Below are 42337 nucleotides of genomic sequence, written 5' to 3'. Positions count from 1 at the left end.
GCAGTGAAACGATGCATCGCCGATGGTAGTGTGGGGTTTCCCCATGTGAGAGTAGGTCATCGTCAAGATTAAATTCCAGAACCCCATTTGCGAAAGCAGATGGGGTTTTGTTTTTGCGCGCGGAAAAGCGGACAGTCATCCTCATACCTAAACAGCGGATGAGCGCAGTTGTCAGTCGCCCTGACAAGATCGACCGCTAACAAGTCCGCTCCCTCTGGTAGTCTTCTCCCTCTTTTAAAAGACCAAGGGACGCAGCTATGCCGGTGACATCCAATCTCAACCCCGGATTTATGGTGGTCCATGGGAATCGCCTGGATGAACTGCGTGGCCTTGTGGTGTCCTGGATGCGGCGTTATCCCCTGACTCCGCTTGAGAACGAAGTAGCGCTGGTTCAAAGCAACGGCATTGCGCAGTGGCTGAAGCTCGCTTTGGCAGAAGATGCACAGGACGATGATCAAGGTGGTTGCGGCATCGCGGCAGCGATCGATGTGCAACTCCCGGGTAGCTTCATGTGGCAGTTGTATCGCGCAGTGTTGGGCAAGGCAGAGATTCCGGAAACCTCATTGCTTGATAAGGCTCCCCTGACTTGGCGTTTGATGCGTCTATTGCCCGGCCTGATCAATCAGCCACACTTCGAGCCGCTGCAGCGATTCCTGACCGCCGACACCGACCTGCGCAAGCGCTACCAGTTGTCCGAACGACTCGCTGACCTGTTCGATCAATATCAGGTGTATCGCGCCGACTGGCTGGAGGATTGGGCCGCGGGCAAGCATCAACTCAGGACCGGGCGGGGAGAGGCAAAGCCGCTCAAAGCAGAGAACTGCTGGCAGGCCGAACTGTGGCGTGCGCTGCTCCATGATGTCGGGGCAGAGGGGATGGCCCAGAGCCGGGCCGGCGTGCATCAACGTTACATCGAACGCATCAATAGCCTGGTCGAGGTACCGGCCGGTTTGCCGGCGCGGGTGATCGTTTTCGGTATTTCCTCTTTGCCCGCCCAGGCACTAGAGGCGCTTGCCGGGCTAGCCCGTTTCAGTCAGGTCCTGCTCTGCGTTCACAACCCTTGCCGCCATCACTGGGCAGACATCGTGGCTGACAAGGATCTCCTGCGCCACGAATACAAACGCCAATCACGAAAACCCGGCATGCCGGTGGTGCTGAACCCTGATGCGCTGCACCAGCACGCTCACCCGTTGCTGGCTGCGTGGGGCAAGCAGGGTCGTGACTACATCAATCTGCTCGACAGTCATGACGACCCGAACAGCTATCGCTCGATCTTTCGCGACGGGCGCATCGACCTGTTCAGCGAGAGCGAGCCCAAGACGCTCCTGAATCAACTCCAGGACGATATCCTCGAGTTGCGCCCCTTGAGCGAGACCCGCGAAGTCTGGCCGCCCGTGGATATCAAGACCGACCGCTCCATTCGCTTTCATGTCGCCCACAGCGCCCAGCGCGAAGTGGAGGTGCTCCACGACCAACTGCTCGCGCGCTTCAGCAAGGATCCGGACCTTCGTCCGCGGGACGTCATCGTCATGGTCCCAGACATTGACAGCTACGCCCCTCACATTCGCGCCGTGTTTGGCCAACTGGATCGCGACGATCGCCGCTTTATCCCCTTCACCCTCGCCGATCAGGGCCAGCGCGGCCGTGATCCGTTGCTGATCGCCGTCGAGCATTTGCTGAAGATTCCGGACAGTCGATTCCCGGTCAGCGAAATCCTCGATCTGCTGGACGTCCCTGCATTACGAGCGCGTTTCGGCATTGATGAGCGAGACCTGCCAACCCTGCACCGCTGGATTGAGGGAGCAGGTGTGCGATGGGGGCTCAATGCGAAGCAGCGTGAAGGACTGGGGCTACCTGAACAGCTTGAGCAGAACAGCTGGCATTTTGGGCTGCGTCGCATGTTGCTGGGGTACGCCGTTGGGGCGGGTGCGGCTTACGACGGCATTCAGCCGTATGACGAAATCGGCGGGCTCGATGCGGCTCTTATTGGCCCGTTGGTGTCCCTGATCGACGCGCTTCAGGTCGCGCACAACGAACTCTCCCAACCCGCGACGCCCGCGATGTGGGGCGCGCGTCTTCAGGCGATCATGCAGCTGTTCTTCATGGCCGACAGTGAGCACGACGACTACCTGCTCAGTCAGCTGGAAACCCTGCGTGAAAACTGGCTGCAGACCTGCGAGACCGTTGGCCTGGAAGAAGACTTGCCGTTGACGGTCGTGCGTGAAGCCTGGCTGGCCGGGCTTGATCAAGGGCGGTTGTCCCAACGCTTTCTGGCCGGATCGGTCAACTTCTGCACGCTGATGCCGATGCGCGCCATTCCATTCAAAATCGTCTGCCTGCTGGGTATGAACGATGGCGATTACCCACGCGCGCAGCCGCCGCTGGATTTCGATCTGATGGGCAGCGATTACCGTCCCGGCGACCGTTCCAGGCGTGAGGATGATCGTTATCTGCTGTTGGAAGCGCTGTTGTCCGCCCGTGATCAGCTGTACATCAGCTGGGTGGGGCGCAGTATTCGCGACAACTCCGAGCGGCCGGCTTCGGTGCTCATCGGGCAGCTGCGCGATCATCTGTCCAGCGGTTGGCGGCTGGCCGATGCCATCGAGCCCGAGGACGATAAAAAGCGTGATCCGGGCCAGCAGTTGCTGCACAGACTCACCGTCGAGCATCCGCTGCAGCCTTTCAGCGCCAAGTACTTTCAGGAGAACCCGGAGTTCTTCAGCTTCGCCGGAGAATGGCAGGTGCTGCACGAAGCCCTCACTGAAGCAGGCGAAACAAAAGCGCTGCAAAAGCACCAGCAGGAAGAGCCGTTGAGCCTGATGCAATTGCAGGATTTCCTGCGCAATCCGGTGAAGCACTTCTTCAGCCAGCGCTTGAAGATATTCTTTGAAGTCGCCGAAGCGCCATTGGCGGACGAGGAGCCGTTCGTACTCGACGCGCTCGAGCGCTATGGCCTCAGCGACAGTCTGTTGCAAGCGGCGCTCACAGATCACGAGGACATTCAGGAATCGCTCCATGCTCAAGCAACGCGCTTGCAGGGCAGCGGCTTGCTGCCGATGGCTGGGTTTGGCACGTTGCTGCAGGATGAACTGATCGAACCGCTACCCGACCTCGTCGCCCGCTATCACGAATTGCTGATTCGCTGGCCGGTGCGGCTGCACAGCGCGCTGCCGGTCAGTTACCAGCATCAGGGCGTCGAGCTCGATGGCTGGGTCGACGGGCTTTATCAGAATCCTCAGAACGAGTTACTCGCGATCACGGCTATCCCCAATGCCATCGCCAGCAAGAAGACGCGCAAGTGGCATCGCCTGACCAAGCCTTGGGTGAACCATCTGGTGGCCTGCGCGTGCGATCTGCCGTTGACCACGGCGCTGGTGGCCAGTGACGAGACGCTCTTGCTGCCGCCGCTGGACAAGGACACTGCCACGCGCACGCTGAATGACCTGCTGCTGGCCTGGCATCAGGGCATGCAGCGACCGCTTCCGATTGCGGTGAAGACGGCGTTTGCCTGGCTAGGCCAGAACGATGAAATCAAAGCCGAAGCCGCCGCGCGCAAGGCCTATGAAGGCGATGGTCAGAACAGCAAGGGCGAGCGTGCCGAGAGCACTGCCCTGGCGCGCCAGTTCCCGGACTTTGATGCGTTGCTGGGCAGCGAGGAATTCGTGGGTTGGTGCGAGGCGCTGTACAAACCGATTTTTGAAGCGCCTTGGCAGGCACTTTCTCGCGAGGAGGCCGGCGCATGAGTGACGCACAACAACCTCTGGCGCTGCGCTTCCCACTGAAAGGCAGCCAGCTGATTGAAGCCAGCGCCGGCACCGGCAAGACGTTCACCATCTCGGCGCTGTACCTGCGTCTGGTATTGGGTCACGGCAGCGAGATTTCTGGCTTCGGCCGAGAGCTGTTACCGCCGCAGATTCTGGTGGTGACATTCACCGACGCAGCGACCAAGGAACTGCGCGACCGTATTCGCACGCGACTGGCCGAAGCCGCGCGGTTCTTTCGTGAAGAAATCGAAGCGCCTGATGCGTTGATCGCTGGGTTGCGGGACGAGTTCGCCATTGAGCAATGGCCCGGGTGCGCCAGCCGTCTCGACATCGCGGCGCAGTGGATGGACGAAGCGGCGGTCTCGACCATCCACAGCTGGTGTCAGCGCATGCTGCGCGAGCACGCCTTCGACAGCGGCAGCCTGTTCACCCAGAGCCTGGAAACCGATCACACCGATTTGCTGAGCGAAGTGCTGCGCGATTACTGGCGCAAGTTCTGTTACCCCATGAGCGGCGACGCGCTGCTATGGGTGCGCGAGAACTGGGGCGGACCCGCGGCGCTACTGCCAAGGGTGCGCGCATTGTTCGGCAGTGAGCGGGCGAGCGTGACGAAAACCCCGACGCAGATCATCGAGCAGTCGATTCAAGAGCGGCGCGAAACCCTCCGCCAGCTCAAGGCGCCATGGGCCAGCTGGGCCGCGGAGCTGCATGCGATCTGCATCGACGGCGTTGCGTGCAAAGTGGTCGATGGCCGCAAGATGCAGGAGCGCTACTTCCGTCCGTGGTTCGACAAGTTGATTGCCTGGGCCAATGACGACGAGCAAGAGCAGTTGGACCTCGGCACCGGTTTCACCCGGCTGACGCCCGACGGTATTGCCGAAGCGTGGAAGAACAACCCGCCGTCGCACCCCGCGTTCGAGGCGATGGTCGAGCTCAAGGTAGCGCTGGACACGCTGCCAACGCCCGATGCGGCGGTGCTTGAGCACGCTGCGCAATGGGTCGGCGCCCGCTTTGAAGAAGAGAAGCGGCGACGCGCGGAAATGGGTTTCGACGACATGCTGCTGCGGCTGGACGCGGCGTTGCGCGGCAGCGGAGGGGAGCGCCTGGCGACCCTGATCCGCGAGCAGTTTCCCGTTGCGTTGATCGATGAGTTTCAAGATACCGATCCCGTCCAGTACCGCATTTTCGACAGCATCTACCGGCTTGAGGCCAACGACGAGAGCACCGGCCTGTTCCTCATCGGCGACCCGAAGCAGGCGATCTACGCGTTCCGTGGTGCCGACATCTATACCTACCTGCGCGCCCGTCAGGCCACCACCGGGCGGTTGCACACGCTGGGCACCAACTTCCGTTCCAGCCACGCGATGGTCGATGCGGTGAACCACGTGTTTACGCGCGCGGAGACGAGCGAGGCCGGTCGCGGTGCCTTCCTGTTCCGCACGCCCGAGGACAATCCCGTGCCGTTTCTGGCAGTCGGGTCTCAAGGCCGTAAAGAGACGTTGCAGGTCGACGGTGAGGTGCTTGCGGCGCTCAACGTCTGGCAGCTGGAAACCGATCAGCCAGTGTCGGGCACGGTCTATCGCCAGCAACTGGCGGCGAGCTGCGCCAGTGAGATCGTCCGCCTGCTCAACGCGGGTCAACAAGGCCTAGCGGGCTTTGCCAAATCCGGCGAGCCTTTGAAGAAGCTGCTGCCTGCCGACATCGCGATTCTGGTGCGGGATGGCAAGGAAGCCCAGGCGGTGCGTGGCGAGTTGTCGGCGCGGGGTGTGCGCAGTGTGTATCTCTCGGACAAGGACTCGGTGTTCGCCGCGCAGGAGGCCCATGACCTGCTCGCCTGGCTCAAGGCTTGCGCCGAGCCTGACGCCGAGCGAACCCTGCGCGCGGCCTTGGCCTGCATTACTCTTGCGTTACCGCTGGCCGAACTTGAGCTGCTGAATCAGGACGAACTGGCGTGGGAAAACCGCGTCATGCAGTTCCGCGATTACCGACGCATCTGGCGCACCCAAGGCGTGCTGCCGATGCTGCGGCGGCTGCTGCACGACTTCAAACTGCCGCAGGCGCTGGTTCAGCGAACCGATGGCGAGCGTGTGCTGACCAACCTGCTGCACCTCAGCGAACTCATGCAGCAGGCCGCCGCCGAGCTGGATGGCGAGCAGGCCCTGATTCGTCATCTGAGCGAGCATCTGGCCCTGTCCGGCCAAGCGGGGGAAGAGCAGATCCTGCGCCTCGAGAGCGATGAGCAACTGGTCAAGGTCGTGACCATTCACAAATCCAAAGGCCTGGAATACCCGCTGGTGTTTCTGCCCTTCATCTGCTCGACGAAGCCGGTGGACGGCAGCCGTTTGCCGCTGCACTTCCACGACGCCGCCGGCCACGCGCAGATCAGTCTCAAACCCACGCCGGCGCTGATCGAACAGGCGGATGACGAGCGTCTGGCGGAAGACCTGCGTCTGCTTTATGTGGCCCTGACCCGCGCGCAACACGCGTGCTGGCTGGGCGTTGCCGATCTCAAGCGCGGCAGCAACAGCGCTTCGATATTGCACCGCTCGGCACTGGGCTATTTGCTCGGCGGCGGGCAGAAGCTGGCTGAGTCAGTGGCATTGGGCCAATGGCTGCGATCGCTGGCAGAGGACCACCCGGCCGTGAAAGTTGAACCCGTTCCACTGCCGACCACCGAATCCTTCAGCGCGCCGCGCAACGAGGTCGCATTGAGCAAGCCGCGCGAGCCCCGGCGCAGCGCTCGGGAGAACTGGTGGATTGCGTCCTACAGCGCGCTGCGCATTGGCGACACCATCACCGACAGCGGCGATCAGTCGCCGGACAGCCCGCAAGCGCAGAAGCTGTTCGACGATGAGCGTCTCGACCCGGATGCGCCGCGCGAGGTCATGGTCAGCGGCGGCGATATCCACCGATTCCCGCGTGGCCCCAACCCCGGCACCTTCCTGCACGGGCTGTTGGAGTGGGCCGGTGAGAAGGGCTTTGCCGAGGCGGCTGCCGATCCGCTTGCGCTGGAGAAAGTCGTAGCCCAACGCTGTAACCGTCGCGACTGGAAAGGCTGGATCAACACGCTGACCGACTGGCTGCAGCATCTGCTGACCCTGCCGCTGCGTCTGGGCACAGAGGTGCAGCCCATGGCCTTGTGTGAGCTGGATCAGCCTAACCAGTACCGCGTCGAAATGGAGTTCTGGTTCGCCTGCTCGAAGGTCGATGTGGCGCAGATGGACGCGCTGGTTCGCCGATACACCCACAACGGTGCGCCGAGGGCGGCGGCAGAAACGGTTTCGCTGAACGGCATGTTCAAGGGCTTCATCGACCTGACGTTCGAGCACGAAGGCCGTTACTTCGTTGCCGATTACAAATCCAACTGGCTGGGCGTCGACGACGATGCCTACACCGAGCAGGCGATGGAAAACTCGATTCTGGACAACCGCTACGACCTGCAATACGTGCTTTACCTGCTGGCCTTGCACCGTCAGCTCAAGGCGCGGCTCGCCGATTACGATTACGACCGGCACATGGGTGGCGCGGTGTACCTGTTCGTGCGTGGCAGTCGTGGGGCGAGTCAGGGTGCGTGGTTCACCCGACCGCCCCGTGAGTTGATCGAAAGTCTCGATCTGCTGTTTCAGGGCCGAACGCCGATCACGGCCGACGTGCTGTCAGGAGACCTCGTATGAACCGGACCTTCGCTCACTTGATGCCCTCGGCGCTGGACGCCGACAGCCTGGCCGAGCTAAAGCCCCTCAGCCGCGTGGATGACCTGCTGCTGTTGCTGCAGCGCTGGGTCGAACGCGGCTGGTTGCGCGCGCTGGACAAAGCCTTCGTGGCGTTTCTGGCTGAGCTCGATCCTGCCGCCGATTCGCTGGTGCTGTTGGCGGCCACGCTGACCAGCCACCAGTTGGGCCACGGGCACGTCTGTCTGGACCTCTATGAAACCCTGAAAGAGCCGGACTTCGCCCTGTCGCTGCCGCCGGAGGGCGATGTGTTGTCGACGCCGATGCTGCTGCCGTCCTCGCTGCTCAAATCCCTCGACGGCGCGACGTGGTGCAAGGCGCTGGAAGCCAGCGCGCTGGTGGCCCACGCATGGGACCTCAGCGAAGCAGCGGCACAGAGGCCGTTGGTTTTGTCCGATCGGCGCCTGTACCTGCGCCGTTACTGGACGTATGAACGGCGGATCGATGCGGCGTTGCGTCGTCGACTGGCTCAGGTGGAAACGGGGTTCAGCGATTTGCCCCAGCGTCTGGATGCGCTGTTCGGCCCGGCCAACCATGCGCCTGACGCCTTGATCGACTGGCAAAAGTTGGCGTGCGCCCTGGCAACCCGAGGCGCGTTCAGCATCATCACCGGCGGCCCCGGCACGGGCAAGACGACCACGGTCGTGCGTTTGCTGGCACTGCTGCAATCGCCAGCCGTTGAGCGCGGCAAGCCGTTGCGCATTCGCCTGGCGGCACCGACCGGCAAAGCCGCGGCACGCTTGACCGAGTCGATCAGTCATCAGGTGCAGTCGCTGCAAGTGCCGGAAGACGTGCGGCAGAAGATCCCCAGCGAAGTCACAACGGTTCACCGCTTGCTGGGCAGTCGTCCGGGCACGCGGCATTTCCGGCATCACGCGGGCAACCCGTTGCCGCTGGACGTGCTGGTGGTCGATGAAGCCTCGATGATCGACCTGGAAATGATGGCCAACCTGCTCGACGCATTGCCGCCCCATGCGCGGATGGTGCTGCTGGGCGACAAGGATCAACTGGCGTCGGTCGAGGCGGGCGCGGTGCTGGGGGATTTGTGCCGCGACGCGGAGGCGGGCATGTACACCCCGCAGACCCAGGCGTGGCTGGAATCGGTCAGCGGGGAAGATCTTGCCGGAAGCGGCTTGCAGCAAGGCGACGATCAGCATCACGCCCTGGCGCAACAGGTGGTGATGCTGCGCCATTCACGGCGTTTCGTGGCCGGCAGCGGCATCGGTCAGTTGGCGAAGCTGGTCAATCAGCAGCAGGACCAGGAAGCACGCGCATTGCTCGCGGCTCGCCAGTACCCGGACCTATTTTCCCTGGTGCTCAAGGGTGAGCAGGACCGCGCACTGTCGCGACTGCTGCTCGACGGTCACGGCGATGGCCCGCAAGGCTATCGCCATTATCTGGGCGTGATGCACGCGCAGCGGCCGCAAGACCTGACGCAGATCGAAGACCCGCGCAGTGTCGAGTGGGCGCGGCAAGTGCTGAACGCGTTTGATGAGTTCCAGCTGCTGTGTGCCGTGCGCAAAGGGCCGTGGGGTGTGGAAGGGCTGAATCGACGGATCACTGAAACGCTGTTCAGCGCCGGACTGATCGAGAGCGATCATCAGTGGTACGAGGGGCGCCCGGTGTTGATGACACGCAACGATTACGGGCTGGGTTTGATGAACGGCGACATCGGCATTGCCCTGCGTCTGCCCGAGGGGCCGGTCGATGAAAACCGTCAGGCGCTGCGTGTTGCGTTCCCGCGTAACGACGGCAGCGGCGGGGTGCGCTTCGTGCTGCCGAGCCGACTCAATGACGTGGAAACGGTGTACGCGATGACGGTGCATAAGTCCCAGGGCTCGGAGTTCGCGCACACGGCGCTGATTTTGCCGGAGGCGCTGAACCCGGTACTGACCAAGGAGCTGATCTACACCGGCATCACCCGGGCCAAGCACTGGTTCAGCCTGATCGAGCCGCGTCAGGGCGTGTTTGAAGAAGCGCTGCGGCGCAAGGTCAAGCGCCTGAGCGGGTTGATGTTGGGGCTGTGAGGCTCAAGCTTCTTTGAGCGCAGGCGTTTGTTGCGTCACGGCGTGATCCAGCCCCATGAACCTGCGCACGCGCTCGCCGCACTGATCGGCAAGAATCGTCTGCGGCGCGGCGTCGACCTGCACGATGCCGTTTTCCATGAAAATCACCCGGTCGGAAATCGACAGGGCGAAGTCCATCTCATGGGTGACGATGAGCATCGTCATGCCTTCCTTCGCCAGGTCGGCGATGACCTTGAGCACGTCGCCCACCAACTCCGGGTCCAGCGCAGACGTCGGTTCGTCGAAGAGCATGATCTGCGGGTCCATCGCCAGTGCCCGGGCAATCGCCACGCGCTGTTGCTGACCGCCGGATAACTGATGGGGGTATTTGTGCGCGTGGGCCAGTAGCCCGACCTTGTCGAGCAGGGCGTAGGCGCGTTGCTCGCTGAGGTCCCGGTCCCGGCCGTGGTAACGCGGCGCGAGGGTCACGTTGTCGAGAATGGTGCGGTGGGGGAACAGGTTGAAGTTCTGAAACACCATACCGATGCGCTGCACGCCCCGGCGGATCTGCGGCGCGTTGGGGTTGTCGCCGGCGTGAATATAGCCCTCGCCAAACAGGATGATCTCACCCTTGTCGATGGTCTCCAGGCTGTTGACCGTGCGAATCAGCGACGTCTTGCCCGAGCCCGACGGGCCGATGATGGAGATGACCTGCCCGGCCTCCACCTCCAGATTGATGCCCTTGAGCACCTCATGCTGCCCGTAGCTTTTGTGGACGTTGACCAGTTGCAGCGCTGGCGCCGAACCTGGCCCTATTGTCGGCTGGCGCACTACCGTGGGCTGCGCGACCAGGCTGGTGCGCAGGTTACTCAGGGCAGGGTCGTCGAGGGTTTGCGGCTTGCGATTGCTCAGCTCCAGGTGCTGCTCCAGCCAGTGAAACAGCCAGCCGAACACCGTGACGATCATCACGTAATACACCGCGACGGCTGACAGCGTTTCCATGACCAGAAAGTTTTGCGCGTAGAGGCGTTGGCCCACGGTCAGCAGCTCGGTGAGGGAAATCACTGACACGAGTGAGGTCAGTTTCACCACGGTGATGTATTCATTCACCAGCGTCGGCAGGGAGATACGGAATGCCTGGGGGATGACGATCAGACGCTGCATGCCGATCAGTCCGACGCCCAAAGCGCGACCGGCTTCTTTCTGGCCCTTGGCAACGGAGATCAGGCCGCCCCGGTGGATCTCCGCCATGTACGCCGCTTCCGTGACCACCAGCGCAAGAAGGCCGGAATAGAAGGGGTTGGACAGCACGTCGCGGGTGACCGGAAACATCTGTGGCAGGTTGTAGGTAAACACCACCAACACCAGCAGCGGGACACTGCGGAAGAACCAGATATAAATCGACGCCGGCACGCTGATCCAGCGCGCGGTCGAGAGCTTGGCCGAGGCCAGGAGGAAACCCAGCAGCATGCCGATGAACCAGCCCAGGGCGCTGAGTTCGATCACGGTGATGCAGGATTCCCAGAAGTCAGCGACCGAGAACAGAGAAAAAAAGTAGGACCATTCGAATTGCATACACACACCTCAGCAGGGCGGGGCCCGGCGGGATTCTCTTGTCAAACGCGATCCCTGTGGGAGTGAGCTTGCTCGCGATGACTTCGGTACAGCCAACACACCTTCATCGTCTGTCACGGCCAATCGCGAGCAAGCTCACTCCTACACGGGTGACGCATCAAGCCGTCAGTTCGCGGGCTCTTCCAGGTTGTATTTCTTCAAGAGCGCAGCGTATTCGCCGGATTTTTTGGTCTCGTCGAAGGCCTTGAGCAACGCCTGATACAGCTCGTCATTGCCCTTCTTCACGTAGATGCCGAGCGTTTGCTGATAGATCGAATGCTCGGTGCTGACCACCACGCGGCCCTTGGTGCGTTCGGCGATCATGCCGGCGGCGCCGTCGATTTCTACCTGCGCCTGCACGTTCCCTGACAGCAGCGCCTGGGTCACTTCCGGTGCCGACGGGAATTCGCTGACGGCGACCGGGCCTTTGCCCTTCGGCACGCAGTATTCGGTGGAGAGCTTGTTGAACTGGGTGACCCACGTGGTGCCTTTTTCCAGGCCGATTTTCAGCCCACACAAGTCTTCCGGCACCTTGGGTTTGAGCGGACTGTCCTTGAGCACCATGATCGCCGCGCCGGTTACAGCGTAGGGAATGGTCTGTGCCTGGGTCTGGCGCTCCGGCGTGATGTACATGCCCGAAATAATCGCGTCGTAGTGCCCGGCGTTGAGGCTGAGGATCAGGCTAGAGAACTTGGTGTCGACGAACTCCGCTTTGAGGTCCATGTGCTTGGCGAGCAGGCGCGAGAGGTCAGGGTCGGCACCGACGACGTTCTTCTTCTCGTCGTAGGATTCGAATGGGGGGTAGGTGATCTCCATGCCGACCTTGAACTGCCCCGGCGTCACGGTAGTAGCCGCTTGCACGGCCGTGGCAGCCAACAACGACGCGCCGAGCATGGCGGAGGCAATCACGGTCAAGCGGACAGCAGTTTTTAAAGTGTTGCGCATCGTCGGTGACTCCACGTCAGGAAGGTAGGGCTGGGTGTGCTGGGTATTCGGGTGAGGCAGGGCGCCGTATCGCATCAAGATACGTCCTGTGTCTGATTCTTCAGGTGGCCGAAGCTCGACGGCTTGCGCGCCTTTTCGTACAGCTTGATTTCGCCGTTCTCGACCTTGCGCCGCAGGTATTGGTAGGTCTGCAACGCCTGACCGAACATATGCTCGCCGATGGTGATTTCTTCGTAGTCGGCAGTGCCCTTGTCGAACTGCGGAAGGGGTTTGATCTGGGTGTGGAAGTCGCAGGCGAAGAACAGCGGAAACGAATAGCGCTCCTCGCTGACCGTGCGTACCCGATGAGCCGTAGCAACGAACGTACCAGCGGTCATGACCTCCAGCATGTCGCCGATGTTGACCACAAACGCGCCCTCCACCGGGGGCGCGTCGATCCACTGCCCGAGGTCGTTCATCACTTCCAGCCCGGGCTTGTCGGCCAGCAGCATGGTGAAGCACTCGTAATCGGTGTGCGCACCAATTCCGGGCGCGTCCTGAGCAGCGCCGTCAAACGGGTAATGAATCAGTCGCAGCTTCGACGGCGGACGGGTGACCATCGCCTCGAAGTAGCCTTCCTCCAGGCCCAGCGCCAGCGCAAAGCCGTCGAACAGGCGGCGGCCCAGGGCAAATACCGCCGCGTAATACGCTTCGACCGCAGGGCGAAAGCCGGGCAGGTGCGGCCACTCGTTAGCGCCGATCAGCGGGGTTTTGGCGATCACCAGCGGGTCTTCGTCGCCCACCTCAAAACCGATATCGAAGGCTTCTTTGTGATCCGGCTTGCCCTTGGCATACACCTCTTCGCCTTCGGGCACGAAGCCTTTGTGGCTGCGTGAAGTGCCGATGTAGTGCTGCATTTTGTAATCGAGGGATTGGGCGAACAGGTCCTTGGCCGCCTGACGCAGACCGTCGATCAAAGACGGCGCGATACCGTGATTCCTGACGTACAGAAAGCCCACTTCCCGCGCCGCCTTGCCCAGTTCGTCGGCGACGGCCTGACGCAGTGCGATGTCGGGGCTGAACAACCCCGCGATATCGACCACCGGGATGCTGCTGAAATTGGCGACCTTCGGGGCTGCCGTGTGCGACGGATCTGGCATGACGAAACGCTCCTTATCGGCTTGTTGTGTGGGTGAAGCGCTGGAAATGTTCGCGTTCGGTCTGGCCCATCCCCACGTTCAGCGACCAGAGATCGGCCACCGGCACATTGGTGAAGGGCAGATGATGCAGATAGCCGTCGGCGCCGAATTCAGGCGTCATCGTGCTGACCTGATAACCGCGGGCCTGCTGGGATGTCCACACGGCTTCCCAGTGCTGCTGATGGAAAGCCAGCTCTCGGGCGTACTCGGGGGCAGCGGGATGCGAGACTTGCGGACCCTGGTCGTAGCCGACCCGAGCCTGAATGTGATGAACGCGCTCGACAAACGCGCTGAGGTCGTCTTCCGGGTCGTCGAGCAAACGCTCGCAAGTGACGATCCAGTGGCTGATGTCGCTGGTGAAGCGTAGATCGGGCAGTTGGCGGATCAGCTCAAGGGTGACCCACGGATTGAACAGCGAGCGGGCGCGATGGGTTTCGAAAGTGACGGTCTGCCCGTGCTTGCGCGCCACCTCCAGTGCCCGACCGAAGAAGTCCACCTGCTGCGGCAATTGCCAGCGGTCGTTGCCGGCCAGCACGTTGACGAAGCGCGGCGCCAGTTCGGTTGACCAGGCGAGCTTCTGTTCCAGATCGGTGAGGTGTTCCGCGGTGGTCGCTGATTGTTCCGGGAGGACGTCGTAGGCGGTGAAAACGGTGGCGATGTAAGGCACGTGATTGGCGCGCAGGAAGGCACCGAATTCCGCACGCTCGACAGGCGTCAGTGGCAGGCGTGCTTCCATGCCGTCGAATCCGGCTTCCAGCAGCTCATCCAGCGCCTGGGCCTTGCTGGCGCGGTAGCCCCAGAGCGTGCGGAAGATTTCCAGTTTCATCGAGCGTCCTCAAAGATTGCAGCAAGCGGCTGACGTGTGACCCGAGACAGGGCTCCGCCACGGCGCAGGCCGAAACGGGGTACAGCGGCAGTCACATCAGAAAAGGCAATCTTCGGGCCGTGTCTCTACTGGACGGGCTCCTTTATTGGGGGCGATCTTAGGTTCGGGCGATGAACGGAAAGAATAGGAAAGCTCAAATGCATAGTTCAGAGATTTCTGAACTATGTTCGGAAGGGGCGAGGTAGACCCAGACTTCAGGCATGCGACGGTCATGTGGGAGTGACCGGGGTGGCGCTCCACCTTGCTCGCGAATAGGTAGGAACATCCAACGCATCTTCAGCGCCTGATCTGCCGCATTCGTGAGCAAGCTCACTCCCACAGGATCGCGTTTCATCCGCAGGCAAGTTGGGCGCTACCCCTACCTGCAGCCGACTTTTCGTTCAATCCACAAACGTCATCCGTTCCGTCTTGCCCAGCAGAAACCCCTGATTGCGCTCGGTAGCCTCACGGATGTAATCCCACAGCAACGTAATCCGCTTGAGCTTGCGCAGGTCCTCCCGGCAGTACATCCAGAACTGCCGCGTGATAGCCACCTCGCTTTCCAGCACCGGTAGCAATCGTGAATCCTGTGCCGCCAGAAAGCACGGCAGGATCGCCAGCGCTCGTCCCTGCAACGCGGCGACGTATTGGGCGATGACGCTGGTGCTGCGCAGGGTGGCGTGGGCGCCGGGGAGCAGGTTGCTGAGGTAGAGCAATTCCGAGCTGAAGGCCAGGTCGTCGACATAGCTGATGAACGGATGGTCGGCGAGGTCTTCGGTCTTGCGGATCGGCGCGTGGTTGTCGAGATACTCCTGAGTGGCGTAGAGCCTCAGGCTGTAGTCGCACAGCTTGCAGCACACGTAAGGCCCGTGTTCCGGACGCTCCAGCGCGATGACGATATCGGCCTCGCGCTTGGACAGGCTGATGAAGTGCGGAAGCGGCAGGATGTCCACCGAAATGGCAGGGTACGTATCGGTGAAGTGACTGAGTTGCGGGGTGATGAAGAAGCTGCCGAAGCCTTCGGTGCAGCCCATGCGCACGTGCCCCGACAACGCGACGCCGGAGCCGGAAACCTGCTCGCAGGCGATGTGCAGCGTGCTTTCGATGGACTCCGCAGCGCCCAGCAATCGTTGGCCTTCCGCCGTGAGGATGAAGCCGTTGTTGCGGGATTTTTCGAACAGCAACGTGCCCAGTGAAGTTTCCAGCGAGCTGATCCGGCGCGACACCGTTGTGTAGTCCACCGCGAGGCGTTTGGCCGCGGAACTGGCCTTGCGCGTGCGCGCCACTTCGAGAAAAAACTTCAGGTCATCCCAGTTCAGCGCGCTCAGGGACGTGATGTTTTTTTGCATGTTGAACCTGCTTTTATGTGCGTTTTTATTAGAAGTTTGCACATCTATACTCCGAAGCGCGGCCGGATCCAACCTGTCCGTCAACGCCTGCTGCAGCAGCTGAAACCAACGAGGTAGCGCCCCGGCAAACCGCCCCATCCCACATGCCATAACACCCTGCACAACAATAAATAAGCGGAGGAGTTTATGAAGAACGCTATTACGGCGGACGCTGGCGCACTCGATGCCGGCCCCGTGAAAAACGCCCGATCCTATCGGCTTGCCGGCGCGGCAAGCATGGCCGGCACGACCATCGAGTGGTACGACTTTTTCCTCTACGGCACCGCTGCCGCACTGATCTTCAACAAGATCTTCTTCCCTGCACTGGACCCGATCATCGGTGTGCTGGCGGCGTTCGCCACCTACGCCGTGGGCTTTCTCGGCCGGCCACTGGGCGGCATCGTGTTCGGCCATTTCGGCGACAAGATCGGGCGCAAGTCCATGCTCCTGTTCACCCTGATGCTGATGGGCATTCCGACCATCATCATCGGCCTGATTCCCACCTACGAACAGATTGGCTACTGGGCTGCGGTCCTGCTGGTGGCGATGCGGTTTCTCCAGGGCATGGCGGTCGGCGGCGAATGGGGCGGGGCGGTGCTGATGGCCGTCGAACATGCGCCCGAGGGCCGCAAAGGTTTCTACGGCAGCCTGCCGCAAACCGGCGTTGGTGCCGGGCTGGTGCTGGCCTCGCTGGCCATGGGCATGGTTGCCAAATTGCCGGAGGCCGACATGCTCAGTTGGGGCTGGCGGATTCCGTTTCTGGCCAGCATTGTGCTGCTGGGCGTTGGCTGGTTGATTCGCTTGAAAGTCCCGGAGTCGCCTGATTTCGAGAAGCTGAAAAAAGACAACATCGCCGTCAAGGTGCCGCTGTTCAAAGTGTTCCGCGAGCACCCCAGAGAAACCCTGACCATCATCGGCGCGCGCACCGCTGAGAACGCCTGGTTTTACATGTCGGTAACCTTCGCGTTGGCGTACGCCGCCAACCAGTTACTCATCCCTCGTGCCGACGTGCTGAGCGCGATCACCGCTGGCGCTGCGCTTTCTCTTGTGACGATGCCGCTGTGTGGGCACCTGTCCGACAAGGTCGGTCAGAAACGTCTGTATTTCGCCGGGCTTTTGCTGCTCTGCGCCTTCGTCTATCCGTTCTTCGCCATGCTCGGCACCCGCGAACCTCAGATGGTGTGGTGGGCGATGGTGCTGGCGGTGGGCGTGGTGTTCCCGATCCTGTACGCGCCGGAATCCCTGTTGTTTGCTCGCCAGTTCCCGGCGGAAATTCGCTACAGCGGCATCTCTGTCTCGGTGCAGTTGGCGGGCGTGTTGGGCGGTGGATTTGCGCCGATGATCGCCACGCAATTGCTGGCCATGGGCGGCGGCAGCCCGCACTACGTGATCGTCTACCTGATCGGCATGGCGCTGGTGGCATTGGTCTGCACCGCGCTGATGAAGCGCGATCCCCCTCGCCATCGTGCGGCCTGAAATCGACTTTTTTCAGCGCGCTCAAGCAGGCGCGCTGCCTTGAATGGAGCAATGGCAATGAACGTGTCACTGAACAAAAACAACACCACCGTGGCCCGCGTGAAGCTGCTGATCGGCGGTGAATGGGTTGAGTCGCAAACCACCGAGTGGCTTGACGTGGTCAACCCCGCCACCCAGGAAGTGCTGGCCCACGTGCCGTTCGCCACGGCCGCTGAGGTCGATGCCGCTGTCGCCGCTGCGCAGAAGGCATTTACCACTTGGCGGCACACGCCGATTGGCGCCCGTATGCGCATCATGCTCAAGCTGCAGGCGCTGATTCGCGAACACTCCAAACGCATCGCCGTGGTGCTCAGCGCCGAACAGGGCAAGACGATTGCGGACGCCGAGGGCGATATCTTCCGCGGCCTTGAAGTGGTCGAGCACGCATGCTCCATCGGCACGCTGCAGATGGGCGAATTTGCCGAGAACGTCGCCGGTGGCGTCGACACCTACACCCTGCGTCAGCCCATCGGCGTCTGCGCAGGCATCACGCCGTTCAACTTCCCGGCGATGATTCCGCTGTGGATGTTCCCGATGGCCATCGCCTGCGGTAATACCTTCGTGCTGAAACCGTCCGAGCAGGACCCGATGTCGACGATGCTGCTGGTGGAGCTGGCGGTTGAGGCAGGCGTTCCGGCGGGCGTGCTCAATGTCGTGCACGGCGGCAAAGAGGTGGTCGACGGGATCTGCACCCACAAGGACATCAAGGCGGTGTCCTTCGTCGGCTCGACGGCAGTGGGCACCCACGTTTACGACCTGGCGGGCAGACACGGCAAGCGTGTGCAGTCGATGATGGGCGCGAAGAACCATGCCGTTGTGCTGCCCGATGCCAATCGCGAGCAGACCCTCAACGCGCTGGTCGGCGCCGGTTTCGGTGCGGCAGGTCAGCGCTGCATGGCGACGTCGGCGGTGGTCATGGTCGGCGCGGCGAAGCAGTGGATTCCCGACCTGAAGGCGCTGGCGCAGAAGCTCAAGGTGAATGCGGGCAGCGAGCCGGGCACCGATGTCGGGCCGGTGATTTCCAGGCGCGCGAAACAGCGGATTCTTGATCTGATCGAGAGCGGCGTTCAGGAAGGGGCCACCCTTGAGCTGGACGGGCGGGGCATCACGGTGGCGGGTTTTGAGGAGGGCAACTTCGTCGGGCCGACGCTGTTCACGGGCGTGACCACCGAGATGCAGATCTACACTCAGGAAATCTTCGGGCCGGTGCTCGTGGTGCTGGAAGTCGACACGCTGGATCAGGCCATTGCGCTGGTCAACGCCAACCCGTTCGGCAACGGCGTCGGGCTGTTCACCCAGAGCGGTGCGGCGGCGCGCAAATTCCAGAGTGAAATCGATGTGGGTCAGGTCGGCATCAATATCCCGATTCCCGTGCCGGTGCCGTTCTTCAGCTTCACCGGTTCGCGCGGTTCGAAGCTGGGAGATCTGGGGCCGTACGGCAAGCAGGTGGTGCAGTTCTACACTCAGACCAAGACCGTCACCAGCCGCTGGTTCGATGACGACAGCGTGAATGACGGGGTGAACACGACGATCAATTTGCGTTGAGTGCGACGCGCTTTAAGCGGGCCTTGGCCTGCTCGCGATCACGTTGCGTCATTCAGCGCTGTGCCATCTGAATGATCGCTTCGCGAGCAAGCTCGCTCCCACAAGGGCTTGCGTCGGCTGTGGATCTGGAACTGAACAAGGAGAACAACCATGAAAATCGCATTCATCGGTCTGGGCAATATGGGGGCGCCGATGGCGCGGAACCTGATCCGTGCCGGGCATCAGCTGCATTTGTTCGACCTGAACCAACAGGTGCTGGCCGAGCTGGCCGAATTGGGCAGCCGCATCAGTGAGTCGCCCAAACATGCTGCTCAGGGTGCCGACCTCGTCATCACCATGCTCCCGGCAGCCGCTCACGTTCGCGCGGTTTATCTGAATGAAGACGGCGTATTGGCTGGCATCAGCGCAGGGGTGCCGGCGGTGGACTGCAGCACCATCGACCCACAAACCATACGCGAAGTGGCGGCCGCAGCGGCGAAACAAGGTGTGGTGGTCGGCGATGCGCCGGTGTCCGGCGGCACTGGCGGCGCGCAGGCCGGGACGCTGACGTTCATGGTCGGCGCCAGCCTGGAACACTTCACGGTGCTCAAGCCGATTCTTGCGCAGATGGGCCGCAACATCGTTCATTGCGGCGATGTCGGCACTGGGCAGATCGCCAAGATCTGCAACAACATGCTCTTGGGCATTTCCATGATCGGTGTGGCAGAAGCCATGGCGCTGGGTAATAGCCTGGGCATCGACACCGGCGTGCTGGCGACCATCATCAACAGCTCGACCGGACGCTGCTGGAGCTCGGAAATGTACAACCCGTGGCCCGGCGTCGTGGACACCGCCCCGGCGTCGCGCGGCTACACCGGAGGGTTTGGCGCGGAGCTGATGCTCAAGGACCTGGGCCTGGCAACCGAAGCCGCCAAAGCCGCACGCCAACCCGTGATCATGGGCGCGCTGGCGCAGCAGCTGTATCAGGCGATGAGTTTGCGCGGCGATGGCGGCAAGGACTTCTCGGCGGTGGTTGAGGGTTACATCAAGAAGGAAAACTGAGGGTGCACGCCCCGGCCTCTTCCCGGCTAAAGCCGGTCCCACAATGTGCACGCGGTCAGTCAGTGGGACCGGCTTCAGCCGGGAAGAGGTCCGCAAGAACACCCGCAATTTTGCGGCGTGACATCCGACGCTTTCCCGGCTAAAGCCAGTCCTACAATGTGCACGCGGTCAGTCAGTGGGACCGGCTTTAGCCGGGAAGAGGCCAGCACCAACAACGCAATATCGCGGTGTGACATCCGACGCCTTCCCGGCTAAAGCCGGTCCTACAATGTGCACGCGGTCCCACTGAATACACGGAGTCCCACCGAGAACTAACCCCGCGGGCCGCTGTAATCCTTGGCCCACTGCTCTTGCGCCACCAAGTGCTGTTTAAACCGCGCGATCTGTTCGGCCACTCGCACTAGCGACGTTCCGCCCCAGCCGCTGCGCGCCGCCAGTGCAGCTTCAAGCGTCAGGCTCTCCAACACCTCCGGCGTCAGGCGCGGATCGGTGTCGGCGAGCATTTTTGGCGTCAGCTCCGGCAGCCCGATGTCCTGCGCCTCACACAGCTGCACCAGTTGCCCGGTGATCTCGTGGGCTTCCTTGAACGGCACACCGCGAACGGCCAGCCAGTCGGCGATTTCCGTCGCCAGGGTGAACCCCAAAGGTGCCTGCCGCAGCAATTCGTCCTTGCGCACCTTCATGGTTCGAACCATGCCGGCGAAGGCGGGCAGCACCAGATTCAGCGTGTCCAAAGCGTCGAAGATGGCGTGCTTGTCTTCGCTCAAATCCCGGTTGTACGACAGCGGCTGCGCCTTGAGCACCGACAGAATCGCCGTCAGCGAACCGATCAACCGGCCGGATTTACCCCGGGCCAGTTCGGCGATGTCCGGGTTCTTCTTCTGCGGCATGATCGAGCTGCCAGTAGCGTAGGCATCATCCAGCTCGACCCAGCGAAACTGCCGCGATGTCCAGATGCAGAACTCCTCGGCCATGCGCGAAATATTGATCCCCAGCATGCTCGCGCAGAACAGAAACTCGGCCACGTGATCGCGGCTGGCGACGGCGTCGATGGAGTTCTCACACGGCCCGGCGTAGCCCATTTCCGCCGCCGAACGTTGCGGGTCGCGGGCGATGGCGGAACCGGCCATGGCGGCGGCGCCGAGGGGCGACAGATTGAAGCGCTCATCCCAATCCTGCAGGCGCTGGATGTCACGATGAATTGCCTGGGCGTGGGCCATCAAGTGATGACCGAACACGATTGGCTGCGCTTGTTGCAAGTGAGTGAAACCCGGCGCAATGGTCTCGATATGCGCTTCGGCCTGACCGACCAAGGCCTGCTGCAGATCCAGAATCGACAGGGTCAGCACGCGAATCCGGTCACGCAAAAACAGCCGCATGTCATTGGCTGTCTGATCGTTGCGCGAGCGCCCGGCGCGAAGCTTGCCGCCCAGTGCGCCAAGGCGTTCGGTAAGCAGGCGCTCGATGAAGGTGTGCACGTCTTCGTCGGCGGGAATCGGCTGAATCGTGCCGGCGGCAAAATCCTCGTCGATCGATTGCAGCGCGTCGATGATCCGGCGGGTTTCGTCGGCGTCCAGCAAACCGGCGCGCTCAAGCTCGTGGGCGTGGGCCTTGGAGCCTGCCACGTCATAAGGCGTCATGCGGAAATAGACGGCGGGCGAGCGTGACAGGTTGGCCATCGCTTCGGCTGGCGCTGATTTAAAGCGCGCGCCCCACAGACGCTCAGTTGCATCGGACATATGCATTCCCCCTCAAACACGTGATTGCTGGCGAGCCAGGCGTCGGCGACGTCAGGGGATCCTAGAAAAAACCGGCTGCCGGTGAAACGTTACAAATGGCAAGTCGGGTTGGCAGAAATGGAAAGCTGCCTGGTTCGGCCTGAGCAGAAGCGTGGTGCCGACTATTTTTCTGTTACCGCAGGTGCCCGAATGTGTTGAAGTGGCGCCGATTGCAACGCCCGATGTTTCCCCTCGTCGACCTTTTCGCAGGATGCGCCCATGGCTGGTTTCCTATCGCTTTATCAACACCTTGGCTGGACCTTGTCAGTGCTGGTGATGCTGACGTTCCTGCTGGCGGGGACGGTCAAGGGCGTCATCGGCATGGGGTTGCCGACGGTTGCGATGGGCTTGCTCGGCGCGATCATGCTGCCGACCCAGGCGGCCGCGCTGCTGTTGATTCCGTCGACGCTGACCAACTTCTGGCAGTTGGCAACCGGCGGGCATTTGCGAGGACTCTGTACGCGGTTGTGGCCGCTGCTGTTGATGATCGTCATCGGCACGCTACTCGGCTCATACGCACTGGGCCTCGGCAACGGGCACGGCATGGCGAGGGCGCTGGGCGGCGCGCTGTTTGTCTACGCGTTGTGCGGCCTGTTTCTGCCGACGCTCAACGTGCCGCCCGCTGCCGAGCGCTGGCTCGGGCCGTTGTGCGGATTCATCACCGGAATGGTCACCTCGGCCACCGGCGTCTTCGTGATTCCGGCGGTGCCCTACATCCAGGGCCTGGGGCTGGATCGTAATGAACTGGTGCAGGCGCTGGGGCTGTCGTTCACTGTCTCGACCCTGGCACTGGGTGTTGGTCTGTTCTGGAACGGCGCAGTGGGCAGCGCCGAAATGGGCGCCTCGTTGCTGGCACTGATTCCCGCGTTGCTCGGGATGATGTTCGGTCAGTGGCTGCGTCAACGGATCAGCGCGCTGGTGTTCAAGCGGATGTTCTTTATCGGCATGGCCCTGCTGGGCGCGCATCTGATGATCGCGGGCTGATTACGCGGCGTTCGGCTCGGATTCACGCTGCCGTTCTATCAACATAAATTCATCAATAGCCACCTGACTCGTGATTCAGGCGCAAATGTATTTTGCCCGTCCGTGGCTTATTCCCGTCTCGTCCGCCAGATATTCTGCCGTCCATTCCAATTGAAGACCCTCAATCCAGTACCGCTGCACTGCGGGCTGCATTGACGACGGACGAGGCTTGATATGAAAAAAGTACTGTTTCTCAACGGCGGCAAACAATTTGCGCACTCCGATGGCCGCTACAACACCACGCTGCATGAAGCCGGCCTGGCGCTGCTGGACCGTGCCGGTTTTGAAGTACGACAGACCTTCATCGACGGCGGCTACGACGTGGCCGAAGAAGTGCAGAAGTTTCTCTGGGCTGACGTGATTATCTGGCAGATGCCGGGCTGGTGGATGGGGGCGCCGTGGACGGTGAAAAAGTACATCGACGAAGTGTTCACCGAAGGTCACGGCAGCCTGTACGCCAACGACGGTCGCACCCGTTCCGATGCCTCCCAGCGTTATGGCAGCGGCGGCTTGCTGCACGGCAAGCAATACATGATTTCGGCCACCTGGAATGCGCCACAGCAAGCGTTCGACGACCCGGCCGACTTCTTCGAAGCCAAGGGCGTGGATGCCGTGTACTTCCCCTTCCACAAGGCCAACCAATTCTTGGGCATGACCGGCCTGCCGACCTTCCTGGCGGTGGACGTGATGAAGATGCCGAATGTGGAAGCAGACGTGAAGCGGTACGAGGCGCATCTGGCCTCGGTGTTCGGGATCTGAGACGCGAGAAGCGAGCTTCAAACTTCAAGCTCACGGCTCACGGCTCACGGCTCACTTACGGCTTGCAGCTTGCAGCTTGCAGCTTATAGCTCGCCCCCAAGCGCGCTAATATCCGGTCTCTTGTGAGCGGGAGACAACAGTGAAAGCCAGGTCGGATGAGTTGCAGGTGTTTGTGACGGTGATCGAAAGCGGCTCGATTTCCGCTGCGGCCGAGCAGGTCGGGCAGACGCCTTCGGCAATCAGCCGCACGCTGTCGCGACTCGAAGGCAAGCTGGGCACGACGTTGACCAATCGCACCACGCGGCGCATGGACCTGACCGAGGAGGGCAAGTATTTCCTTGAGCGGGCCAGGCAGATTCTGGATCAGATGGAAGAGCTGGAAGAGCGCATGTCGGTGCGCCAGCAGACGCCGTCTGGCCGTTTGCGGATCAACGCGGCGTCGCCTTTCATGCTGCATTCCATCGTCCCGTACGTCGCCGAGTTTCGCGCGCTGTACCCGGACATCCAGCTGGAGCTTAACAGCAACGATTTGATCATTGATCTGCTGGAACAGAGCACCGATGTGGCGATCCGCATTGGCGTGCTGGCTGATTCCACCCTGCACGCCCGGCCCCTCGGCAGCAGCCCGCTGAACATCCTAGCCAGCCCTGAATACCTCGAAAAGCACGGCACGCCGAAAACCGTTGCAGCGCTGAGCGAGCATTCCCTGCTCGGCTTCACCCAGACTGAAACCCTCAACCACTGGCCGTTGCGCCACGCCGACGGGGATCGGCTGTTCATTCAGCCGACGGTCTCAGCCTCCAGCGGCGAGACGTTGCGGCAGTTGGCGTTGGCGGGTGAGGGCATCGTGTGCCTGTCGCACTTCATGACCCACGAAGACATCCGCCAGGGCCGCCTTAACGTCATCCTGCCCCAGGCCAACAGCGGCTATCGACAGCCGATCCACGCCGTTTACTACCGCAACTCGCAGCTGGCGTTGCGGATTCAGTGCTTTCTGGATTTCATTCAGGAGAAACTGGCGGTGTACGCCGCCTGACGCGTCACGCCTCGCCCACCCCGCTGAACTCCGCCCGCAACATCTCCACAAACGCCTCCCGCGCCGGGTGATGCTCGGCGCTCTCGTGCCAGTAAAACAGGTTGTCGATGGAGGTCAGTTCAGGGAATTCATAACCGACCCAGCCCGAGCCTTTCCGGTACTGCTCGTAAACCCCCTTGGGCACCAGCGCCACCCCGGCCCCGGCGCTGACGCAACCGACGATGGTGCCGTAATTGGCGATGCTGACGACGGGCTGAGTCTGGCCGTCGTTCTGCATCCAGCGCTCCAGCGCCGCGCGATAAGGGCAGCCTTCGGGCCACATGAAAATCGATTTGCCCTGCAGATCCGCCGCGCTGCGAATCGGCCCCAACGACTCGGCGGCAATCAGCACCAGATCCTCCCGGTACATCGACGTGCGCTTGAGCCGTGGGCGTTTGACATCGATGGCGACAATGGCGCCGTCGAGCTTCTGGTTGAGCGTCGCGTCGAGCAGTTGCGTGCCGGTACCAGTGGTCAGCTCCAGCGACACCTGCGGATAACGCGCATGAAAGCGCGCCAGCAGTCGCGGCAGCCGCGCCGTGGCCGAAGATTCGATGGCACCGATGCGCAACGGCCCGGATGGCGCGGCGTCCGGGTGCACCGCGCGTTTGGCTTCATCGGCCAGGCTGAGCATCTTGCCGGCGTAGGTGAGGAAGATTTCCCCCGCCGGGCTGATGCGCAAACCGCGACCCTGACGGTAGAACAGCTCGGTGCCCAGCTCCGTCTCAAGCGCCTTGATGCGTGCGGTGATGTTCGACGGCACGCAATGCAACACCTCCGCAGCGCGGGCAATGCTGCCGGTGTCGACGACGGTCTTGAACATGCGGATCTGGGCCAGTTCCATTCATCACCAAAAGTGAGGGGTTGAGTCATTATTGTTCGGTTGTGGTGAGCATAGGTTGTTTCGATACTCGCAGCCATGGGCAAGCGCCGGGCTTGTCGGCAGGAGTATCGAGATGAGCGTGGTGGCTGAACCCGTTTGCAAGTCGGAGACGACGGTTAGTGCTGCAGTGCCTTGGCAAGGGGTGAAAGTCGCCCTTGCCACTTTTTTCGTGGTTGCTTGCTGGGGCTTCTCGCCGACCGGCATTCGCATCGGTTTGCAGGCCTATGAGCCGGGGCATCTGGCGCTGCTGCGCTTTCTGATCGCGTCGGTGTTCATGCTGTTAATCGCCTCATCGCAACGCATCGCGTTACCGCGCCTGAAAGATCTGCCGTTGCTCGCGGTGCTGGGTTTCTTCGCCGTCAGCCTGCATCACATTGCCCTCAACTTCGGCCAGGCCGGCGTGACTGCCGGGGCGTCGAGCGTGCTGGTTCAGTCGACGCCCCTGTTCACCGCGCTGTTGGCGCATTTCGTGTTCAAGGAGCGGGTCAGCGCCTGGCGTTGGGGCTGTGTGGCGCTCGGGCTGGTGGGCGCCGCGATTGTTGTCACCGGTGATCGCGGCATCGGCCACATGGACGCCCGCGGGCTGCTGATCCTGGTGGCGGCGTTTTCCTGGAGCGTTTATTTCTCTCTGCAGAAGCGTCACAGCCACCGGTACGACGGCCTGACCATGGTCTGTTACACGGTCTGGGCCGGCACGGTGTTCCTGCTGGTTTACCTGCCGGGGCTGATCGGCGAAATCGTCAACGCGCCGCTTAGGGTCAATGTGGCCGTGGGTGTGTTGGGGCTGTTCCCCAGCGCGCTGGCGTACCTGGCCTGGGCGTACGTCTTGAAGCACATGGAGGTCAGCCGCGCCTCGATGAGTTTGTACCTGACGCCACCGATGGCCATCGCCATTGCGTCGGTGATGCTGGGCGAGCTGCCCTCACAGCGGGTGATCGTCGGGTCGATTGTGGTGCTGGCGAGCGTGTTGGCGCTCAATCTGCGGCGGGAGAGGGCGGTGGTGTTTCCCGTTCGGGATGAACCTGAACGTGCCCCGGTTTAGGCGCTTGGCCGTTTGCGTTTGCGCCAAGTTTCATCATTAATGGGCAGCCGGACCGTTAGTCTCTTCAGCCTCCAGACAGCCCATCAGTTCCAAGCTGTCGCATTTGCCATCAAGGAAGCCCCATGCGTGCAGTGACCCTGAAAACCCTTGCCCTGTCGGTGATCTTCGCCGCGAGTTCGCCGGTGTATGCCGTGGTGCTGGAAGGCGGCGCCGTTGCGGCCCCGGACCAATACGGTGCCCAGGTCGCTGCGCAGATTCTGAAAAAGGGCGGTAACGCCGTTGATGCCGCTGTCGCCACGGCCTTCACCCTGGCGGTCACTTACCCCGAAGCGGGCAACATCGGCGGCGGTGGCTTCATGACCCTGTTCATGAACGGCCGACCGTATTTTCTCGACTACCGCGAAACCGCGCCGAAAGCCGCTACGCGCAACATGTACCTGGACGACAAGGGCGAGGTCATCCCGGGCATGAGTCTGGTGGGCGCACGTGCCTCGGGCGTGCCCGGCACGGTAATGGGGCTGTGGGAAGCCCATCAGAAATTCGGCAAGCTGCCGTGGGCCGAGCTGCTGACGCCGGCCATTGGTTACGCCAAAAACGGCTTCAAGGTCGCCGACAAGCAGTACATGTACGGCGCCGAAGCCATCAAACAGCTCAACGGCAAAACCAATTTTGCGGATTACTTCGGCGACATGAAGACCGGGGAGACCTTCCGTCAGCCGGAGCTGGCCAAGACCCTGGAACGCATCGCCAACAAAGGCGCCAACGAGTTTTATCAGGGCCAGACGGCCGAGCTGCTGGTGGCGCAGATGCAGCACGACAACGGCCTGATCACCAAGGAGGACCTGCAGGATTACAAGGCGGTCTGGCGCAAACCGCTGCACGTGAACTTCAACGGCAACACGCTTTATACCGCGCCGCTGCCCAGTTCCGGCGGCATCGCGCTGGCGCAATTGATCGGCATGAAGCAGCTGCTTGCCGATGACTTCAAGGACGTGCCGCTCAACTCGGCGCGCTATATCCATCTGCTCGCTGAAATTGAAAAACGTGTGTTCGCCGATCGCGCCAATTACCTGGGCGATCCGGACTTTTCCGTGGCGCCGGTGAATCAGCTGACCGACAACGCCTACCTGGCCAAGCGCGCTCATGAGGTCAACCCAACGGCGATTTCGCCGACGGAAAACGTAAAGGCCGGGCTTGAATCCCACCAGACCACGCACTTCTCCATCGTCGATGCCAAGGGCAACGCGGTCAGCAACACCTACACCCTGAACTGGGATTACGGCAGCGGCGTGGTGGTGAAGGGCGCAGGCTTTCTGCTGAACGACGAGATGGATGATTTCAGCTCCAAACCCGGCGTTGCCAATGCGTTCGGTGTGGTGGGCGGGGATGCCAATGCCATTCAGCCCGGCAAGCGCATGTTGTCGTCGATGAGCCCGAGCCTGGTCACCCGCGATGGTGCGGTCACGCTGGTGCTGGGCACGCCGGGTGGCTCACGGATTTTCACCACGGTGTTTCAGGTGCTGAACAATATCTATGACTTCCACATGCCGCTGAAAGACGCGGTTGCCGCGCAGCGGGTTCATCACCAGTTGCTGCCGAAAGACACGATCTACACCGAGAAATTTGCACCGCTGGCGACCCCGGTTGCCGACGAGCTGACGGCCATGGGTTACACGTTGAAGGACCAGGGCTGGTCGATGGGCAATGTGCAGGCGATCAAGATCGACGGCACGAAGGTCGAAACCGCGTCCGATCCCCGTGGGCGGGGTGTGGGGATGGTGGTGAAGTAACGAGAGGCTCATGTGTGATCGTTCCCACGCTCTGCGTTGGAATGCATCCCTGGACGCTCCGCGTCCGCAATCAGGTGACGCGGAGCGTCAGCAGCGGCATTCCCACACAGAGCGTGGGAACGATCGCCTAACGGGCTGAGCCTTAGTGATGCTCCCGCGTTGCGCGGAATTTCACGTCAGGCCAGCGCTCTTCCATCAAGGCCAGGTTGACCCGCGTCGGCGCGAGGTAGGTCAGGTGACCGCCGCCGTCCACGGCCAGGTTTTCCACGGCCTTGTTCTCGAATTCCTCGAGCTTCTTCTTGTCGCTGCAATCGATCCAGCGGGCTGACCACACGGTGATCGGCTCGTAGGCGCACTCGACTTTGTATTCTTCCTTCAAGCGGCTGGCGACCACATCGAACTGCAGCACACCGACGGCGCCGAGGATGATGTCGTTGCTGCGCTGCGGGAAAAACACCTGAGTGGCGCCTTCCTCGGCCAGTTGCTGCAAACCCTGACGCAGCTGCTTGGATTTCAGCGGATCTTTCAGGCGCACGCGGCGGAACAGCTCCGGGGCGAAGTGCGGAATGCCGGTGAATCCCAGCGCCTCGCCTTCAGTGAACGTATCGCCGATCTGAATCGTGCCGTGGTTGTGCAGGCCGATGATGTCGCCGGCGTAGGCTTCTTCCAACTGCTCACGCTCGCTGGAGAAGAACGTCAGTGCGTCACCGATGCGCACGTCCTTGCCGGTGCGCACGTGGCGCATCTTCATGCCCTTGTCGTATTTGCCCGAGCAGATGCGCATGAACGCGATGCGGTCGCGGTGTTTCGGGTCCATGTTTGCCTGAATCTTGAACACGAAGCCGGCGAACTTTTCCTCGACCGGCTCGACCGTGCGCTCGTTGGCAACCCGGGCCAGTGGCCTCGGTGCCCAATTCACGACGGCGTCCAGAACGTGGTCGACACCGAAGTTGCCCAGCGCCGTGCCGAAGAACACCGGGGTCAACTGGCCGTCGAGGAATTCCTGCTGGTTGAATTCATGACAGGCGCCTTGCACCAGTTCCAGCTGATCGACAAAGCGATCGTATTCGTCACCCAGGTGGGCGCGCGCTTCGTCCGAGTCGAGCTTCTCGATGATTTTCACCTCGGTGCGCTCGTGACCGTGACCGGCGGTGTAGACGATGATGTAGTCGTCGGCGAGGTGATAAACGCCTTTGAAATCGCGGTAGCAACCGATCGGCCAGGTGATCGGCGCGGCCTTGATCTTCAGGACCGCTTCGATCTCGTCGAGCAGCTCGATCGGGTCACGAATGTCGCGGTCCAGCTTGTTGATGAAGCTCACGATCGGCGTGTCGCGCAGGCGGCAGACGTCCATCAGTGCGATGGTGCGGGGCTCAACCCCTTTACCGCCATCGAGCACCATCAGCGCCGAGTCGACGGCGGTCAACGTGCGGTAGGTGTCTTCGGAGAAGTCTTCGTGGCCCGGGGTGTCGAGCAGGTTGATCATGTGATCGCGATACGGGAACTGCATGACCGACGTGGTGATGGAGATGCCGCGCTGCTTTTCCATTTCCATCCAGTCGGAGGTGGCGTGACGGTCGGATTTGCGCGACTTCACCGTACCGGCGACGGAAATGGCCTTGCCCATCAGCAAGAGCTTTTCAGTAATGGTGGTCTTACCCGCATCGGGGTGGGAAATGATGGCGAAAGTGCGGCGTTTCGCGACTTCGGCGGCCTGTCTGGTCATGGGAAATCGCCCGAGAGGTGATTCAAAAAAAGGGCGGCGATTATAGCCCAAACCAAAGCAATAACCGAACCGTTCAGTCAATAAGGGGTGGCCAGATACCATCGCACGTGGGAACCTTTGCGGTTACGGAGACGTCCATTCCCTGGTATCGCAAGACGCCAAGGGTTGCAAAATCAGCAAGTTAGCTTGACGAAGCTGCGCTCATGGCTTGTGTTTTCGCCGAGGTATCAACCTTTCCGGCGACCCACCCGCTGCTCTTCGCGAACGTTCGCGTGCTGCCTGAAAAGGCCGGTTTCACGCCAGACGTTCGCCGACTGAAATAAGGAGTCCGCCCGTGGCAAATCGCTATGGCAAGGGGCTGTTGGGAGGTGTGATTGTCATTGCACTCCTGGCCCTGCTGGTCCAATGGATCGGCATCAGTACCATCAGGCAATATCAGGACGATCTGCTGTTTTATCTGCAAGCCCATGTCTGGCTTGTGTTGGCTTCGATGCTCGCGGCACTGGTGGTCGGCATCCCGACCGGCATTGTCCTTAGCCGACCGAACATGGTTGGCCGCGCCGAACGCTTCATGCAGATCTTCAACATCGGTAACACCGTTCCTCCTCTCGCCGTGCTGGCCATCGCTCTGGGTATTCTGGGCATCGGCAGCGGTCCGGCAATCTTCGCTTTGTTCCTCGCTTCGTTGTTGCCCATCGTGCGCAACACCTACGAAGGCCTGAAAAACGTTCAGGGGTCCCTCAAAGAAGCCGCTCGCGGCATCGGCATGACACCGCGTCAGGTGTTGTGGCGTGTCGAGCTGCCCAACGCCGTGCCGATTATCATCGGCGGTGTGCGTGTGGCACTGGCGATCAACGTCGGGACCGCGCCACTGGCCTTCCTCATCGGCGCGAACAGCCTGGGCAGCCTGATTTTCCCCGGCATCGCCCTGAACAATCAGCCGCAACTGGTGCTGGGCGCCGCGTGTACCGCGTTGCTGGCGCTGCTGCTCGATGGCGCCGTGACCCTGGCAAGCCGTCTCTGGCTGGAACGCGGCCTGGCTCGATAACTCGAGCCCCGCTGAGAAAGGAATTGCTATGAAGAAGTTATGCACATTAATCATGGGCCTCGGGCTGTTGCTGTCCGGTTTCGCCCATGCCGCGGATGCAGCCGCTGAAACGCCGGTTCTGCGGATCGGCGCGCGGGTGTTCACCGAGCAGACCATGCTGGCCGAACTGACGGCTCAATACCTGCGCGACAAGGGCTATGACGTCCAGATCACCGGCGGCCTGGGCAGTAACCTGGCGCGCAGTGCTCAGGAAAGCGGCCAGCTGGATCTGCTGTGGGAATACACCGGTGTGTCGCTGGTGGCCTACAACCATGTCGACGAGAAGCTCGACAGCGATCAGACCTATCAGCGCGTCAAGGAACTGGACGCGAAAAAGGGGCTGGTCTGGCTGTCGCCGTCCAAGTTCAACAACACCTATGCCTTGGCTCTGCCGGACAAAATTGCTCAGCAGTATCCGCAGGTCAACACCATGTCTGACCTGACCACGGTGCTCAAGGCCGAGGCCGACAAGGGCCACATCGTCGCGCTGGACACCGAGTTCGCCAACCGTTCCGACGGTCTGGTGGGCATGGTCAAGCACTACGGCATGAACCTGGGGCGTGAAAACACTCGTCAGATGGACGCCGGCCTGGTCTACACCGCGCTGCGCAACGGGCAGGTTTTTGCGGGCCTCGTCTACACCACCGATGGCCGCCTGAACGCGTTCAAACTCAAGGTGCTGGCGGACGATAAGCACTACTTCCCGGACTACACCGCCGCACCAGTCATCCGCAAAGAGTACCTCGACAAGCACCCGGAACTGGCCGATTTGCTCAAGCCACTTGCCGCGCTGCTGGATAACCAGACCATGCGTACGCTGAACGCGCGCATCGACGTCGACCACGAAAGTCCTACCGTCGTGGCGGCAGAATTCCTGCGCGAGCATCCGATCAATCCTTCCGCCGACAGCGTGCCGGTCCCGCCGGCGTCGGCGGCAAAACAGGAGGAGAAACCATGAGTTTCCTCAGCGCTTTCTCCCATCTGGACTGGAATCAGGTCATGCACCTGACCCTGCAGCACATCACCCTCGTCGGCATCGCGGTAACGCTGGCGATTGTCGTCGGCGTGCCGCTCGGCGTGTTAATGACGCGCTTCCCGACCCTCGCCGGGCCGTTGCAGGCCAGCGCCACCGTGCTGCTGACCATCCCGTCGATTGCCCTGTTCGGCTTGCTGCTGCCGTTCTATTCGAAGTTCGGTCAGGGCCTCGGCCCGATGCCGGCGATCACAGCGGTGTTTCTCTACTCGCTGCTGCCGATCATGCGCAACACCTACCTGGCGCTGACCGGCGTCGAGCCCGGCATTCGTGAAGCCGCCAAGGGCATCGGCATGACCTTCGGCCAGCGCCTGCGCATGGTCGAACTGCCGATCGCCGTGCCGGTGATCCTTGCCGGCGTCCGCACCGCCGTGGTCATGAACATCGGTGTCATGACCATCGCCGCCACCATTGGCGCGGGCGGTCTGGGCGTACTCATCCTCGCTTCCATCAGCCGCAGCGATATGTCGATGCTGATCGTCGGCGCCGTACTGGTCAGCATTCTGGCCATCTTCGCCGACCTGCTTCTGCAATGGCTGCAACGCTCGCTGACTCCAAAAGGACTCCTGAAATGATCGCCAAACAAATGATTGAGCTGCAGAACCTGACCAAGACTTTCCAGAGCAACGGCAAGGAAGTGAAGGCTGTCGACTCAGTGAGCCTGACCGTCAATGAAGGCGAGATCTGCGTGTTCCTGGGTCCGTCGGGTTGCGGCAAAAGTACAACACTGAAAATGATCAACCGGCTGATCATGCCGACCTCCGGCAAAGTGCTGATCAATGGCGAGGACACCACCGGTCTCGACGAAGTCACCCTGCGCCGCAACATCGGTTACGTGATTCAGCAGATCGGCCTGTTCCCCAACATGACCATCGAGGAAAACATCGTGGTCGTGCCCAAGCTTCTGGGTTGGGACAAGCAGAAGTGCCACGACCGTGCTCGCGAACTGATGAGCATGATCAAGCTGGAACCCAAGCAGTACCTGCATCGCTATCCGCGCGAGTTGTCGGGTGGTCAGCAACAGCGGATCGGTGTGATTCGTGCGCTGGCGGCCGACGCGCCGCTGCTGCTGATGGACGAGCCCTTCGGTGCGGTCGACCCGATCAACCGCGAGATGATCCAGAACGAGTTTTTCGAGATGCAACGCGCGCTGAACAAGACCGTGATCATGGTCAGCCACGACATCGACGAAGCCATCAAGCTGGGCGACAAGATCGCCATCTTCCGCGCCGGCAAGCTGCTGCAGATCGATCACCCGGACACCCTGCTGGCGCACCCGGCGGATGATTTCGTCAGCAACTTCGTCGGCCAGGACAGCACGCTCAAGCGCCTGCTGCTGGTCAAGGCCGAAGACGCGGCGGACAACGCGCCGTCCGTGAGCCCGGAAACGCCCGTCGCCGATGCCCTGGAAATCATGGACGAAAACGACCGCCGCTACGTGGTCGTCACCGATGCCGAAAACAAGGCAATGGGTTACGTCCGCCGCCGCGAACTGCACCGTCAGGCCGGCACGTGCGAGCAATACCTGCGCCCGTTCAACGCCACCGCCGCTTACGACGAACACCTGCGCATCCTGCTGTCGCGCATGTACGAGTTCAACCGCTCGTGGCTGCCGGTGCTGGATGCCGACAATGTGTTCCTGGGTGAAGTGACCCAGGAATCCATCGCGGCTTACCTGAGTTCCGGCCAGTCGCGCGGGATGAAGACCAGCATTGTTTCGCCTGCGGAATTGGTGGAGCAGGCTGCGCTGAGTTGAGGTGAAGGGCCCGGGTGCTTTGGTGCCCGGGCTACTGTTGACGGTGACGACGCTGAGTCGTTATCGCCGACAGTCAGGGTTGTAATTGGTCTGCGTGAATGACATGAGGATCAAGCCCACAGCGTTCCCAACAATCGTGATGACCATGAGCGAGTCAACGGACTGTTGAAAAACCGCTACCTGAACGATCAGCGTGTAAACGGCTGTTCCAGCAATACCCACCGTTACGACATGTCGGCCGATTGTTCTTATGGACAGCACCAGTGCTGATTGCATCAGGACCAGGAAGATCACGGTGAGGGCCGTCAACTGAGGCGCCTCAGACACGATGGTCACGAGGGCACCATCCAGCAATCCAATCGTTGCGCAGACCAGGAAAGCGAACAGTGATCTGCGCGCATATAGGTTGTGGAAGGGTTGGCCTAGATTGTTAAGTCGCTGGGTTAACAGTGTAATTAAATAAAGCGAAATGCCGCACGTTACTGAAAACGTCACACCTGTTTCCAGCTCGTAATCATCATGTATGCCACTGCCTTGCATGACTGAGCTGTAAGAAGTACACAGCACCCATCCTGTGCCCAGTGTAAGCAGAAAGCCAAATAGGCCCAATCTGCCTGACTTTCTTATATTCGTCAGAGCGATGATGATCGAGCTCACCGAGAAGGCGATGCCGGCAAACACGGCTGGGTTAAGGTTTAGCAAAGCTGTGTAGCCACTTGCCCAGCAGGTGAACGTAAACAGGGTGATCCAAAAATAGTTCTTGATCAGTTGTCTTGAAGAGAATGTGGTGGTTGGCGGAGTGGGGGTAAACAGGAATAGTGGTAACGCTATGATGATTGATGCCAACGATGCAACGGCGGCAAGGACTATGGGTTCCAAGTCCACGTTCTGCATGTAAGTGATGTAATTCATTGTCATGGTATTGCCAGTTAGAAAAATAATTAGTGCGGTCAGGCCTAGCGAGTAAAGTTTTTTCATATTCAAGTCAATGTGTCGTGGCTGTAGTCTGTTTTTTGAATGAATCGATATATGCCTTGTGGCATCCATCTCTGTCTGATTCGTCCTCTATTTGCGTGATATACCCTAAATGGTATCGGCAGTAATCGATCAAGTCCTGGCGGTCGTCATCCCTCAGCTCATGCACCGGATCAAAATCGCTGTCGGTCGCGAACATATTCTCGAATTCGATTTGTAGGGCGGGTTCTTTTTTTATAAAAAATACGGTGATGTTGTCTTCCGCCCAGTGCGTGTCGTAGTAGCCGATGTTGAGGACGGTCCATGCTGTGATGATAAGAACCACCGTAAACAAGAGAATAATCTTTTTCATTCTTGTAGTGGCCTGTGTAGTCCGGTAGTGGCACGCACTACTTTCACAAAATTCATTCCAATATTTCCGGGGCAGATTTTATGCTGATCCTCCGTCTGATGAGGGAACTCTCTGTGGCCGCCGAGGTGTTTTATAGGAAACTCGCGGTTTAAAGCCCTGATCAGATTGATAGCAGCCTCCTGCTGAATATTTGGCACTTGCATCGTGGTGTTAATTCCAAGGTGACTGAAAATCGTACGTGCTACCGCAGTCAGCCCTCCGCCCTCTTCTGGACTACTTAGGTTGTCCAGAAGCACGATGCCTAACACGTTGGAGTTATAAAGCTTGAGGTGTTCGCCCTTGAAGCGTATGTCCCTACCTTCGTAGACGACGCCGGAACAGTCGATTCCAAAATGGTAACCGACGTCATCAGACTTTTCGGCCATTTGAGAATCTTGTACATACCGCATCTGTTCGGCCCCAATACCGCATGCGTAGCTTCTCCCCGCGTGATGAAGTGCAACCATGCTGTAATCCCAGTCTCGGTCCAACGGCTTTTTAGGCGAAGTCGCATGCCACTCCGAACGTTCAACAAACCCGTGCCCCAGCTCCCGCACTTTCCGAATAATCGCCTCTCGCGTCGCGGCCCGATCATTCACGGTGATCACCAAGGGCTTCGGCGCATCCCCATGGATCAACGTCTCCACGCGCGTTGTGGTCGTCACTTCGCGCGTGGTCATTCCCGCAAGCTCACTCAACTCTCGCACTGGCGAGCGGAACATGACGTGGAGAGACACGACGGACTCCGCTGAAGAACCCTCAACGCGGGCCAGTCCATAGCTGTCGGTGATACCGGTCTTCTGCTGACCGTCCACCCTCGCCACAAACGCCCGGTTCACCAGCGGCTGTCCCGTTTCGCTGTCGCGGATGACGAAGGTACGGACGAAGACTCTTCCCGACGCCCGAGTGGTGTGGGGATAAAGAGAAGGCGGGGTACTCGACGTGGGCGTCACGTGGCGTGGCGTCGCAGGAGTAGGCGCAACGCGAGCGGCTCCCGCGCGCCCTGACCGCGATGCAATCAATCGATTCGTGCCCGGCGGACACGCGCACAACACAAGCGCGTTATGCACGGCGGTCGGGATGCCTAGCCACACGAAGCGACTGTCCCCTTCGACGATTTCACCGATCTGCCCACACACGCCGCAAGGGCTGGTCTTGTCGCCTAGCCGCAATGCCATCCGGCCCTGTTCCAGGGATGACTGCACAAGACTGGCGTGGCAGATTGCGCCGGTGGTGGTCGCGTCTCCATCGAGGCCTTGTTCCCGATTGTGGATGCCGAAGAATCCCATGCATCAACACTCCGCAGCAGGAAGGAAATCGTCCGGCCACGCGACATCCTGGCGTTGCAGCAACAGAAGGTGTCCCTGGGGCGTATTGATGATCTCGTCGCCGTTGCTCAAGCGACTGCCAACTAGCGCAATTTGACTGTTCGCTTCTCCTGCACCGGTAAGGATCTGCGCCTCAGTGCCATCGGGGTAAACGGCGTAATCACCGACTCTTGCGCCCGCGACCTCACGGCCGTCAGCGAGCGTGAAATTCATACCCAGTGTGCCTTTCACGATGACACCGCCATCGCGGGTCTGGCTGCGTTCCGCTGCCACCCGGAAAATGCCAGTGGCGGGGTGGGCCTGCTTGAACGCTTCGTTCTCTTTTACCCGAGCCAAGGCTTCCGGACTGAACGTGGCAAGCGCCTCGTCTGAAAAGTGCGGTCGATTCTGATCACGCAGGTACTCGGCGGTGATGTCGTTGTTGTACAGCGGGGAAAGGGCGTTCTCTTGCATGACGCTGATCCTTGGCCGGGTTGATTCGCCTCCTCGTACCGTTCGTGCGAGGTGAATGAACGCCAACCCTAGTGATCAGGATCAATGGGATACGTGGGGGAGAGAGATCCGGTGCGTAGGGCATTTCGGGTGATCAGGTAGCCGATGTCTGACGGACAGGTGGCTTTCGTAACGGATCGCCCATTTGCCACCCACCGGGAACATCACCCTGTCACATCGGTCGGTTACTACGGGTTGATTGAACGCGCGTGGATTCCCGTCTGGCAAAAACGGGCAGAAACGCGACATTTTTAGTTGATCTCCGGCCCCTCAGGTCCTACAGTTCGCGCCGAACGTCCATGCTGGAAACGATCCATCCGGCTCAAGTACTGACGACGAGACAGCAAGGCCACGGGACATCGCGTTCCCATGGCCTTTTTGCTTTCGGCCGAGCAGCCTTGGGAAGTAGGCGAACCAAAGTGGGGATACGGAGGACGTTCACGAGCCGTGCGCTCACACCCATTGTTTTTTACCGTTTGCCAACAGGAGTCCCCGCATGTCGATCCAGGTCGAAGATTATTTCGAGAAAAGCACCTTCGATAAAATGAAGGCGTTTGCCGACAAGCAAGAAACCCCGTTCGTGGTCATCGACACCGCGATGATCAGCAAGGCCTACGACGACCTGCGTGCAGGCTTCGAATTCGCCAAAGTGTATTACGCGGTCAAAGCCAACCCGGCGGTCGAAATCATCGACCTGCTGAAGGAAAAAGGCTCCAGCTTCGACATCGCCTCGATCTACGAGCTGGACAAAGTGATGGACCGCGGCGTCAGCCCGGATCGCATCAGCTACGGCAACACCATCAAGAAATCCAAAGACATTCGCTACTTCTACGAGAAGGGCGTGCGTCTGTTCTCCACCGACTCCGAAGCCGACCTGCGCAACATCGCCAAGGCTGCGCCGGGCTCGAAAGTCTACGTTCGCATCCTCACCGAAGGCTCGACCACGGCTGACTGGCCGCTGTCACGCAAGTTCGGTTGCCAGACCGACATGGCCATGGACCTGCTGATTCTGGCCCGTGAACTGGGCCTGGTGCCTTACGGCATCTCGTTCCACGTCGGTTCGCAGCAGCGCGACATCAGCGTCTGGGACGCCGCGATCGCCAAAGTGAAAGTGATCTTCGAGCGTCTGAAAGAAGAAGACGGCATCGTGCTCAAGCTGATCAACATGGGCGGCGGCTTCCCGGCCAACTACATCACCCGCACCAACAGCCTGGAAACCTACGCTGAAGAAATCATCCGCTATCTGAAAGAAGACTTCGGTGATGACCTGCCGGAAATCATTCTGGAGCCGGGCCGTTCGTTGATCGCCAACGCCGGTATTCTGGTCAGCGAAGTGGTGCTGGTGTCGCGTAAATCCCGCACCGCCGTCGAGCGTTGGGTGTACACGGACGTGGGCAAGTTCTCCGGCCTGATCGAAACCATGGACGAAGCCATCAAGTTCCCGATCTGGACCGAGAAGAAAGGCGAAGTGGAAGAAGTCGTCATCGCCGGCCCGACCTGCGACAGCGCCGACATCATGTACGAGAACTACAAGTACGGCCTGCCGCTGAACCTGGCCATCGGTGACCGTCTGTACTGGCTGTCCACCGGGGCGTACACCACCAGCTACAGCGCTGTGGAATTTAACGGCTTCCCGCCGCTGAAGTCTTACTACGTGTAAATCTGCGCAGTAACGAGAAAAAGGCACCCGGTGGGTGCCTTTTTTTGCGGTTCAAATACTGAATCGAAGAATACTGTCGAGGGTGTAATTGATCAGCCGCTGAGCCTCGCGTGCTGAGATGGCCGCGGATTGACACGACACGGTCATGCGCCGCGCGGGTTGGTTGGCCTTGAGCGCCTGGACTTCACGGAGTGTGGCGTTCAAGAGGCCGGACAATCGCGAGCAATAGGCCCCCATATTTCCTGCCGAGAGGATCGTCGTGTTGTAGGCGCGACGATGCCATTGCATTGCGCTTCTTGCCGAATCCAGACTGCTCTCGTCCGTCACCGCGCTGCTCAGCGTTTCCGGTACGTTGCTGGACTTTCCTTTAACCAGCAGCCCTTTTTGTTTCGCATATTCATACGTCCTGACGTTCATGAAATCGATGAACCGGGGAATGGTCTGCCTTGCGCATTCGATGATGCGGTCGCATTCCGCCTGTTGCCGCTTGAACTCTGCATCGTGGCGCAGCAGATCCTGCGTGAGCTGCGCGATTCGGCTGTCGAACGGGTTGCTGTCCAGCAGTGCGACCAGCTCAGCCAGTGTCTTTTTGGTGTCGTGATGGAGCGAGCGAATCTGCTTCACGCTGCTGCTCCAAAGCGTACTGCCCTGCCGCGCGATGGCGACGGCTTGCTCCATCGCGGGCTCCCTGTATTTACCGTATTCGGCTTGAGGCACCAAACCAAGTTTGATCTTGAAGGCTTCAATGTGCTGGGGAAGTTTTTCCAGATAGCCGATGTTGTATCCCAAGTACCCGACATCGTCGTATTCGATGAGATGTGTTGTCATGATGCCGCCCTCCATGGCGTTACAGCGCAAACTCGTTGTGTTGCCACTGCGCGGTGGCGTAGGTCTTGTCTACGTCGAAGCGTTCGAATTCGTCATGCCTGATGCCCATAATTCTTGCGGAACTCGCGGTCTGCCTCTTTGAACACTTTGAGCAACGTGTCCGCTTCCCGTTTTATCTGGGTCCAGGGTTCAGCCACCAGATTAAAAGCGTTCATGAGGCGGCGCATTGACAGCGCGTTATCAATTTTGCCCGCTTCTTGAGCCGAGTGGATCAGGAAAATATGCAGACCGTTCCACACCACAACCATGTTCTGGATGGCAATGTCTGCATCCAGAATGATCAGGCTTAGATCATGCAGATCATGACGAACGCGCTGCAGTGAGGCGTGGATTCTGTTTTTTTGCTCCAGTAGACGAATGCTGCTCTCTTGTTCCAGGCGCAATGCATTGATCTTTCTACGCACTTTGCCTGCTTCAACCCCGTAGTAAATACCCAACCCGATCAGGGCAAAACTGGCACCCACCGACTTTTTGATCAGCGTTTTGTATGCCCGCTGTTTTTCTTCAATGTCTGCGGCACGTCGGTTGATGGCGTCGTTCAGCGTTTTGATGTCGGCCGGCACATTATTGTTGTCGATGCTCTTTAACTTGAGCTGTACGTCGGGCATTACCCGTGTCGACAACTCCCGCGAAAAGGCATCGAGCCGACCCTTGAGTGCTTCGGTTGTGCTGCGTCGATGCAAGACGAGCGCGGCGACCTGCTCGATGTAATGCAGAAAATCCTGGTGATCGGCCGGCTCGAGCGTCTCTGCAGCCTTTGCCCTGATCTCGTTATAAAGCTCTCTTACACCGTTGCCGTAAACTTCCATCTGATCGGCGAACACCCACAACTCGCTGCCTACGTTCATCAGGTCGGTACGAAGCGGTTTCCATTGCGCGGCGTGAAGATGAATGCGATTGAAACTCGCCTGAAAATCCCTGGCTTCAAGATTCAGGCCGGCGCCTGTTTCGTAGCCCAGATACCAGACAACATCTTTGAGTGCGATGGGAAGCGCGAGACCGTGGGTTGTATAACGCATAAGGTCAATCAGTTGTGATTTGGTCAGGAAGAGGCCTGGCGCGCGAATGGCTTCTTCTACCGTACCCGCTGCAGCGGAAATCAACGTGCAGGGCAGGCGCTCTGCCAAGTCAAGTTTCTCATCCCGAACGGGTGCGTCATCCATGGCTCCGGATGATTTCATATCGTTAATCCTTTAATGAGATGAATGGTGTGAAGGGGAGGCCTGACGTGAACCAGGCGCTCCGGCATGGGGCCGGGAAGAACATCCCTTGTACTTCCCGGCCTGCATTGTTGCGCGTTGGCGGATGAAATCAGGCCATGACTTTCAAGTGTTTTGCCAGCGACAGCGCGTCAACGCTGAACTGAGTGACCGCGTCCTGATCACCACCGTTTACGGTGTTGTAAGTCGCGAGGAAGGCCCGTTTGGCCGCGACACATTTCTCGAACTCGGTGATGTACTGCGCCCGATGTTCATCGAAGTTATGGCACGCCGTGATCAGCTCTTTTTTTAATGTGACCAGGCGCAACTCATTGGTCTTCGCGTAAGTGCTGCTGATCAGGTCATCAATCTGTTTGCGCAGGGTGTTGCGGGCTTCAACCATCCCCAGGTAGTTGATCAGGCTTTCGGCCCGTTCCAGGACCTGTTGCGCCAAGCCGATGGCGGCCTCTACGGCAATCAACTGGGGGGGTGTCATGCCCATTTTGACCAGCTCCTGAGCGGTCAGCGCTGTGTCTTTGGCCAGCTCGGTGAAGCCCTTGGCTTCGATCAGTGCCATGGCGTCAGTCAGCGCTTTGCGCTTTGCTTCCAGCGTGTCCTGGCGTTCTTTGATCTTCAGCACTTCTGCCGGCAGGCGCGCCTGGTCGGCTTCAAGCTGCTTGATGTACGTCCCAGTGGCAGCTCGATCAATCGGCGTTGCCATGGCCGTGATCAGATTGTGGAGCATCAGCTCTTTATTGCCCACGGTGTTCATGATGGTCTGAATTCGAATGACGATGTCTTCAATGATTTCTTCTTTGTCGGACTCAGGGGCGCCCTGCAACTCACTTTGAAGTTCTCTGAGGGCGCCCACTTGAATCCCTAAAACAGTACCCAGTGATTGAACGGTGTCCCGAAGTCTGAAGTCAGACTCACGTATCGCTTTGTCCAATTCAGAGACTCGGTTGTGCAATGACGGCAGATACTGTGTCTGAATGAACAGAACTTTCATTTGAATGGTTGCATCGTTGGCATTGGCTTTCGCCTGTTTGAACGCTTGAACGTTCAGCTCCGGGTAGTCGAGGCTGCCTGGAAATTGAGAAATGTTATTCATGTTTAAACTCCGTAATCTTCTCTGAATTCGCGGTCCGCTTCTGCAAACACGTGTTGTAATTTTTGGGCGTCCACTTCAATGGTTTCCCACGGTTTAACCACGAGATTGAATTGGTTGCGGAACCTGCGCATGGACAGGCCGTCGTGGATACCATCTACTTCAGCGGCGGAAGCAGCGATGAACGTGCTTAACGAGTTCCAGACACTGATCAGGTTTTGGGTGGCGATGTCGGCATCGATCACAATCAGATCGAGGTTCTGGAAGTCCATCCGTATACGACCCAGCGACGCCAGGATCCGGTTTTTCTTCGCCATCAGCGCGATATCTTTTTCTTGCTCTTCGGTGAGCTTGTTGCGTTCCTTGCGGATTTTTTCGGCCTGGACGCTGGAGTAAATCATCATGACCAGGTTGCCCATGACGGCACCGATGGCCTGCTTGACCATCTCTTTGTATTCTTTGTTCTTCTCTTCAATGGCCAGCGCGCGGTTATCGATTTTCACCTGAAGCGGTTGGATCTCGCTGCTCATGGTGTTGTTGTCGATGCTCGCCAATTTGAGCTTGATGGCAGGGCCAACCTGTTGGGCCAGTTGTCGGCCGAATGAGTCCAGGCGCTGTTTTATTGCAAGCGCCTCCGCCTCTTGCTCTCTTACTTTCTTAAGTATTTCATCCAGATAAAAACCCAGATCAAGACGATCCATAGCCTCAATGCCGGGAAATTTTTTGCCCAGCTTAAGTTCGACTTTTCGCAG

The 42337-nt window shown here is 60.2% G+C and carries 32 protein-coding genes (1 of these 32 only partly in view); 16 read left to right on the top strand and 16 right to left on the bottom strand.

All coding sequences use genetic code 11. From position 1 onward, the window contains the following. The first annotated feature begins 257 nt into the window (after positions 1 to 257). From recC to recD, 3 genes are read left to right on the top strand one after another with little or no spacing between them, the layout of a single operon-like run. On the top strand, positions 258 to 3743 hold the full coding sequence (gene recC, locus AC07VF_RS10170; protein WP_495007949.1) for an exodeoxyribonuclease V subunit gamma: 3486 nt from the start codon (positions 258 to 260) through the stop codon (positions 3741 to 3743). Beyond that, on the top strand, positions 3740 to 7438 hold the full coding sequence (gene recB, locus AC07VF_RS10165) for an exodeoxyribonuclease V subunit beta (protein WP_495007948.1): 3699 nt from the start codon (positions 3740 to 3742) through the stop codon (positions 7436 to 7438). Before recC ends, recB begins: the two co-directional genes overlap by 4 nt. Then, positions 7435 to 9522, top strand: coding sequence for an exodeoxyribonuclease V subunit alpha (gene recD, locus AC07VF_RS10160; protein WP_495007947.1), 2088 nt, complete (start codon positions 7435 to 7437; stop codon positions 9520 to 9522). The genes recB and recD overlap by 4 nt, the downstream gene beginning before the upstream one ends. A 3-nt stretch (positions 9523 to 9525) precedes the next feature. Here the strand turns inward: recD and AC07VF_RS10155 are convergent, their stop codons facing one another. The 5 genes from AC07VF_RS10155 to AC07VF_RS10135 form a co-directional block, all read right to left on the bottom strand. Then, positions 9526 to 11076 (bottom strand): amino acid ABC transporter permease/ATP-binding protein, encoded by a 1551-nt coding sequence (locus AC07VF_RS10155; RefSeq protein WP_346629952.1) that lies wholly within the window; start codon positions 11074 to 11076, stop codon positions 9526 to 9528. Positions 11077 to 11241: 165 nt separating this feature from the next. Further along, the gene (locus tag AC07VF_RS10150; RefSeq protein ID WP_346629953.1) at positions 11242 to 12060 is read right to left on the bottom strand and encodes an ABC transporter substrate-binding protein; all 819 of its coding nucleotides are present in this window, start codon (positions 12058 to 12060) and stop codon (positions 11242 to 11244) included. 74 nt (positions 12061 to 12134) lie between these two features. Further along, on the bottom strand, positions 12135 to 13199 hold the full coding sequence (locus tag AC07VF_RS10145; protein ID WP_346629954.1) for an isopenicillin N synthase family dioxygenase: 1065 nt from the start codon (positions 13197 to 13199) through the stop codon (positions 12135 to 12137). A gap of 13 nt (positions 13200 to 13212) precedes the next feature. Further along, complete coding sequence (locus AC07VF_RS10140) at positions 13213 to 14064, bottom strand: sugar phosphate isomerase/epimerase family protein (RefSeq protein WP_495007946.1); 852 nt, start codon at positions 14062 to 14064, stop codon at positions 13213 to 13215. Between the two features lie 440 nt (positions 14065 to 14504). Then, positions 14505 to 15452, bottom strand: coding sequence for a LysR family transcriptional regulator (locus tag AC07VF_RS10135; RefSeq protein ID WP_495007945.1), 948 nt, complete (start codon positions 15450 to 15452; stop codon positions 14505 to 14507). Positions 15453 to 15638: 186 nt separating this feature from the next. Between AC07VF_RS10135 and AC07VF_RS10130 the strand changes: the two genes are divergently transcribed. The 3 genes from AC07VF_RS10130 (at position 15639) to mmsB (ending at position 19592) form a co-directional block, all read left to right on the top strand. Further along, complete coding sequence (locus tag AC07VF_RS10130; protein ID WP_495007944.1) at positions 15639 to 16967, top strand: MFS transporter; 1329 nt, start codon at positions 15639 to 15641, stop codon at positions 16965 to 16967. A gap of 57 nt (positions 16968 to 17024) precedes the next feature. After that, entirely contained in the window at positions 17025 to 18551 is a 1527-nt protein-coding gene (locus AC07VF_RS10125) for a CoA-acylating methylmalonate-semialdehyde dehydrogenase (RefSeq protein WP_495007943.1), read from the top strand. A gap of 150 nt (positions 18552 to 18701) precedes the next feature. Continuing rightward, the gene (mmsB, locus tag AC07VF_RS10120; RefSeq protein WP_495007942.1) at positions 18702 to 19592 is read left to right on the top strand and encodes a 3-hydroxyisobutyrate dehydrogenase; all 891 of its coding nucleotides are present in this window, start codon (positions 18702 to 18704) and stop codon (positions 19590 to 19592) included. A 311-nt stretch (positions 19593 to 19903) separates the two neighbouring features. Here the strand turns inward: mmsB and argH are convergent, their stop codons facing one another. Continuing rightward, the gene (argH, locus tag AC07VF_RS10115) at positions 19904 to 21331 is read right to left on the bottom strand and encodes an argininosuccinate lyase (protein ID WP_495007941.1); all 1428 of its coding nucleotides are present in this window, start codon (positions 21329 to 21331) and stop codon (positions 19904 to 19906) included. 258 nt (positions 21332 to 21589) lie between these two features. Between argH and AC07VF_RS10110 the strand changes: the two genes are divergently transcribed. The 3 genes from AC07VF_RS10110 (at position 21590) to AC07VF_RS10100 (ending at position 24188) form a co-directional block, all read left to right on the top strand. Continuing rightward, positions 21590 to 22354 (top strand): sulfite exporter TauE/SafE family protein, encoded by a 765-nt coding sequence (locus AC07VF_RS10110; RefSeq protein ID WP_495007940.1) that lies wholly within the window; start codon positions 21590 to 21592, stop codon positions 22352 to 22354. A 213-nt stretch (positions 22355 to 22567) separates the two neighbouring features. Beyond that, positions 22568 to 23152 carry an NADPH:quinone oxidoreductase MdaB gene (gene mdaB, locus AC07VF_RS10105; protein WP_282372873.1) on the top strand — a complete coding sequence of 195 codons (585 nt, stop codon included), beginning with the start codon at positions 22568 to 22570 and terminating at the stop codon, positions 23150 to 23152. Positions 23153 to 23291: 139 nt separating this feature from the next. After that, positions 23292 to 24188, top strand: a complete 897-nt coding sequence (locus AC07VF_RS10100) for a LysR substrate-binding domain-containing protein (RefSeq protein ID WP_495007939.1) — start codon at positions 23292 to 23294, stop codon at positions 24186 to 24188. Between the two features lie 4 nt (positions 24189 to 24192). On the opposite strand, the gene AC07VF_RS10095 is transcribed toward AC07VF_RS10100, so the two are convergent. Continuing rightward, entirely contained in the window at positions 24193 to 25071 is an 879-nt protein-coding gene (locus AC07VF_RS10095; protein ID WP_495007938.1) for a LysR family transcriptional regulator, read from the bottom strand. A gap of 112 nt (positions 25072 to 25183) precedes the next feature. Here AC07VF_RS10095 and AC07VF_RS10090 point away from each other — a divergent pair, with 112 nt between their 5' ends. Both AC07VF_RS10090 and ggt read left to right on the top strand, forming a co-directional pair. After that, complete coding sequence (locus tag AC07VF_RS10090) at positions 25184 to 26152, top strand: DMT family transporter (protein ID WP_495007937.1); 969 nt, start codon at positions 25184 to 25186, stop codon at positions 26150 to 26152. Positions 26153 to 26274: 122 nt separating this feature from the next. Then, a complete protein-coding gene (ggt, locus tag AC07VF_RS10085; protein WP_495007936.1) occupies positions 26275 to 27942 on the top strand; it encodes a gamma-glutamyltransferase in 1668 nt (555 codons plus the stop codon). Positions 27943 to 28084: 142 nt separating this feature from the next. Here the strand turns inward: ggt and AC07VF_RS10080 are convergent, their stop codons facing one another. Then, a complete protein-coding gene (locus tag AC07VF_RS10080; RefSeq protein WP_495007935.1) occupies positions 28085 to 29668 on the bottom strand; it encodes a peptide chain release factor 3 in 1584 nt (527 codons plus the stop codon). A gap of 334 nt (positions 29669 to 30002) precedes the next feature. Here AC07VF_RS10080 and AC07VF_RS10075 point away from each other — a divergent pair, with 334 nt between their 5' ends. The 4 genes from AC07VF_RS10075 to AC07VF_RS10060 are packed head-to-tail and all read left to right on the top strand — an operon-like array spanning position 30003 to position 33544. After that, a complete protein-coding gene (locus AC07VF_RS10075; protein WP_074886589.1) occupies positions 30003 to 30716 on the top strand; it encodes an ABC transporter permease in 714 nt (237 codons plus the stop codon). Positions 30717 to 30744: 28 nt separating this feature from the next. Beyond that, on the top strand, positions 30745 to 31713 hold the full coding sequence (locus tag AC07VF_RS10070; protein WP_495007934.1) for a glycine betaine ABC transporter substrate-binding protein: 969 nt from the start codon (positions 30745 to 30747) through the stop codon (positions 31711 to 31713). Beyond that, positions 31710 to 32363 (top strand): ABC transporter permease, encoded by a 654-nt coding sequence (locus AC07VF_RS10065; RefSeq protein ID WP_065990219.1) that lies wholly within the window; start codon positions 31710 to 31712, stop codon positions 32361 to 32363. The genes AC07VF_RS10070 and AC07VF_RS10065 overlap by 4 nt, the downstream gene beginning before the upstream one ends. Positions 32364 to 32374: 11 nt before the next feature. Next, positions 32375 to 33544: an osmoprotectant ABC transporter ATP-binding protein OsmV gene (locus tag AC07VF_RS10060; RefSeq protein ID WP_495007961.1), complete on the top strand. Its 1170-nt coding sequence runs from the start codon at positions 32375 to 32377 to the stop codon at positions 33542 to 33544. 60 nt (positions 33545 to 33604) lie between these two features. Here AC07VF_RS10060 and AC07VF_RS10055 read toward each other — a convergent pair whose 3' ends face one another. The 4 genes from AC07VF_RS10055 to AC07VF_RS10040 are packed head-to-tail and all read right to left on the bottom strand — an operon-like array spanning position 33605 to position 36691. Continuing rightward, positions 33605 to 34522 carry a hypothetical protein gene (locus tag AC07VF_RS10055; RefSeq protein WP_495007933.1) on the bottom strand — a complete coding sequence of 306 codons (918 nt, stop codon included), beginning with the start codon at positions 34520 to 34522 and terminating at the stop codon, positions 33605 to 33607. A gap of 7 nt (positions 34523 to 34529) precedes the next feature. Then, positions 34530 to 34871, bottom strand: a complete 342-nt coding sequence (locus AC07VF_RS10050; RefSeq protein ID WP_192170664.1) for a hypothetical protein — start codon at positions 34869 to 34871, stop codon at positions 34530 to 34532. Further along, on the bottom strand, positions 34868 to 36199 hold the full coding sequence (locus AC07VF_RS10045; RefSeq protein ID WP_495007932.1) for an N-acetylmuramoyl-L-alanine amidase: 1332 nt from the start codon (positions 36197 to 36199) through the stop codon (positions 34868 to 34870). Before AC07VF_RS10045 ends, AC07VF_RS10050 begins: the two co-directional genes overlap by 4 nt. 3 nt (positions 36200 to 36202) lie before the next feature. Then, positions 36203 to 36691 carry a hypothetical protein gene (locus AC07VF_RS10040; protein WP_346625640.1) on the bottom strand — a complete coding sequence of 163 codons (489 nt, stop codon included), beginning with the start codon at positions 36689 to 36691 and terminating at the stop codon, positions 36203 to 36205. A gap of 535 nt (positions 36692 to 37226) precedes the next feature. On the opposite strand from AC07VF_RS10040, the gene AC07VF_RS10035 reads away from it, so the two are divergent. Next, positions 37227 to 38390 carry a type III PLP-dependent enzyme gene (locus AC07VF_RS10035; protein WP_192170666.1) on the top strand — a complete coding sequence of 388 codons (1164 nt, stop codon included), beginning with the start codon at positions 37227 to 37229 and terminating at the stop codon, positions 38388 to 38390. A gap of 51 nt (positions 38391 to 38441) precedes the next feature. Here the strand turns inward: AC07VF_RS10035 and AC07VF_RS10030 are convergent, their stop codons facing one another. From AC07VF_RS10030 to AC07VF_RS10015, 4 genes are all read right to left on the bottom strand, one after another. Further along, the gene (locus AC07VF_RS10030) at positions 38442 to 39218 is read right to left on the bottom strand and encodes a hypothetical protein (protein ID WP_495007931.1); all 777 of its coding nucleotides are present in this window, start codon (positions 39216 to 39218) and stop codon (positions 38442 to 38444) included. Between the two features lie 92 nt (positions 39219 to 39310). Continuing rightward, positions 39311 to 40459 (bottom strand): alpha-xenorhabdolysin family binary toxin subunit A, encoded by a 1149-nt coding sequence (locus tag AC07VF_RS10025; RefSeq protein ID WP_495007930.1) that lies wholly within the window; start codon positions 40457 to 40459, stop codon positions 39311 to 39313. A gap of 130 nt (positions 40460 to 40589) precedes the next feature. Further along, positions 40590 to 41588: an alpha-xenorhabdolysin family binary toxin subunit B gene (locus tag AC07VF_RS10020; RefSeq protein WP_495007929.1), complete on the bottom strand. Its 999-nt coding sequence runs from the start codon at positions 41586 to 41588 to the stop codon at positions 40590 to 40592. 2 nt (positions 41589 to 41590) lie between these two features. After that, a protein-coding gene (locus AC07VF_RS10015; RefSeq protein ID WP_495007928.1) for an alpha-xenorhabdolysin family binary toxin subunit A crosses the window boundary here: on the bottom strand, positions 41591 to 42337 show its 3' portion. It continues 441 nt past the right edge of the window; the window shows 747 of its 1188 coding nt (coding positions 442-1188); the start codon falls outside the window, past its right edge; its stop codon occupies positions 41591 to 41593.

Source organism: Pseudomonas sp. GW821-FHT02H06 (genome assembly GCF_059421525.1).
This window is presented reverse-complemented; position numbering and strand designations above follow the sequence as displayed.

Bases quoted from the DNA above. Each gene is read 5' to 3' on its own strand.
- recC (WP_495007949.1), top strand. From the start codon at position 258: ATGCCGGTGACATCCAATCTCAACCCCGGATTTATGGTGGTCCATGGG.
- recB (WP_495007948.1), top strand. From the start codon at position 3,740: ATGAGTGACGCACAACAACCTCTGGCGCTGCGCTTCCCACTGAAAGGC.
- recD (WP_495007947.1), top strand. From the start codon at position 7,435: ATGAACCGGACCTTCGCTCACTTGATGCCCTCGGCGCTGGACGCCGAC.
- AC07VF_RS10155 (WP_346629952.1), bottom strand. From the start codon at position 11,076: ATGCAATTCGAATGGTCCTACTTTTTTTCTCTGTTCTCGGTCGCTGAC.
- AC07VF_RS10150 (WP_346629953.1), bottom strand. From the start codon at position 12,060: ATGCGCAACACTTTAAAAACTGCTGTCCGCTTGACCGTGATTGCCTCC.
- AC07VF_RS10145 (WP_346629954.1), bottom strand. From the start codon at position 13,199: ATGCCAGATCCGTCGCACACGGCAGCCCCGAAGGTCGCCAATTTCAGC.
- AC07VF_RS10140 (WP_495007946.1), bottom strand. From the start codon at position 14,064: ATGAAACTGGAAATCTTCCGCACGCTCTGGGGCTACCGCGCCAGCAAG.
- AC07VF_RS10135 (WP_495007945.1), bottom strand. From the start codon at position 15,452: ATGCAAAAAAACATCACGTCCCTGAGCGCGCTGAACTGGGATGACCTG.
- AC07VF_RS10130 (WP_495007944.1), top strand. From the start codon at position 15,639: ATGAAGAACGCTATTACGGCGGACGCTGGCGCACTCGATGCCGGCCCC.
- AC07VF_RS10125 (WP_495007943.1), top strand. From the start codon at position 17,025: ATGAACGTGTCACTGAACAAAAACAACACCACCGTGGCCCGCGTGAAG.
- mmsB (WP_495007942.1), top strand. From the start codon at position 18,702: ATGAAAATCGCATTCATCGGTCTGGGCAATATGGGGGCGCCGATGGCG.
- argH (WP_495007941.1), bottom strand. From the start codon at position 21,331: ATGTCCGATGCAACTGAGCGTCTGTGGGGCGCGCGCTTTAAATCAGCG.
- AC07VF_RS10110 (WP_495007940.1), top strand. From the start codon at position 21,590: ATGGCTGGTTTCCTATCGCTTTATCAACACCTTGGCTGGACCTTGTCA.
- mdaB (WP_282372873.1), top strand. From the start codon at position 22,568: ATGAAAAAAGTACTGTTTCTCAACGGCGGCAAACAATTTGCGCACTCC.
- AC07VF_RS10095 (WP_495007938.1), bottom strand. From the start codon at position 25,071: ATGGAACTGGCCCAGATCCGCATGTTCAAGACCGTCGTCGACACCGGC.
- AC07VF_RS10090 (WP_495007937.1), top strand. From the start codon at position 25,184: ATGAGCGTGGTGGCTGAACCCGTTTGCAAGTCGGAGACGACGGTTAGT.
- ggt (WP_495007936.1), top strand. From the start codon at position 26,275: ATGCGTGCAGTGACCCTGAAAACCCTTGCCCTGTCGGTGATCTTCGCC.
- AC07VF_RS10080 (WP_495007935.1), bottom strand. From the start codon at position 29,668: ATGACCAGACAGGCCGCCGAAGTCGCGAAACGCCGCACTTTCGCCATC.
- AC07VF_RS10070 (WP_495007934.1), top strand. From the start codon at position 30,745: ATGAAGAAGTTATGCACATTAATCATGGGCCTCGGGCTGTTGCTGTCC.
- AC07VF_RS10065 (WP_065990219.1), top strand. From the start codon at position 31,710: ATGAGTTTCCTCAGCGCTTTCTCCCATCTGGACTGGAATCAGGTCATG.
- AC07VF_RS10060 (WP_495007961.1), top strand. From the start codon at position 32,375: ATGATTGAGCTGCAGAACCTGACCAAGACTTTCCAGAGCAACGGCAAG.
- AC07VF_RS10055 (WP_495007933.1), bottom strand. From the start codon at position 34,522: ATGAAAAAACTTTACTCGCTAGGCCTGACCGCACTAATTATTTTTCTA.
- AC07VF_RS10050 (WP_192170664.1), bottom strand. From the start codon at position 34,871: ATGAAAAAGATTATTCTCTTGTTTACGGTGGTTCTTATCATCACAGCA.
- AC07VF_RS10045 (WP_495007932.1), bottom strand. From the start codon at position 36,199: ATGGGATTCTTCGGCATCCACAATCGGGAACAAGGCCTCGATGGAGAC.
- AC07VF_RS10040 (WP_346625640.1), bottom strand. From the start codon at position 36,691: ATGCAAGAGAACGCCCTTTCCCCGCTGTACAACAACGACATCACCGCC.
- AC07VF_RS10035 (WP_192170666.1), top strand. From the start codon at position 37,227: ATGTCGATCCAGGTCGAAGATTATTTCGAGAAAAGCACCTTCGATAAA.
- AC07VF_RS10030 (WP_495007931.1), bottom strand. From the start codon at position 39,218: ATGACAACACATCTCATCGAATACGACGATGTCGGGTACTTGGGATAC.
- AC07VF_RS10025 (WP_495007930.1), bottom strand. From the start codon at position 40,459: ATGAAATCATCCGGAGCCATGGATGACGCACCCGTTCGGGATGAGAAA.
- AC07VF_RS10020 (WP_495007929.1), bottom strand. From the start codon at position 41,588: ATGAATAACATTTCTCAATTTCCAGGCAGCCTCGACTACCCGGAGCTG.